The 45,680-nt window shown below is 66.0% G+C and carries 44 protein-coding genes, 4 tRNA genes, 1 other RNA gene and 2 riboswitches; of the genes, 44 read left to right on the top strand and 5 right to left on the bottom strand.

The window, feature by feature from the left end; translation table 11 throughout:
- Positions 1-379: 379 nt before the first annotated feature.
- The 39 genes from dnaA (at position 380) to thiL (ending at position 37,008) form a co-directional block, all read left to right on the top strand.
- A complete protein-coding gene (gene dnaA, locus AB1446_10300; protein MEW6547284.1) occupies positions 380-1,786 on the top strand; it encodes a chromosomal replication initiator protein DnaA in 1,407 nt (468 codons plus the stop codon).
- Between the two features lie 196 nt (positions 1,787-1,982).
- Positions 1,983-3,086 carry a DNA polymerase III subunit beta gene (dnaN, locus tag AB1446_10295; protein ID MEW6547283.1) on the top strand — a complete coding sequence of 368 codons (1,104 nt, stop codon included), beginning with the start codon at positions 1,983-1,985 and terminating at the stop codon, positions 3,084-3,086.
- 10 nt (positions 3,087-3,096) lie between these two features.
- On the top strand, positions 3,097-3,339 hold the full coding sequence (locus AB1446_10290; GenBank protein ID MEW6547282.1) for an RNA-binding S4 domain-containing protein: 243 nt from the start codon (positions 3,097-3,099) through the stop codon (positions 3,337-3,339).
- Positions 3,303-4,481 (top strand): DNA replication/repair protein RecF, encoded by a 1,179-nt coding sequence (locus AB1446_10285; protein ID MEW6547281.1) that lies wholly within the window; start codon positions 3,303-3,305, stop codon positions 4,479-4,481. Before AB1446_10290 ends, AB1446_10285 begins: the two co-directional genes overlap by 37 nt.
- Positions 4,482-4,547: 66 nt before the next feature.
- Positions 4,548-5,519 (top strand): DUF721 domain-containing protein, encoded by a 972-nt coding sequence (locus AB1446_10280; protein MEW6547280.1) that lies wholly within the window; start codon positions 4,548-4,550, stop codon positions 5,517-5,519.
- 96 nt (positions 5,520-5,615) lie between these two features.
- Positions 5,616-5,897, top strand: a complete 282-nt coding sequence (gene remB / locus AB1446_10275) for an extracellular matrix regulator RemB (GenBank protein ID MEW6547279.1) — start codon at positions 5,616-5,618, stop codon at positions 5,895-5,897.
- The gene (gene gyrB / locus AB1446_10270) at positions 5,875-7,812 is read left to right on the top strand and encodes a DNA topoisomerase (ATP-hydrolyzing) subunit B (GenBank protein MEW6547278.1); all 1,938 of its coding nucleotides are present in this window, start codon (positions 5,875-5,877) and stop codon (positions 7,810-7,812) included. Before remB ends, gyrB begins: the two co-directional genes overlap by 23 nt.
- Before the next feature lie 30 nt (positions 7,813-7,842).
- Positions 7,843-10,272 (top strand): DNA gyrase subunit A, encoded by a 2,430-nt coding sequence (gyrA, locus tag AB1446_10265; GenBank protein MEW6547277.1) that lies wholly within the window; start codon positions 7,843-7,845, stop codon positions 10,270-10,272.
- Positions 10,273-10,280: 8 nt separating this feature from the next.
- Positions 10,281-10,718, top strand: coding sequence for an archease (locus tag AB1446_10260; protein MEW6547276.1), 438 nt, complete (start codon positions 10,281-10,283; stop codon positions 10,716-10,718).
- A gap of 18 nt (positions 10,719-10,736) precedes the next feature.
- Positions 10,737-13,577 (top strand): RtcB family protein, encoded by a 2,841-nt coding sequence (locus AB1446_10255; protein MEW6547275.1) that lies wholly within the window; start codon positions 10,737-10,739, stop codon positions 13,575-13,577.
- Positions 13,578-13,737: 160 nt separating this feature from the next.
- Positions 13,738-14,619 carry a pyridoxal 5'-phosphate synthase lyase subunit PdxS gene (pdxS, locus tag AB1446_10250; GenBank protein ID MEW6547274.1) on the top strand — a complete coding sequence of 294 codons (882 nt, stop codon included), beginning with the start codon at positions 13,738-13,740 and terminating at the stop codon, positions 14,617-14,619.
- 15 nt (positions 14,620-14,634) lie between these two features.
- Positions 14,635-15,210 (top strand): pyridoxal 5'-phosphate synthase glutaminase subunit PdxT, encoded by a 576-nt coding sequence (gene pdxT / locus AB1446_10245; protein ID MEW6547273.1) that lies wholly within the window; start codon positions 14,635-14,637, stop codon positions 15,208-15,210.
- A gap of 382 nt (positions 15,211-15,592) precedes the next feature.
- Entirely contained in the window at positions 15,593-16,681 is a 1,089-nt protein-coding gene (gene mtnA / locus AB1446_10240) for an S-methyl-5-thioribose-1-phosphate isomerase (GenBank protein MEW6547272.1), read from the top strand.
- Positions 16,674-17,966: a serine--tRNA ligase gene (serS, locus tag AB1446_10235; protein MEW6547271.1), complete on the top strand. Its 1,293-nt coding sequence runs from the start codon at positions 16,674-16,676 to the stop codon at positions 17,964-17,966. The genes mtnA and serS overlap by 8 nt, the downstream gene beginning before the upstream one ends.
- 69 nt (positions 17,967-18,035) lie before the next feature.
- Positions 18,036-18,112: transfer RNA gene (locus AB1446_10230), tRNA-Arg, on the top strand.
- Between the two features lie 29 nt (positions 18,113-18,141).
- Positions 18,142-18,218, top strand: a tRNA-Arg gene (locus tag AB1446_10225).
- A gap of 30 nt (positions 18,219-18,248) precedes the next feature.
- Positions 18,249-18,737 (top strand): tRNA adenosine(34) deaminase TadA, encoded by a 489-nt coding sequence (tadA, locus tag AB1446_10220; GenBank protein MEW6547270.1) that lies wholly within the window; start codon positions 18,249-18,251, stop codon positions 18,735-18,737.
- Positions 18,691-18,783 (top strand) — tRNA-Ser (locus tag AB1446_10215). The genes tadA and AB1446_10215 overlap by 47 nt, the downstream gene beginning before the upstream one ends.
- A gap of 20 nt (positions 18,784-18,803) precedes the next feature.
- Positions 18,804-18,897: transfer RNA gene (locus AB1446_10210), tRNA-Ser, on the top strand.
- An 8-nt stretch (positions 18,898-18,905) separates the two neighbouring features.
- Positions 18,906-19,171: signal recognition particle sRNA large type (gene ffs, locus AB1446_10205), an RNA gene on the top strand.
- A gap of 105 nt (positions 19,172-19,276) precedes the next feature.
- Positions 19,277-21,094 (top strand): DNA polymerase III subunit gamma/tau, encoded by a 1,818-nt coding sequence (dnaX, locus tag AB1446_10200; protein MEW6547269.1) that lies wholly within the window; start codon positions 19,277-19,279, stop codon positions 21,092-21,094.
- 17 nt (positions 21,095-21,111) lie between these two features.
- A complete protein-coding gene (locus tag AB1446_10195; protein ID MEW6547268.1) occupies positions 21,112-21,414 on the top strand; it encodes a YbaB/EbfC family nucleoid-associated protein in 303 nt (100 codons plus the stop codon).
- A gap of 1 nt (position 21,415) precedes the next feature.
- On the top strand, positions 21,416-22,009 hold the full coding sequence (recR, locus tag AB1446_10190; protein ID MEW6547267.1) for a recombination mediator RecR: 594 nt from the start codon (positions 21,416-21,418) through the stop codon (positions 22,007-22,009).
- Positions 22,010-22,159: 150 nt separating this feature from the next.
- The gene (locus AB1446_10185; protein ID MEW6547266.1) at positions 22,160-22,420 is read left to right on the top strand and encodes a YaaL family protein; all 261 of its coding nucleotides are present in this window, start codon (positions 22,160-22,162) and stop codon (positions 22,418-22,420) included.
- Between the two features lie 48 nt (positions 22,421-22,468).
- Positions 22,469-22,732 carry a pro-sigmaK processing inhibitor BofA family protein gene (locus AB1446_10180; GenBank protein MEW6547265.1) on the top strand — a complete coding sequence of 88 codons (264 nt, stop codon included), beginning with the start codon at positions 22,469-22,471 and terminating at the stop codon, positions 22,730-22,732.
- Between the two features lie 228 nt (positions 22,733-22,960).
- On the top strand, positions 22,961-23,542 hold the full coding sequence (locus AB1446_10175; GenBank protein MEW6547264.1) for a 2-oxoacid:acceptor oxidoreductase family protein: 582 nt from the start codon (positions 22,961-22,963) through the stop codon (positions 23,540-23,542).
- Positions 23,539-23,847, top strand: coding sequence for a 4Fe-4S binding protein (locus AB1446_10170; protein MEW6547263.1), 309 nt, complete (start codon positions 23,539-23,541; stop codon positions 23,845-23,847). Before AB1446_10175 ends, AB1446_10170 begins: the two co-directional genes overlap by 4 nt.
- Before the next feature lie 13 nt (positions 23,848-23,860).
- Positions 23,861-25,048, top strand: a complete 1,188-nt coding sequence (locus AB1446_10165; GenBank protein MEW6547262.1) for a transketolase C-terminal domain-containing protein — start codon at positions 23,861-23,863, stop codon at positions 25,046-25,048.
- 6 nt (positions 25,049-25,054) lie between these two features.
- On the top strand, positions 25,055-25,978 hold the full coding sequence (locus AB1446_10160; protein MEW6547261.1) for a thiamine pyrophosphate-dependent enzyme: 924 nt from the start codon (positions 25,055-25,057) through the stop codon (positions 25,976-25,978).
- Positions 25,979-26,082: 104 nt separating this feature from the next.
- The gene (gltX, locus tag AB1446_10155) at positions 26,083-27,564 is read left to right on the top strand and encodes a glutamate--tRNA ligase (protein MEW6547260.1); all 1,482 of its coding nucleotides are present in this window, start codon (positions 26,083-26,085) and stop codon (positions 27,562-27,564) included.
- 3 nt (positions 27,565-27,567) lie between these two features.
- Entirely contained in the window at positions 27,568-27,825 is a 258-nt protein-coding gene (locus tag AB1446_10150) for a DUF3343 domain-containing protein (GenBank protein ID MEW6547259.1), read from the top strand.
- Positions 27,825-29,057 (top strand): aminotransferase class V-fold PLP-dependent enzyme, encoded by a 1,233-nt coding sequence (locus AB1446_10145; protein MEW6547258.1) that lies wholly within the window; start codon positions 27,825-27,827, stop codon positions 29,055-29,057. Before AB1446_10150 ends, AB1446_10145 begins: the two co-directional genes overlap by 1 nt.
- Positions 29,058-29,062: 5 nt before the next feature.
- Complete coding sequence (gene selD, locus AB1446_10140; GenBank protein MEW6547257.1) at positions 29,063-30,079, top strand: selenide, water dikinase SelD; 1,017 nt, start codon at positions 29,063-29,065, stop codon at positions 30,077-30,079.
- Between the two features lie 33 nt (positions 30,080-30,112).
- A complete protein-coding gene (gene yedF, locus AB1446_10135; GenBank protein ID MEW6547256.1) occupies positions 30,113-30,814 on the top strand; it encodes a sulfurtransferase-like selenium metabolism protein YedF in 702 nt (233 codons plus the stop codon).
- An 82-nt stretch (positions 30,815-30,896) separates the two neighbouring features.
- Positions 30,897-32,798 carry an aldehyde ferredoxin oxidoreductase family protein gene (locus AB1446_10130; protein ID MEW6547255.1) on the top strand — a complete coding sequence of 634 codons (1,902 nt, stop codon included), beginning with the start codon at positions 30,897-30,899 and terminating at the stop codon, positions 32,796-32,798.
- A gap of 36 nt (positions 32,799-32,834) precedes the next feature.
- A riboswitch (TPP riboswitch) is annotated at positions 32,835-32,948 on the top strand.
- Between the two features lie 95 nt (positions 32,949-33,043).
- Positions 33,044-34,432, top strand: a complete 1,389-nt coding sequence (gene cytX / locus AB1446_10125) for a putative hydroxymethylpyrimidine transporter CytX (GenBank protein MEW6547254.1) — start codon at positions 33,044-33,046, stop codon at positions 34,430-34,432.
- Complete coding sequence (thiE, locus tag AB1446_10120; GenBank protein MEW6547253.1) at positions 34,429-35,079, top strand: thiamine phosphate synthase; 651 nt, start codon at positions 34,429-34,431, stop codon at positions 35,077-35,079. The genes cytX and thiE overlap by 4 nt, the downstream gene beginning before the upstream one ends.
- The gene (thiM, locus tag AB1446_10115; protein MEW6547252.1) at positions 35,076-35,918 is read left to right on the top strand and encodes a hydroxyethylthiazole kinase; all 843 of its coding nucleotides are present in this window, start codon (positions 35,076-35,078) and stop codon (positions 35,916-35,918) included. Before thiE ends, thiM begins: the two co-directional genes overlap by 4 nt.
- Positions 35,919-35,976: 58 nt before the next feature.
- Positions 35,977-37,008: a thiamine-phosphate kinase gene (gene thiL / locus AB1446_10110; GenBank protein MEW6547251.1), complete on the top strand. Its 1,032-nt coding sequence runs from the start codon at positions 35,977-35,979 to the stop codon at positions 37,006-37,008.
- A 52-nt stretch (positions 37,009-37,060) separates the two neighbouring features.
- Here the strand turns inward: thiL and AB1446_10105 are convergent, their stop codons facing one another.
- A complete protein-coding gene (locus tag AB1446_10105; protein ID MEW6547250.1) occupies positions 37,061-37,339 on the bottom strand; it encodes an RNA-binding protein in 279 nt (92 codons plus the stop codon).
- 300 nt (positions 37,340-37,639) lie between these two features.
- Entirely contained in the window at positions 37,640-38,101 is a 462-nt protein-coding gene (locus AB1446_10100; protein ID MEW6547249.1) for a hypothetical protein, read from the bottom strand.
- A 466-nt stretch (positions 38,102-38,567) separates the two neighbouring features.
- Here AB1446_10100 and AB1446_10095 point away from each other — a divergent pair, with 466 nt between their 5' ends.
- Together AB1446_10095 and AB1446_10090 are read left to right on the top strand one after the other, a co-directional pair.
- The gene (locus AB1446_10095; GenBank protein MEW6547248.1) at positions 38,568-40,490 is read left to right on the top strand and encodes a sodium-translocating pyrophosphatase; all 1,923 of its coding nucleotides are present in this window, start codon (positions 38,568-38,570) and stop codon (positions 40,488-40,490) included.
- Positions 40,491-40,559: 69 nt separating this feature from the next.
- Complete coding sequence (locus tag AB1446_10090) at positions 40,560-41,300, top strand: DUF6062 family protein (protein MEW6547247.1); 741 nt, start codon at positions 40,560-40,562, stop codon at positions 41,298-41,300.
- Between the two features lie 197 nt (positions 41,301-41,497).
- On the opposite strand, the gene AB1446_10085 is transcribed toward AB1446_10090, so the two are convergent.
- The 3 genes from AB1446_10085 to AB1446_10075 all read right to left on the bottom strand — a co-directional run bounded on the left by AB1446_10085 (position 41,498) and on the right by AB1446_10075 (position 43,918).
- Positions 41,498-42,013, bottom strand: a complete 516-nt coding sequence (locus AB1446_10085; GenBank protein MEW6547246.1) for an NUDIX domain-containing protein — start codon at positions 42,011-42,013, stop codon at positions 41,498-41,500.
- A 165-nt stretch (positions 42,014-42,178) separates the two neighbouring features.
- Complete coding sequence (locus AB1446_10080; protein MEW6547245.1) at positions 42,179-43,363, bottom strand: cation:proton antiporter; 1,185 nt, start codon at positions 43,361-43,363, stop codon at positions 42,179-42,181.
- Positions 43,364-43,390: 27 nt separating this feature from the next.
- A complete protein-coding gene (locus tag AB1446_10075; GenBank protein MEW6547244.1) occupies positions 43,391-43,918 on the bottom strand; it encodes a HEAT repeat domain-containing protein in 528 nt (175 codons plus the stop codon).
- Between the two features lie 20 nt (positions 43,919-43,938).
- Positions 43,939-44,000: riboswitch (Fluoride riboswitch) on the bottom strand.
- 111 nt (positions 44,001-44,111) lie between these two features.
- On the opposite strand from AB1446_10075, the gene AB1446_10070 reads away from it, so the two are divergent.
- From AB1446_10070 to AB1446_10060, 3 genes are all read left to right on the top strand, one after another.
- Positions 44,112-44,324 carry a hydroxyethylthiazole kinase gene (locus AB1446_10070; GenBank protein MEW6547243.1) on the top strand — a complete coding sequence of 71 codons (213 nt, stop codon included), beginning with the start codon at positions 44,112-44,114 and terminating at the stop codon, positions 44,322-44,324.
- On the top strand, positions 44,281-45,369 hold the full coding sequence (locus AB1446_10065) for a carbon-nitrogen hydrolase family protein (GenBank protein ID MEW6547242.1): 1,089 nt from the start codon (positions 44,281-44,283) through the stop codon (positions 45,367-45,369). The genes AB1446_10070 and AB1446_10065 overlap by 44 nt, the downstream gene beginning before the upstream one ends.
- A 94-nt stretch (positions 45,370-45,463) precedes the next feature.
- Complete coding sequence (locus AB1446_10060) at positions 45,464-45,616, top strand: hypothetical protein (GenBank protein MEW6547241.1); 153 nt, start codon at positions 45,464-45,466, stop codon at positions 45,614-45,616.
- The last annotated feature ends 64 nt before the right edge of the window (positions 45,617-45,680 follow it).

Genomic DNA, 45,680 nt, shown 5'->3' with positions numbered 1-45,680 from the left:
TTTGACCATCCCCCGTCGATTCCGGATGGTCTAGGCTTCGAAACATCTGGCCGTCGCCTCCTTCGAGTACCTTTTGGTTTTGAGGCAACGACCTCGCTTCGAGTACTTTTTACGTGAGGCAACGCGACCCCTTGCCAGCTCGTCCCTCCCTCTGCTATCATACGGGGTGCGGGAAGCCTCGGTTCGGCTCCCCGCGTAACTGTCTTATGCACAGGTTGTGGATAACCCTGGGGACAAGCTGTTGATACGCTATACGATGCCCTGCTCCCCACCACCAGCCGTACCCGCTCATCGCCTGCTCTCCCGCTCACCTTATGCACACCGTTATACCAACCATGCAATCACACCATCCACCACACCTGACCTTGGGGGGAATACCGTGACGGCTGAACTGGACCAGTTGTGGGATCGCGCCTTAACCCTGCTTGAGCGCGAGTTCGGCCCGCCCACCATCGAACGCTTCATCAAACCCCTGGTCCCGGTGGCCATGGCCGACGACACTGTCGTCCTGGCCGCTCCCAACGAGTTCACCCGCGACTACATACGTCCCCGCTACCGCAACCCCATCTGCCGCGCTCTCTCGCAGGCGGCGTCCCGCCCCCTGCGCCTGGAACTCGTCGTCCCTGAAACAGACCAGCAAGCTGCTGCTGCCGCCGCCCCCCCGCCGCCCTCATCCCCACAACGTCAGGTCACCCCTGCCGATGACTCCTGCCGGCTCAATCCCAAATACACCTTCGACACCTTCGTGGTGGGAAATTGCAACCGCTTCGCCCACGCCGCCTGCCAGGCCGTAGCGCAGTCGCCCGGCCGGGTCTACAACCCCCTCTTCATCTACGGCGGCGTCGGCCTGGGCAAGACCCACCTCATGCATGCTATCGGTCACGTGGTCGCCACCAACTTCCCCCGCCTCCGCGTCCTCTACATCTCCACCGAAACCTTCAGCAACCACCTCATCGACGCCATCCGCGACGCCTCTACCGCCCAGTTCCGCAGCCGCTACCGCGCCGTGGACGTCCTCCTCGTGGACGACATCCAGTTCCTCGCCGGCAAGGAACGCACCCAGGAGGAGTTCTTCCACACCTTCAACACCCTCTACGAGGCCTCCAAGCAGATCGTCATCTCCAGCGACCGCCCCCCTCGTGACATCCCGACCCTCGAAGAACGCCTCCGCTCCCGCTTCGAGTGGGGCCTCACCTCGGACATCCAACCCCCCGACCTGGAAACACGGGTGGCCATCCTCAGGAAGAAGGCCCAACTGGAGGGCTTCTCGGTCCCCAACGACGTCATGCTCTACATCGCCACCCAGATCGAAAGCAACATCCGCCAGCTTGAAGGCGCCCTCATCCGCACCGTGGCCTTCGCCTCCCTCAACCGCCTTCCCATCACCGTGTCCCTCGCTGAAACCGTCCTGCGCGACCTCTACCCCGCCGAGCGCCCCCACAAGATCACCCCTGCCACCATTCAGCAGGCCGTGGCGGAATACTACGGGATCCGCCTCTCTGACCTCACCGCCAAGAAACGCACCCAGGCCGTCGCCTTCCCTCGCCAGGTCGCCATGTACCTGTGCCGCGAACTGACCGACCTCTCTCTCCCCCGCATCGGGGAGGAATTCGGCGGCCGAGACCATACCACCGTTCTGCACGCCTGCGACAAGGTCTCCCGCCAGATGCAGCAGGACCCGGACCTGGCAGCCACCATCGCCGCCCTCAGTGAGCGCCTGCGCACCCAGACCCTCTCCCAGCGTTATCCCCACAACGACGGTGGACAGCCTGGGGACAGCAGTTGATTTCTTCCCGCTCCCTCCCCACCTGTCGACAAACTTCCCCCCGCCCTCGACCTTCCCCCAGGTTTTCCCCAGCCCCAAACCCCGCCGTCTCAAGTTGTTCACCGAGTTATCCACAATATACACAGCCCCTACGACTACTACGATTAATCTCTAACACCCAGGTTTCCAAACCATATACCCACAGGGAGGCAAGAACATGCGCCTCACCGTCCGTCCCCCGGAACTCGCCGCCGCGCTCTCCCTCGCCGGCCACGCCGTCCCCGCCCGCACTACGGTGCCCACCCTCTCGTCCGTCCTGCTGCAGGCAACGGAAGACGGCACCATGTACGTCACCGCCACCGATCTGGACATGGCCATTCGCGTCTCCCTGGCAGCCATCGTCGAAGAGCCCGGCGACGCCGTTCTCCCTTACCGGTACTTTTGTGACATCATACGACATATTACGGAGCCGGAGCTGCATCTGCAGGTGGATGCAACCAGCTTTGCGGCCACCCTGCAGTCCGGCCGGGGGCGATACGAGATCAACGGGTACGACCCGGCCTCCTATCCCGTGCTGCCTTCAGTTCCCACCGGCCAGGGGGTCCGGGTCCCCGATGACCAGCTCAGGCTGTGGAGCAGACAGACTGTCTTTGCTGCCGCGCAGGATATGTCGCGGCCCGCGCTTACCGGCGTCCTCTGGGAGGCAGGGAACGACGCTCTGCGCCTGGTGGCCACCGATGGCACCCGGCTGGCTTACCGGGAAGCCGATGCCATCCCCCTGGGGCAGGAGCGCAGCAGCATGGTGGTGCCGGCCCGGGCGATGCAGCAGCTGTTGCGCATGCCCTCCGGGGAACGGGAAGTGACGGTGCGGGTCGGTCCCAGCCACGTCTGGTTCGAATGGCGTTCAGCCTTCCTGGTGTGCCGGCTGCTGGCCAGCCCCTACCCGGACTACAGGCAGGTCATGCCGAGGGAATATATGTGTCGGGTGCGCATGGACCGGGCTGCCTTCCGGGGAGCGTGCCAGCGAGCTGCCCTGATGTCTCGTGACGGATTCCCGGTGGTAAGACTGCAGATAGGGGAAGGTCGCGTGCTGGTGGCAGCCAGTTCTCCCGCTGTGGGTCGGGCCGAAGAAGAGGTGGAGGCCGAGATCGAGGGCAAGCCACTGGAAATCGTATTCAACGCCAACCTCCTCCTTGACGGCGTGGAAGCTCTGGAGGGTCAGGATTTGCTCTTTGCCGCCTCAGGACCCCAGGCTGTGTGCATGCTTCGGGACGCGGACGCCGCCCGCTACTCTTACTATGTACTGCCGTTGCGGCAGTAGGAGGATGGGAATGGATCAACCCTGGCGGGAAGTGGCTATCCACACGCCTGCTATTGCCCTGGACAGCTTTCTCAAGTGGTGTGGCGCTGCACCCACCGGTGGGCAGGCTAAGCTCCTCGTGCAGGCGGGGCAGGTGCTGGTCAACGACCAGGTGGAGACCAGGCGGACCAGGATGCTGGCTCCGGGGGATCGGGTCGAGGTGAGGGGACGAGGGAGGTGGCGGGTGGGGTCGCCCCCAGAGCAGTGCAGGTAACCCGGCTTTTCCTTTCCTCCTTTCGTAACTTCGTGGCCCTTGAACTGGAACCCGGGCCCGGCCTGAACGTTTTGTACGGGCCCAACGGAGCGGGAAAGACCAACCTGATCGAAGCCATGTACTTCCTCTCCACAGGCCGTTCCTACCGCACGCCCCGAGACGGAGACCTGGTGGCCTGGGGAAAGGACGCCTTCACCATCCGGGCCGACCTGCGCGGCACCGGTACTGCCTGGCTCAAAGCCTCTTACCAGGCCCAGCGGGGCTGCACCCTGAGCATCCCGGAGTCGGCGACCTCAGCCCGGACCGCGGCGTCGATCTTACCCCTGGTGCTTTTTGCTCCCGAGGATCTGGAGCTTGCTTCCGGGCAGCCCTCTGTCCGGCGCCGTTTCGTGGACGAGCTGGCTGCTCAACTCATCCCCGGATACCAGAGGACCCTCGCTCGCTACGGCCGAGTGCTCATGCAGCGCAACGAATTGCTGCGCGAGGCTCAGGCCCGCCACCTGCACGGTGATTTGCTGGAGGCCTGGGACGAGGAAATGGGGGACCTGGCGGGCAGGTTGTGGAGTGCCCGTCACCAGGTGCTGGCAGCGTTCAATCCCCTCCTGGAAAAGTGTTACCGGGATCTGGGCGAGGGCGGTGCGGCCCTGGCCTGGGTCCCCGCCTTGAGCGACATTCCCCCGGTAGACGGTTCCAGCGACCCGCGGGCGTGGGAGCGTTCGCTACGCGAGGAATTGGTCAGGCGTCGCCGCGAGGAGGTCAGGTACGGGATCACGCTGGCCGGTCCGCACCGCGATTCGCTCTGGTTCACTGTGCGCGGCCGGGAGGTGCGGCAGTACGGATCGCGAGGCGAGCAACGCTCGGTGGTGCTGGCCGCCAGGCTCGCGCAATTCGCCCTGTTAGGCGAGCGGCTGGGGTGCCAGCCGGTGCTGCTGATGGACGACGTGTTTGCCGAGCTGGACGAAAGGCGCCAGCGGGCCCTCACCACCGGCCTGCCCGATTCCGCACAGGCATTCCTGACCTGCGTGCGCCCTGACCGGCTTCCCCCGTGGCCGGGCAGGTCCGCCCACTACTTCCGGGTGATGGCCGGCAACGTGCAGCCGCAAGGTGTGGATGCGATTCCCCCGCAGTTGCCAGGCCATTGACCGGCCCCGTGCCCCGGGCAGTGCGTGTGAATAAAGCGAACTCCGCGCGATGAGAGGTGATCGTCCGTGGCCAGGCGCGGCATGGAACAGGTGGGAGTTACGCTGGAGCGCACATTGAAGCGGCTGGGCCTTGCCCGCCGGGTGCGCGAACGCATGGCCCTGGTGATCTGGGGGGAGGTGGTGGGCGCCCCGGCGGCCAGGAACACCCGGCCGGTACTGGTACGAAGGGGTGAACTGCTGGTCCAGGTGTCCAGTTCCACCTGGGCTCAGGAGCTATCCCTCATGCGGGCGCACCTCGTCGCCCGGCTCAACGATCGGCTGGGGGGCGAGGTGATCCGGGACATCCGCTTCGCCGTTGACCCCGCTCTGGCCAGGACCCGGGCCGCCGGGGGCGCCGCGGCAGACGTCCTCCCCGTGGTGGATTCCGGCGCGGCGCTCGGGCTGCCCGGCAACGAGGCCAGCGTGGAGTGGGAAGACGAGGGGCGCGACGTGGAGATGGCCCTGGGAAGTGAGGCGCGGAGGCGGTGGTACCGGGTGCGGGCGGCGGCGGCCCGGCGTCGGCAGGAACTGGTGGCGCGAGGGTGGAACCGCTGTTCCCTCTGTGGCTCCTGGGCCGATCCCGCCCTCGTTCCCGCCGTTGAGGGGGTGTCCCTGCCCTTTCTGTGTCCTACCTGCCACCACGCGGGAGCTGCCGCTCGCGTGCGGGAAGCGGCCCTCACCTTACGCTCGGTCCCCTGGATCTCCGAGCAGGATCTGGCGGGCAAAGTGTCTGGCTTGCGAGGGCCGGAGTTGCGGCTGGCCCGTCAGGCAGCTGCGGATGCAATACGGGAGGATTTACGGCAACAAGCCACCGGTCTCCTTGAGGCCGGTCCCAGGGCGGACTGGACGGGGTGGCGCGCGCGGGCGCAGGAGCTGGTGCTCGTAGCCACCGGACTGCCCCTGGCCCGCATCGGTGAGGATGAGATGAAGAGGGCCCTGGGCGACCTGTTGCCCCTGTGGCAGGCGAGCCGCAGGGCAAGTCAGCCCCAGGGCAAGTGAACGGCAGCCGGCGCAAGGCAGGTGCGCTGCCCGCCCGCGCTCGCGGGCAAGGTGAGCTGCGGGTCGGCGGTAAAAGATAACGGAGGGGTGACTGGCGTGTACGTGCACCTGGGCGGGGACCGCATGGTGCTTTTAGGCGACGTCGTTGCCATCCTCCGGGCCGACCTCACTCGCGACGGACCGACCCGCGAAATGGTACAATCTCTTCGGGCCAGGGGGAAGCTCGTGCTCCTGCCGGGAGGGCCGCCCCGCTCCCTGGTGCTGACGGTTGACGGCGCGTATCTCAGCCCGTTATCGACGCTGGCCCTGCTCCGGCGAGCGCGGCGATGGTCCCTGGGCCGGGAGGAAGATGCCATTGGACGTACGGAACGAACGTAATCACGCCACCGACTACGATGCGTCCCAGATCCAGGTCCTGGAGGGCCTCGAGCCCGTCCGCCGTCGCCCCGGGATGTACATCGGGTCTACCGGGCCCCGGGGTCTTCACCACCTGGTTTACGAGGTGGTGGACAACAGCGTGGACGAGGCCCTGGCCGGTTACTGCAGCCGCATCGACGTTGTCATCCACCGAGACAACTCAGTGAGCGTTACCGACAACGGGCGCGGTATACCGGTGGGGATCCACCCCCACGTGGGGAGGCCGGCGGTGGAGGTGGCCCTTACCCGCCTGCACGCCGGCGGTAAGTTCCAGAGCAAGAGTTACCGGGTGACCGGCGGGTTGCACGGGGTGGGCGTATCCGTGGTCAACGCCCTCTCGGAGTGGCTGGAAGTGGAGGTGAAGCGGGAGGGCGGCGTGTTCCGGCAGCGGTATGCCCGCGGAATTCCCACCACCGATGTGGAGAGAGTGGGGGACACGGAAGAGGTCGGCACCCGCGTGACCTTCAAGCCGGACCCCCAGATCTTTGAAGAGACGGAATTCAACTACGAGACCATCGCCCAGCGGCTGCGCGAACTGGCTTACCTGAATGCGGGCCTTAAGATCACCCTGGTTGACGAACGTACGGGACAGAGGGACGTGTTTTACGCCGAGGGGGGCCTGGTTTCTTTCCTGGAGTTCGTGAACCGGGGCAGGGAACCGGTGCATCCCGATCCCATATACGTGCGGGCACAGCGGGACGGCATCGAAGTGGAAGCCGCCCTGCAGTGGACGGACTCCTTCCTGGAGAGCGTGTACTCTTTCGCCAACACCATCCGCACCACGGAGGGAGGCACCCACGAGACCGGCCTGAAGGCAGCCCTGACGAGGGTGATGAACGAGTACGCGCGCCGTCAGGGCCTGCTCAAAGAGCAGGAAGAGAACCTGGCGGGAGAAGATGTGCGTGAGGGGCTCACCGCCATCCTCTCCGTGAAACTCCCCGACCCCCAGTTCGAGGGGCAGACCAAGACCAAGCTGGGCAACACCGCCGTCCGCAGCACGGTGGAGGCGGTGATTGCGGACGCCCTGGCCGGTTTCCTGGAGAGAAACGGCAGCGCGGCACGTAAGATCGCCGAGAAGGCTGTCACCGCTTCCCGGGCCCGGGAAGCCGCGCGCAAGGCCCGGGAACTGGTGCGGCGGAAAGGTGCCCTGGACGTGGCCTCCCTGCCCGGCAAGCTCACCGACTGCCAGAGCCGGGACCCGGAAGAAAGCGAGCTGTTCATAGTGGAAGGTGACTCGGCGGGCGGGAACGCCAAGCAGGGCCGCGACCGTGCTTTCCAGGCCATCCTTCCCCTCTCGGGAAAGATCCTAAACGTGGAGAAGGCGCGGCTCGACCGCATCCTTAACCACGAGGAAATCAGGGCCATCATTACCGCCATCGGCTCCGGCATCGGCGAGGAGTTCGAGCCGAAGCGCATGCGCTACCGGCGTATCATTATCATGACCGACGCCGACGTCGACGGTGCCCACATCCGCACCCTGTTACTGACGTTCTTTTACCGGTACATGCGTCCCGCCATCGAGGAAGGGTGCGTGTACGTGGCCCAGCCCCCCCTCTACCGCATCGTCCCCCGCAAGGGGAAGCGGGAGGCCCGCTACGCGTACAGCGACGCGGAACGGGATCGCATCCTGGCGTCACTCGGCGGCGCGGGGGAGGCCGACATCACCCGTTACAAGGGGTTGGGCGAGATGAACGCGGAGCAACTGTGGGAGACCACCATGAACCCCGAGACACGGACGCTCTTGCGGGTCACCCTGGAGGACGCCATGCAGGCCGACCGTATATTCACCATCCTGATGGGGGAGAAGGTGGAACCCCGCCGGGAATTCATCCGGGCGAACGCGCACCTGGTGCGCAACCTGGATACCATCGCCTGAGAAGCTGACCTTACCGAGGAGTGATTGCCTTTGGCCGCGCTGGGCAAAGTGATCCCCATACCCATCGAAGAAGAGATGCAGCGCTCGTACATCGATTACTCGATGAGCGTCATCGTGAGCCGGGCCCTGCCTGACGTGAGGGATGGGCTCAAGCCCGCCCAGCGCCGCATCCTGTGGGCCATGTACGAAATGGGGCTGGAGCCCGGCAAACCCTACAAGAAGTGCGCCCGCGTCGTGGGCGAGGTGCTGGGGAAGTATCACCCCCACGGCGACCAGCCCGTGTACGAGACCCTGGTGCGGATGGCACAGGATTTCGCGGCCCGTTATCCCCTGGTTGATGGCCAGGGCAACTACGGCAGCGTGGACGGTGACCCGCCGGCGGCCATGCGGTACACCGAGGCCCGCCTCACGCCCCTGGCCATGGAGATGCTGGCCGATATCGAAAAGGAGACCGTTGACTTCGGCGACAACTTCGACGGAGAGTACCGCGAGCCCCTGGTGCTGCCTTCCCGTTTCCCCAACCTGCTGGTGAACGGCTCGGCGGGAATCGCGGTGGGGATGGCCACCAACATCCCCCCGCACAACCTGGGCGAGGTGATCGACGGGGTGCTGGCCATGATCGAGCACCCCGATATCTCCAGTGAGGAACTCATGCACCACATCCCGGGCCCCGACTTCCCCACCGGGGCGCTGATCCTGGGGACGGAGGGGATCAAGGAAGCTTACACTACCGGCCGGGGCCTCATCACCATGCGGGCGCAGGTGAAGGTGGAGAGCGCGCCCGGGGGGCGCACCCGGCTGGTGGTGAGCGAACTGCCCTACCAGGTGAACAAGGCCCGGCTGGTGGAAAAGATCGCCGAACTGGTGCGCGACAGGGAAATCGAGGGCATCGTCGATTTGCGTGACGAAACCGACCGCCAGGGGATGCGGGTGGTGATCGAGTTACGGCGAGACGCCTCCCCTCAGGTGGTCCTGAACCAGCTTTACCGGCGCACCGCCCTGCAGCAGACCCTGGGCGTGATCATGCTCGCCCTGGTAGACGGCATCCCCGAGGTCCTCACCCTGCGGGACATGGTCCGCCATTACCTCGACCACCAGAAGGACGTTGTGGTCCGCCGCACCCGCCACGACCTGGCCCGCGCCGAGGCCAGGGCCCATATCCTGGAAGGCCTGCGCATCGCCCTCGCCCACCTGGACGAGGTCATCCGCCTGATCAGGAATTCCCCCACAGTGGACAAGGCCCGCAGCGGGCTCGTGCAGAAGTTCGGCCTCACCGAGAAGCAGGCCGACGCCATCTTGGACATGCGGCTGCAGCGACTGGTGGCCCTGGAAAGGAACAAAATAGAGGAGGAGTACCAGGGCCTGCTCAGGGACATCGAGTACTACCGGGCGGTGCTGGCGGACGAGTCCATGGTGTACCGCATCATCCGCAAGGAGCTCCTGGACGTGAAGGAGCGCCACGCTGATCCCCGGCGTACCCGCATCGTACCGGCCCCGGACGAGCCCACACTGGAGGAACTGGTGCCCGACCAGGAGATGGTGATTACCCTTACCCGGGACGGGTACGTCAAGCGCCAGCCCCTGGACGCATACCGCAGCCAGCGGCGGGGCGGGAGAGGGGTGATGGCGACCGCCACCCGCGAGGATGACTCCGTGGGCGCCCTGACCGTGGCCTCCACCCTGGATCACCTGCTCCTGTTCACGAATCAGGGGCGCATGTACCGGGTGCGCGTCCACGAGATACCGGAGGGAAGCCGCGCCGCCAAGGGCCAGCTCGTATCGGCCCTGTGCGCCCTTTCTCCGGACGAGCAGGTGGCCTCTATGATCCCGGTGCGCGAATTCACCGACGACCGGTTCCTCTTCTTCGCCACCCGCCGCGGGCTGGTGAAGAAGACTCCCCTGGCCGAATTCGCCACCGCCCGTCGCACCGGCCTGTGGGCCGTCCAACTGGAAGAGGGAGACGAGCTGGTGGGCGTGCGGCTGACGGGAGGAGAAGACGAGATATTCCTGGCCACCAGGCAGGGCCAGGTGCTGCGCTTCCCGGAGACCGACGTCCGCCCCATGGGGCGCACGGCCCGGGGTGTCACCGGTATCCGCCTGGAGGAGGGGGACGAGGTGGTCTCCCTGACCGTGTACCGCAAGGGGGCCGCCCTGCTGGTGGTGACCGCCCGCGGCATGGGCAAGAGGGTGCTGCTGGAGGAGTTCAGCCCCCACCACCGCGGGGGCAAGGGCATGCGGGCCGTACGGGTTAGCCGCCGGAACGGGCCCGTGGTGGGGATCAGGATGGCAGGTCCCAGGGATCAGGCCCTGCTCATTTCCGCCGCCGGCATCGTGATCCGTGTGAAGGTGGAAGACATTCCCGTGCAGGGCCGCGAGGCCCAGGGAGTCACGCTGATGCGGCTGGAAGAGGGGGACGAGGTGGCGGCCGTTGCCCTCATCGACGGCGACGTGGCCGCCTGACCGCGACGATGACGACGGGCGCCAGGTGGAGACTGGTACCCCACACTGCCGATCTGGCCCTGGCGGTGACGGGTGACAGCCTGGAAGATGTGGTACGGGCTGCCGCCCTGGGGCTGTGGTCCCTGTCGTGGGACCGCCGGGGCGTGCGCCCCGAGCAGGAGTGGGAGGTGGAGGCCCGCGGCCGGGACCCCGAGTCCGCACTGGTCAACTTCCTGAACGAGTTGATCTTCCGGCATGAGACCGAAAGGGTGGTGTGGCGAGACTTGGAGCGGGTGACGGTGGGGGAAGACCCCGCCGGCGGTCTGGTGTTGCGGGCGGTCGCGCGGGGCGAACCCCTCCGTTCCCGGCACCGTCTGCGTCGGGAGATAAAGGCGGCCACCCTGCACGGTCTCAAACTGGCCAGGAAGGGGAAGCGGATGGCGGTGCAGGTAGTCTTTGATCTGTGATGGGGAGGGAGGATGGCGGTGAGCAAGCGATGGGAAGGTCCCCTTGAGCGCCTGGATGCGTATAGGTGGCGCATCCCCGTTTCCTACCGCGGCTTCATGCGCGTCCCCGGCATCATTTACGCATCTTCTGACATGCTGGAGGAGATCAGGGACGATCAGGCCCCCGAGCAGGTGGCCAACGTGGCTTCGCTGCCGGGGATCGTGGCGGCTTCCCTGGCCATGCCCGACATCCACTGGGGGTACGGGTTTCCCATCGGCGGCGTGGCCGCTACGTCGGTCGATGGTGGCGTGATCTCCCCCGGGGGCATCGGGTTTGACATAAATTGCCTCGCCGGGGAAGTGCGCGTCCTGCACGAGTTCGGTTACCATCGTCCCATCACAGCCTTCGACCGGTGTTGGGTGCACGAGCGGGTTCGCTGCGTCAATCCCCACACCGAGGTGCGGGACACATCCATCCTCGCGTTTCTGAAGCAGTACCCTCCCAGGTCTCCCGTGTTCAAGGTGACCACGGAATCGGGAAGGGAAATCGTCGCGACGGCTGACCACCCCTTCCTCACCAGGAAAGGGATGGTCGCACTGGGTGACCTGGATATCAGTGACGCAGTCTCGGTGTACCCCTTCGAAGGCGTCCCCTACGAGCAACCCGGGGACGAGATCCTGGTGACGGAGGTGGACGTGGAGGCGGCCTACCGGGGACCAGCCCCGGGCCTGGGGCGGATCCTCCGGGTGCTCACGGAGCGAGAGCTCCTGCCCCTCCGCATGAACCACCCCCTTCTACCCTACCTGGTCAAGCTCTTGGGTTATTTCCAGGGAAAAGGCGGCTTGCAGCCCCTGGAATCCGGTGGCCCTTTGCTGGTGTTTTACGGCCAGCCTGAGGATCTGGAGCGAATCCAGGAGGACATAAGGAGGCTGGGCTTTATCCCTTCGCGCATCTACAGGCGTCATCGCTCCGGTCGGATCCAGGCCGGGCACGGCACTGTACGTTTTGACCGCACTGAATCGTGGGTTCGGTGTGGGTCTGCAGCCCTCGCCCTTCTCCTGGCCTGCCTGGGTGCTACGGCCGGGGACAAGGTGCAGCCCGGGCTCGCGGTCCCAGGGTGGCTGCACAGGTCACCCCTATGGATGAAACGGTTGTTCCTGGCAGCTCTATTTGGGGCCGAACTGACAGCTCCTCAAACCTTGACTGGCAACCCCTCCGGCTTTCACACGCCAGTGCTGGCCATGAGCGTGCTCGGTGATCGGCGCGAAGAGGGGCAGCGGTACCTCAAGGATATCCAGAAATTGCTTTCCGAATTCGGCATCGCAAGCACTGTGTTGGGGGAGCTCGATGCGTACGATCGCAAAGACGGACAGGCATCGGTCAGGCTTCGGCTGCAGATCTCCGGCGAACCCGATAACCTGATCTCGCTGTGGGCCCGCGTGGGCTTTGAGTACAGCCGCCGCAAACAATGGCTTGGCAATACGGCGGCGCAGTACTTGCGGCTCCGCAGGCTGTGGGAGAGCCGGGAGGGGCCCGTGCCCGCCGGCACGGAATTCGTCGACTTTGCTACATTTCTTTCTGAGCGGACGCAGGACCTGGGTACGACAGGTCAGGTGTGGGACCGTGTCATCCGGAAGGAACGTGTTGCATGGCAGGAGCCCGTGTATGACTTCACGGTGAACGACCCACATCACAACTTCATCGCCAACGGTTTTGTGGTCTCCAATTGCGGAGTCCGCATCCTGCGTACCAGCCTGCGCGAGGAGGACGTGCGTCCCCGGCTGAAAGAGATGGTCGACCAGTTGTTCCGGGACGTGCCGGCCGGGCTGGGCTCCGAAGGACGCATTACGGTGAAAGGCGCGGAACTGGACCAGGTGCTGGTGCGGGGGGCTGCCTGGGCCGTGGATAAGGGATACGGCCGCCCCGAGGATCTGGCCTTCATCGAAGAGGGGGGCAGCCTGGCGGGTGCTGACCCCACCCGGGTGAGCCAGCGGGCCAAGCAGCGCGGGGCCCCCCAGCTGGGCACCCTGGGTTCGGGTAACCATTTCCTCGAGCTTTCCGTGGTGGACGAGGTGTTCAACCAGGAGGTTGCCCGGGCTTTCGGCCTGTTCCCGGGCCAGGTGGTGGTGCAGGTGCACACCGGATCCCGAGGTCTGGGGCACCAGGTGTGCACGGACTACCTGGCGGTGATGGACCAGGCGCTGTCGAAGTACGACATCAAGGTGCCCGACCGGCAGCTGGCATGTGCACCTCTCGGTTCCCGTGAAGGGAAAGATTACTTCGCCGCCATGGCGGCGGCTGCCAACTTCGCCTGGGCCAACCGCCAGATCCTTACCCACTGGGTCCGGGAGTCGCTGGCCCGGTTCTTCCGTACTCGGCCGGAAAACCTGGACCTGTCCCTTCTGTACGATCAGGCCCACAACATCGCCAAGTTCGAGGAGCACGAGGTGCAGGGGAAGCGGCGCCGCCTGTGTGTGCACCGCAAGGGAGCCTCCCGGGCCTTCCCGGCCGGTCATCCCGCCCTGCCGCCCGCGTACAGCCGGGTGGGCCAGCCGGTACTGGTACCGGGGGACATGGGGAGGGCCTCCTACGTGCTGGTGGGGCTCCCCGGGGCCATGGCCGAGACCTTCGGGAGTGCTTCCCACGGGGCGGGGCGGGTGAAGTCGCGGGCCCAGGCCAAGAAGGGCACCCGCGGCTCCGAACTCAAGAAGGAGTTGCTGCAAAAAGGGATCGTGGTGCGGGGCGCTTCCGACGCCGGGCTGGCCGAGGAGGCCCCCGAGGCTTACAAGGACGTGTCCCGGGTGGTGGAAGTCATGCACAACGCCGGGCTGGCGGGCAAGGTGGTGCGCCTGCGGCCCATCGGCGTCATCAAAGGCTAACGGGTGGCCGCCCGAGACGCGTTGCGGCCAAGTGGTCTCCGGGCCCGGGACTGTAACGCGGGGCGGCCGCGTGTTGACACGTTTGCCGGGCAGTGCTACTATGCGGCTCAAGCAGAGTACCGCCGGCACGCGAGGGGTGAGCCAGGTGGCAGAGGTGGCAATGGAACAAGGGACGTGGCGGGTTAAAAAGGGTCTGGCGGAAATGCTTAAGGGCGGCGTGATCATGGACGTCACCACCCCGGAGCAGGCCAGGATCGCTGAAGAGGCGGGGGCGGTGGCGGTGATGGCGCTAGAGCGGGTGCCGGCCGACATCCGGGCCGCAGGCGGCGTGGCCCGTATGGCCGACCCCACGGTGATTCTGCGCATCATGGACGCGGTGACCATCCCCGTTATGGCCAAGGTGCGTATCGGTCACTTCGTGGAAGCGCAGATCCTGGAGGCGCTCGGGGTGGACTATATCGACGAGTCCGAGGTGCTTACCCCGGCGGACGAACAGTACCACATTGACAAGCACAACTTCACGGTGCCGTTCGTTTGCGGTGCCCGTAACCTGGGTGAGGCCCTGCGCCGCATCGCGGAAGGAGCGGCCATGATCAGGACCAAGGGCGAGCCCGGGACGGGCAACGTGGTGGAAGCGGTGCGCCATATGCGCATTGTGAACGACGAGATCAGGAAGGTGTGCGCCGCCCCTGAAGAAGAGCTGGTCGCCCTGGCCAGGGAGATGGGAGCGCCCGTTGAGTTGCTGAAGGAGGTGCGCAGGTTGGGGCGCCTGCCGGTAGTGAACTTTGCTGCCGGGGGCATCGCCACCCCGGCCGATGCTGCCCTGATGATGCAACTGGGAGCCGACGGCATCTTCGTGGGTTCTGGCATTTTCAAGTCCAAGAATCCTCCGGCTCGGGCGCGGGCTATCGTGCTGGCCACCACCCACTACAACGATCCCCACATCCTGGCCGAGGTGTCCAGAGACCTGGGTGAGGCCATGCCGGGCCTGGAGATATCCGCGATTCCGGATTCCCAGAAGATGCAGGTGCGCGGCTGGTAAATGGGGGGCGTGGCGGTGAAGATAGGTGTTTTGGACCTGCAGGGGGCGGTGTCCGAGCACGTGCGCAGTCTGGAGAAAGCAGGGGCCGAGGCGGTGCGGGTCAAAAAGGTGGGTCATCTCGCGGGGCTGGATGGCCTGGTAATCCCGGGAGGGGAGAGCACCACCATCGGTCGTCTCATGGACGAGTACGGTTTCCTGGACGCCCTGCGCGCCATGGGGTCGGACGGCTTCCCCATCTTCGGGACATGCGCGGGGATGATCCTGCTGGCCCGCGACATCGCGCGCAGTGAGCAGCCCCGCCTGGGGCTGATGGATGCCAGCGTGGAGCGAAACGGGTTCGGCCGCCAGCGGGAGTCTTTCGAGGCCGACCTGGAGATCCCTGTCCTCGGCGATGATCCCTTCCGGGCCGTGTTCATCCGCGCACCTTACGCTTCCCAGGTGGGAGAAGGGGTCCAGGTGCTGGCCCGCCTGGGTGAACGCATCGTCCTTTACCGCCAGGGAAAGTTGCTGGCGGCAGCATTCCATCCCGAGCTCACCGAAGATACTCGATTACACTCTTACTTCCTGCGCCTCGCTGCAGGCACGGCCTAGGGCGGCGGGCGGCTCGGGCAGTTGCTGCGAACGCACGGCTGTGGTACAATGCGGACTACAGGCGAGGATGGGGATTAGTAGCTGATGCGGATCCTTACAGAGAGCCGGTGGTGGCTGCGAACCGGTGGGGTCGGCAGCGAATCCACCCCGGAGCCGACGGCGATGAGCCGCACCGGGACAGCCCGTTACAGCTAAGAGGTGGGCCTGCGCTACCGGAATACCGGGGCCACCCCTGGTGACCCGGGGCCGGATCCGGCGTCGGGATGGGCGGGTAATCCGGGCAGTGCATGTCAACCAGGGTGGCAACGCGGGAGCCGGTGCCTCTCGTCCCTGCGACGGGAGGCACCTTCTTTTGCCAGGGACACCACGGGGAGGGGTTGGTTTGACGGAGAGCGTCCGGCTTGGCGACGAAGGGGTGGTGGTCCTCGACCAGCGCCTGTTACCCCATGAGGAGAAGTACGTGTGCCTCACCTCGGCAGCGGAGATGGTAGAGGCCATCCGGTCTCTCACGGTGCGGGGGGCACCCGCCATCGGGGTGGCGGCGGCATTCGCCCTGGCCCAGGAGGCGCGGCGACTGGCGGGCCTGCCGCGGGAGGAATTCCTGGCCTGCCTGGACGAGGCGGCTGCGGCCTTGCGGGGGGCCCGTCCCACGGCAGTGAATCTGGCCTGGGCGGTGGACCGGATGATGGCCCGGCTGAGGACTCTCCGGGCGGGCGACACCGGGGAAGTTGCGGCGATCCTGAGGGAGGAGGCCATGGCCATTTACCGGGAAAACCTGGAGATGGACCTGCGCATCTGCCGTCATGCCCTGGAGATCATCCCCGCGGGGGCGCGCATCCTGACCCACTGCAACGCGGGCGGGCTGGCCACGGCGGGATACGGGACCGCCCTGGGGGCTATCATCTACGCCCATCAACAGGGCCGCCGGGTGAGCGTGTGGGTGGACGAAACCCGTCCCCTCCTGCAGGGGGCTCGCCTCACCGCCTGGGAGCTGGGACGGGCCGGGGTACCCTACCGGGTGATCGCAGACAACATGGCCGGCTACCTCATGTCCCGTGGGGAGGTAGACCTGGTGCTGGTGGGTGCTGACCGCATCGCCGCCAACGGCGACGTAGCTAACAAGATCGGCACTTACACCCTGGCCGTGCTCGCCCACCACCACGGTATCCCGTTCTGGGTAGCCGCTCCCCGTTCCACGCTGGATCTGGGCTTGCCCCGGGGCGAGCAGATAGTGATAGAGGAGCGAGGCGAGGAGGAAGTGCTGGGGGTGTTGGGGCAGCGGGTGACCCCGGCGGATGCTCGGGCGCGCAACCCGGCATTCGACGTCACCCCTGCTCCGCTGGTAAGCGCCATCATCACGGATGAGGGCATCTTGCGCCCGCCCCTGGATCGGGCCCTGGCCGCGCTGGCGGCCGGCGGTGAGGCAGGAGGTGGCGGACGGGCGGCAGGGGGAGGGGAAGGAAATGCTTGACCTGAAGTTCATCCGGGCCAATCCGCACCTGGTGCGCGAGGCCATGCGCAAGAAGCGGATGGACGCCGACCTGGACGCCATTTTGGCCGCGGACGAAGATCGGCGCCGTCTGCTGCAGGAAGCGGAAAGCCTGCGGGCGAAGCGCAACCAGGTCTCCGAGGAGATCGGGCGTCGCAAGAAGCGGGGTGAAGATGCTTCCGCACTGGTCGAAGAGATGCGGGTGGTGTCCGACCGCATCCGGGAACTCGATGCCGCCCTGGGCGACCTCGATGGCCGGCTCAACGAGTTGCTGCTGCTGGTGCCCAATCTTCCCCACGAGAGTGTACCCGAGGGGCCCGATGCCTCCGCGAACGTGGAGGTGCGCCGCTGGGGTACCCCTCCGCAGTTTGCCTTTGACCCCCGTCCGCACTGGGAGATCGGGGCTGCCCTGGGCCTGCTGGACTTCGAGCGCGCTGCCAAACTGTCGGGGTCTCGCTTCGTCCTCAACCGGGGGGCGGGAGCAAGGCTGGAACGCGCCCTGATCAACTTCATGCTGGACCTGCATACTTCGCGGCACGGCTACCTGGAGTGGTTTCCCCCGTTCCTGGTCACCCGCGAATGCATGGTGGGGACGGGTCAGTTGCCCAAGTTCGCCGAGGACATGTACCGGGTAGAGGGTGAAGATCTCTGGCTCATCCCCACCGCCGAGGTGCCCCTCACCAATATCCACCGGGATGAGATCCTGGATGCGGACCAGCTTCCCCTGTATTACACGGCCTACACCGCCTGCTTCCGCGCCGAGGCGGGGGCGGCCGGTCGGGACACGCGGGGGATGATCCGCGTCCATCAGTTCAACAAGGTGGAACTGGTGAAGTTCGCCCTGCCCGAGCAGTCGTACGACGAACTGGAGAAGCTGGTCACCGACGCGGAGGAGGTCCTGCAACTGCTGGGGTTGCCTTACCGGGTGGTGCTCCTGTGCACGGGCGATATGAGCTTTGCCTCGGCCAAAACGTACGACCTTGAGGTATGGTTACCCAGCTACAACGATTACAAAGAGATATCATCCTGTTCCAACTTCGAGGACTTCCAGGCCCGCCGGGCCGGCATCAGGTTCCGGCGCGGGCCCCGGGGCAAAGTGGAGTACGTGCACACCCTCAACGGTTCCGGGGTCGCGGTGGGCCGAACGGTGGCAGCCATCCTGGAGAACTTCCAGCAGGAAGACGGCAGCGTGGTCATACCCGAGGTGCTCCGGCCCTACATGGACGGTCTGTCCGTCATCGAGCCCGCTGCGCGGGTGATGCCCTGAATCCAGGCGCCCTGCGGCCGCGGGGTTGCGTGGTCGGGCGGCCTGTGCTATCATACAGGTTGCGAAAGCGCGCCCGTAGCTCAGCTGGACAGAGTAACGGACTACGAATCCGGAGGTCGCAGGTTCGAATCCTGCCGGGCGCGCCATCTCGGCCAAATAGATCACATTTGCAGGTGCGCCCGTAGCTCAGGTGGATAGAGCAGCGGTTTCCTAAACCGCGTGTCGGACGTTCGAGTCGTCTCGGGCGCACCAGTCCTACCTTGACAACCTGCAAGGAGTGCCATGGACGATCACTTCTGGATGGGGGAAGCCCTGGCGCAAGCACGCCTGGCTATGGCCATCGGTGAGGTGCCCGTGGGTGCCGTGGTGGTGAAGGATGGATACATCGTGGCACGAGCGCACAACCGGCGGGAGACCGACCGGGACCCCACGGCCCATGCCGAGATGGTGGCCATCAGGGAAGCTGCCCGCATGCTGGGAGGGTGGCGCCTGACCGGATGCACGCTGTACGTGACCATGGAACCCTGCCCCATGTGTGCGGGAGCCATGGTGCAGGCACGGATCGACCGTCTCGTCTACGGGGCAGCGGATCCCAAGGCGGGCGCGGCCGGCTCCCTGGTGGACCTGGTGAGGGATGCTCGGTTCAACCACCGGGTGGAAGTGACGGCAGGTGTGCGCGAGGCGGAAAGCCGGGAGCTTCTGCACGAGTTTTTTGCCCGGTTGCGGAGAGATGCCGGAGCGGTTGAACGGGCCCGTCTCGAAAACGGGTAGGCGCCCAAAAGGTGCCTCGTGGGTTCGAATCCCACTCTCTCCGCCAGGGATTTTGGCATGTTTAGCGGAGAGATGTCCGAGTGGCTTAAGGAGCACGCCTGGAGAGCGTGTAGGCGGGCCAAAACCTGCCTCGTGGGTTCGAATCCCACTCTCTCCGCCAGAGTTTGGCCGTGCTAGACGGGGAGGTAGCGGTGCCCTGTAACCCGCAATCCGCTATAGCGGGGTTGAATTCCTGTCTGAGGCCGTCTTGCTGTGGGGTCCGGCCGGTGTAAGTGGTGAAGAAGGCTGGGTCCCGCGCAACGGGAACCCGTGAACCCCGTCAGGCCCGGGAGGGAGCAGCGGTAAGCGGGCACTTCCGTGTGCCGCGGGGTCACCTGGTCGGAGCCGGCTGCATCGGTACCGCCCGGAGGAAGCGGTCGGGGGCGGGTGCACGGCCCAGGAAAGGGGAGCCGGAAAAGCCGGCTCCTTTTTTGATGGACGCCCAGGTGCCGCAGGTTCCCATGGGTCCGGCGCAGAAAAATTGAACCAGGGGGGTAGGGGTGGAGTACGTCTCTCTGTACCGCAGGTGGAGGCCGCAGAAGTTCTCCGAGGTGGTGGGCCAGCGCCATGTGGTGCTCACCCTGCAGAGGGCCATTACGCAGGGGCGCGTAGGCCACGCCTACCTCTTTGCCGGCCCGCGGGGGACGGGGAAGACCACCGTCGCCCGCATCCTGGCCAAAGCGTTGAACTGTCGGCGGGGCCCGGCCCCCGAACCCTGCCTCGAATGCGACATCTGTGAGGCCATTGCGGCGGGGACCTGCCTGGATGTCATCGAGATGGATGCAGCCTCCAACCGGGGCGTGGACGAGATCCGCCACCTGCGAGAAAACGTTGGTCTGGCACCGGCCCAGGGTCGTACCCGTGTTTACATAGTGGACGAGGTGCACATGCTCACCACCGAGGCTTTTAACGCCCTCCTCAAGACTTTGGAGGAGCCGCCCCGGCATGTGCTTTTCGTGCTCGCCACCACGGAGGCCCATCGCCTGCCCCTCACCATAACATCGCGCTGCCAGCGCTTTGAGTTCCGGCGGCTGGACACGCGGGAAATGGTGGAGCGGTTGCGGGAGGTGGCGCGGCAGGAGGGGATACCCGCCTCGGAAGATGCTCTGGGGGCGGTGGCCCGGTATGCGGAAGGCTCCTTGCGGGATGCCATCAGCCTCCTTGACCAGTTGATGGCGTATTCCACCACGGGGATCACCCAGGAGACGGTGTGGGCGGTGCTGGGCCGTGCCCCGCTCGACCTGGTGAGGGAGATGGGCAGGGCCCTGGCAGAAGGGAACGCGGTCCTGGCCCTCGACCTGGTGGAGCAGGCCTCAGCGCGCGGACTGGACATGCGTCAGGTCTTGCGTGACGTGGCCGCTTATCTCCGTGACCTCTCGGTACTGGCCACCTGCGGCGACCGGGCCTCCCTGCTTTACCTCCCGCCCGGAGAGGCCGGCCGGGCCCGGGAAGAGGCAGGTCGTTTCTCGCCGGGCCGATTGTGGGAACTGGCCACCGCCCTGGCCCAGGCGGAGGGGGAGGTGCGCTGGACCTCCCAGCCGCGCCTGGCCCTGGAACTGGCCTTGCTCCGGTTGGTGGCCGACCGCGCGCAGCCGGCCCCGCAGCCGGCCCCGCATCCCGAACCGGTCGTGGCCACATCGCCCCGCGCCGCTGGAGCAACGTCGCCCGCCCCAACTGCCCCGGCCGCTGCGCCGCCCCCCGCAGCTACCGCCCCGCTCACCGGCGGATCCGGGGTGGAGCCGCCCCCGGCTGCCCCGCAGAGAGAAGTGCAGGGAGATGACACCGGGGCTGTACCCCCACAAGAGGTGTGGGAGAAGGTTCTGGCCGTCCTCAACCGCGCCCGCGGGCGGAGCAAGCTGGCAGCGGCCTGCCTGCAGGAGGGTACACCCCTGGGCCTGGAGGGCAAACGCTTCCTGGTGGGGTTTTCACCGCAGTTTGCGTACCACCGTGAGCAACTGGAGCACGGCTACCGGGACCTGGTGGAGCAGGCCCTGGCCAAGGTGCTGGGGCACGAGTGCCGCCTGGTGTGTCGCGAGCTGACGGACCGTGCTGCCGCAGGACCGCGAGGTGAAGCACCGGGAGGTGACCTCCCCGGCAGAGGAGTGGCCGACAGGGGTATTCCCGATGGGGGCGTGGCCGTCGGGGTGGCTGCCGGTCGCGATGCGGGAGGTGGACCCGATGGTGCGGGGCGCGGGGCCGGAGGTGCCGAGGGGTGCGCGGGGCCGCGGTCGGAACCGGAATTGGACGAGGTAGTCAAGAGAGCCTGGCGGGAGTGGGGAGGCTATATCCTGGATCTGGAAGGAGAGGGTGCCCGGTGAGCTTTGGACCGAGCAATATGGCCAAGATGATGAAGCAGGTGCAGAAGATGCAGGCGGAACTGGTCCGCGTGCAAGAGGAGCTGGCGGAAAAGACCGTCGAGGCCACCTCTGGAGGAGGTGCCGTGCGGGCCGTGGTGAGCGGCAGGCTGGAGGTCAAGGCCCTGGAGATCAGCCCCGAGGCCATCGATCCCGACGATCCCGAACTCCTGGCCGACCTGGTCATGGCCGCCGTGAACGAGGGGCTGCGGCGGGCTCAGGAAATGGCCCAGCAGGAGATGGCGAAGGTGACGGGGGGCCTGTCCCTCCCGGGGATCTTCTGAGATGAGCTTCGTTCCTCCCATCGCACGGCTGATCGAGGAACTGAACCGCCTCCCCGGGATTGGCCCCAAGACCGCCCAGCGGCTGGCGTTTTACCTCTTGCGGCGGCCGCGGGAAGAAGTCTACCAACTGGCGGATGCCATGCGGGAAGCACGCGACCGGGTGGTCCTGTGTTCGGTATGCTGCAACCTCACGGACGTGGACCCCTGTCCCATCTGCACGTCCCCTGACCGGGACCGGGGGGTCATCTGCGTGGTGGAAGATCCCCGTGACGTGGCCGCCATGGAGCGCACTCGCCAGTATCGGGGGCTGTATCACGTCCTGCAGGGGGCCATTTCTCCCCTGGACGGCGTGGGGCCCGACGACCTGCACATCGGCGAACTGCTGAACCGACTGGGGAGCGGGGTGCGCGAGGTTATCCTGGCCACCAACCCCGACGTGGAAGGAGAGGCCACCGCCCTTTACCTGGTCAAGCTGCTGAAGCCCCTGGGGGTGAAGGTGTCCCGGCTGGCCCACGGGTTGCCGGTGGGCACCGACCTGGAGTACGCAGACGAGCTCACGCTGGCCCGGGCCCTGGAGGGGCGGCGAGAAGTGTAAGAGGTCCGGTATCGGCGCCGGGGCACCCCGAGACTGCCGTGCTCTGGCGGGAATGCATGGAAGAATATTCCCGGGTCAATAATATCCTCCGGAAGGCGGCCGGCATATAGAGTAGGGGGCGGCGCAGCCTTCGGGAGGAAGATTGCCGACGTGCGACAACCGTGGGATAGGCTGCGGTACTGGTGGCAGACCAGGATGCGGGACGGTGGGGTGGAGGGAGCTTCTGAGGGTGATCCCGGGGTGCAAGATTTGGTCAGGAAGGCCCAGCGAGAGCTAGAGGCGGCCAGGGCATATTTCGAAAACGTTTCCGATCCCGACCTGGTGGATCATGCCTGCTACCTGCTGGAGGCGGCTCAGAAGCGGTACTCGTACCTGTTGAAGTTGGCGCGGCAGGGCAGGATGGCGGGCTAGTTCTGGGTCTGGCCAGCCGGGCATACCGTAGGGCAGGAGGGTTGGAACATGGACCCCCAGCTTCTTGCTGCCTACGGGTTCGGTTTGCTCTTGCTTTACGTGGTGGTCAGATTGTTTTACCGTCCCCTGCGCTGGGTGGGGGTGGCGGCATACAGGGCGGTGCTGGGGGGTTTGGCGCTCTGGGCCGTGAACCTGGCGGGGGCGTTGTTCGGGCTCCACCTGCCCCTGAACCCGGTAACCGCACTGGCGGTGGGGTACCTGGGCATTCCCGGTTTCCTCATGGTGGCCGCTCTGCAATTCTGCGTCCGCTGACTTGAGCCTTACCGGGTGCTGCAGGGATAGGAGCCGGGCTGTCGGCCCTCCGTGATGGGCTCCACGCCACCGAGCGGCACGAGCGGCACCGATTTTCCTTGACGGGATGGAAGACAAGGGGTACGATAAAGATTGGTGGGTCCTGGGGGACCGGGCCGCATGTCGCCCGGTCTTAACGTTCTTAGGGAAAATGGAGATAATTCCGTCAGAGGAAAAGGGGTGAGGCCGGTGCCCACCACGGAGATCAGGTGGCACGCACGGGGTGGACAGGGTGCCAAGACGGCAGCAGTGCTCCTGGCAGAGGCGGCAGCGGCGGCGGGCAAGTACGTGCAGGGTTTCCCCGAGTATGGTCCGGAGCGGATGGGCGCACCCATGCTGGCGTTTAACCGCATCGGGGACGAGCCCATCTACGTGTATTCTGGTGTGAAGTCCCCCCGGGTGGTCATCGTCCTTGACCCCACCCTGGTGGGAAAGAGCGACGTGACGGCAGGCCTGCCTGACGACGGCATCGTCCTCATAAATACGGCCCGGGAGGCGGCCGAAATGCGGGCGCGGCTGAAGCTGGCCCCCGGCCGGGGGAAGGTCTACACCGTGGACGCCAGCCGGATTTCCCTGGACACCCTGGGGAGGGACATCCCCAACACGCCCATGATGGGGGCTTTAATGCGGGTGTCGGGACTCATCGATTATGAGCAGTTCTTGCAGGTCACCGAAGAGCAGTTGCACCACAAGTTCCGCAACCGACCGGAAGTAGTACAGGCTAACGTCAAGGCTATCCAGCGGGGTTACGAGGAGGTCAGGGGGGAATGACAGACAAGCCGCTGGGGTGGAGGGAAATGCCCACGGGGGCGGTGATCACCGAGGCGGGAAACGCCACCCGGTACCAGACGGGAGACTGGCGTTCCCTGCGTCCGGAATGGTCCCGGGAGAAGTGCATTCATTGCCTGCTGTGCTGGGTGTTCTGCCCGGACGGGGCCATCATCGTGAAGGACGGCAAGATCACCGGGTTCGATTTCGAACACTGCAAGGGATGCGGGATATGTGCCCACGAGTGCCCCCCCAGGGTGAAGGCCATCAAGATGGTTCCTGAAGAGGAAGTCACCGAGGTGAAGTGACATGGCGGTACAGATGGTGACCCAGCAGAAGGTGGCCCTGACCGGGAACGAGGCGGTGGCCATGGCTATGAAGCAGATCAACCCCGACGTGGTGGCCGCCTATCCCATCACTCCCCAGACCGATATTGTGCAGTACTTTTCTACCTTTGTGGCCGACGGTAAGGTAAAGACTGAATTCGTCACCGTGGAAAGCGAGCACTCGGCACTGTCCGCCTGCGTGGGTTCCGCCGCGGCGGGTGCGCGCACGATGACCGCCACCTCCTCGCAGGGACTGGCCCTCATGTGGGAAGTCCTGTACATCGCGGCCGGATTCCGGCTCCCCATCGTGATGCCGGTGGTGAACCGGGCCCTTTCTACCCCCATCAATATCCACTGCGACCACTCAGACTCCATGGGTGCCCGCGACTCGGGATGGATACAGCTGTACAGCGAGAACGCCCAGGAGGCATATGACAACACCATCCAGGCTGTGCGCATAGCAGAGCACCCCGATGTCCGCCTGCCGGTCATGGTGTGCCAGGACGGTTTCGTTATCAGCCATTCCCTCATGAACTTGCAGGTTCTCCCCGACGAGGCGGTGGCGGAGTTCGTGGGCGAGTACGTGCCTGGCTACCCTCTGCTTGACCCCGATCACCCTGTTACCTACGGGGCGCTGGCCCTGCAGGACTACTACTTCGAGGCCCGGCGCCAGGTGGCGGATGCCATGGAGCACGCTCCTGCCGTGATCCTGGAGGTGGGGAAGGAATACGGCCGCCTGAGCGGGCGGGAATACGGGTTCTTTGAGGCCCACCGGCTGGAGGATGCCGAGGTGGCCGTGGTGGCCATCGGTTCCGCCGCGGGGAGTGCCAAGGCGGTGGCCGACGCCCTGCGCGGTCGGGGAATTAAGGCTGGGGTCCTGAAGGTGCGCGTTTTCCGGCCCTGGCCCTGGCGGGAAATAGGGGAGGCCCTGGCCGCGGCCAGGGTGGTGGGGGTCATGGACCGGGCCGACGGGCTTTCCACCCTGGGCGGCCCGCTTTTTGCCGAAGTGAGGTCCGCCCTGTACGATCGTCCCAGCCGGCCCGTGGTGGTGGACTACATTTACGGGCTGGGCGGCCGGGATGTCGCCCTGGAGGACATCGAGGGAGTATTCGGCGACCTCATGCACATCAAAGACGAAGGCCGGGTTACCCGGCTGGTGACTTACCTCGGCGTCAGGGAGTGAAACATCATGCCCAGCCTTAAGGAACTTTCCCGTCAACCCGAGATCCTCACCGGAGGACATCGCCTGTGCGCCGGGTGCGGGGCACCCATAGTGGTGCGCCAGGCCCTCAAGGCCCTGGACGTGCCCCTGGTGGCTGCCAATGCCACCGGTTGCCTGGAGGTGGCCAGCGCCATCTACCCGTACACCGCGTGGCGGTGCTCGTGGATCCACAGTGCCTTCGAAAACGCCGCTGCCACCATCTCGGGGGTGGAGGCTGCCTACCGCTCGCTCAAGCGGCAGGACAAGATCCCGGGCGAGTTTCGCTTCGTCGCCTTCGGTGGTGACGGGGGCACCTTCGACATCGGCTTCCAGTCCCTGTCGGGGGCGGCCGAGAGGGGCCACCGGTTCGTGTATATCTGCTACGACAACGAGGCCTACATGAACACCGGCATCCAGCGCTCCAGCGCCACGCCCCTGGGAGCGGAGACCACCACCACTCCGGCGGGAGAGGTGATCCCGGGCAAGCGCCAGCACCGGAAGGATCTCACCGCCATCATGGCCGCTCACGACATCCCCTACGTGGCCCAGGTTTCCCCCAGCCACTGGAACGACCTGGTCACCAAAATGAAGAAGGCCTTCGATGCCGAAGGTCCGGCCTTTGTCAACGCCATCGCCCCCTGCCCGCGGGGCTGGCGCCACGACGGTTCGCTCACCGTCGAGGTTACCAGGGTGGCGGTGGAAACCTGCTACTGGCCGCTGTACGAAGTGGACCACGGCAAATGGCGCCTCACCTACAAGCCCCGCGAGAAGAAGCCGGTGGAGGAGTGGCTGAAGATGCAGGGTCGCTTCCGCCACCTCTTCCGGCCCGAAAACCGCCACATCATCGACGAGATCCAGGCCTACGTGGACCGCAAGTGGGAGGAACTTCTCAAGCGCTGCGGAGAAATCTAGCCTTGACGGATCGTGCCGGGTTAGGCTGCCGGGGGGCCGCCGGGTCGAGGCGCTAGTGCCGGGCCTGTCCTGCCCCCTGGCTCCCGGGAAATTTGCGGTGGGAGGTGTTGCGGCTGGTAAGGGTGCGCTTTGCTCCCAGCCCGACGGGAGAACTGCATATCGGGGGAGCACGTACTGCCCTGTTCAACTGGCTGTTTGCGCGCCACCACGGGGGACGGTTTATCCTGCGCATGGAGGACACTGACCTCAAGAGGTCGCGGGAGGAACTGGTTCGCCCCATGCTGGAGGCGTTCCGCTGGCTGGGCATCGACTGGGACGAGGGGCCGGAAGTGGGAGGTCCGTACGGTCCCTACTTCCAGTCCCAGCGTCTGGAGCTGTACGCGGCTCACGCCGCCCGCCTGTTGCAAAGCGGCCATGCCTACCGGTGCTACTGCACGCCCGAGGAGCTGGCGGCTCGCCGGGAAGAGGCCCTCGCCCGGGGGTTGCCGCCCCGGTACGACCGCCGCTGCCGGGACCTCTCTCCGGCCCAGCAGGATGCCCTCGCCCGGGAGGGCCGCCGGCCTGTGCTGCGGCTGAAGATGCCCTTGGAAGGGGTGACGGTGGTCAGGGACCTCATCCGGGGCGAAGTGGCTTTCGAGCATGCCGTCCTGGATGACTGGGTACTGGTGAAATCGGACGGCATGCCCACGTACAACTTCGCCTGCGTGGTGGACGACGCCACCATGCACATCACCCACGTCATCCGGGGAGAGGAGCATCTTTCCAACACTCCCAAGCAGGTCATTCTGTACCAGGCGCTGGGGTACCCCATCCCCGAGTTCGCACACCTGCCCATGATCCTGGCTCCCGACCGCAGCAAGCTTAGCAAGCGGCACGGTGCCACTTCTGTACACGAATACCGCGAGCGGGGGTATCTGCCGGACGCGCTGGTAAACTACCTGGCTACCCTGGGGTGGTCCCCCGAGGGCGGTGAAGAGATCGTCTCGCGGGAAGAAATGATCCGCCAGTTCAGCCTGGAGCGAGTGTCCAAGAGTGCCGCCATCTACGACAACGAGAAGCTAACCTGGATGAACGCCCAGTACCTGCGTATGGCTCCCCCCGCTCAACTGGTGGAATGGGCGCTGCCCTTCTGGCGGCAGGCCGGGCTGCTTCCCGACCGGGACCCGGAGCCCGAGGTGCGCCGGTGGCTGGAAGGGATCATGCTGGCCATGCGCGAGCGGGTGCGCACCCTGGCCGAGGTCCCCGAGGCAACCCGTTATTTCTTCAGGGACGACTTCGCCTATGACGAAAAGGGAGTGGCCAAGCATTTCAGTCGCCCGGGAGTGGCCGACCTCCTGGAGGCAGCTCGGGAACGGGTGCGTGCCGTGCCCGGGTGGGACGCCGCCGCCATAGAGCACTGTTACCGGTCGCTGGCCGAGGAGCGCGGGGTCGCTGCCGCGCAGGTAATCCATCCCACCCGCCTGGCCCTCACCGGTCGCACGGTGGGGCCCGGCCTCTTCGACATCATGGCCCTGCTCGGCCGGGAGGAAACCGTGGCCCGGCTGGACCGGGCCATATCCTGGATCCGTGCCCACCAGCCTGCCTGAGGGATGCGAATCTGCATCGTCTTCCCCAACCCCCACAATGCCATTAAGCTCGATGCCATCCTGAGCGACGAGCGCATCCCCCACAGCCTGATCCCCACTCCCCGCTGGATTTCGGAGGCCTGTGGCGTGGCGATCGCCCTTGAGGACGAGTACCGGGAACGGGCACTGGATCTGGCGACCCGCGGCGAGGTGCAGGTGGCGGGGGTGTTTCCCGTGGAACCGCCGGCTAACACGCCGGGGTGCTCCGGAGGGGAATGCTGATGGGGGCGGGGCTGCGGGCCTGCCGGGGAAGCCTCGACGGCCGGATAGTGTATGCGGACCATGCCGCCACCTCCTGGCCCAAGCCGCCCCCGGTGGCGCGGGCCATGGTGGATTACCTGGAGCAGGCGGGAGCCAACCCGGGCCGGTCGGCCCACCGGCTGGCCGTGGCCGCAGCCCGGGCCGTGTTTGCCACCAGGCAGGCCGTGGCGCGGTTCCTGGGGTGTAGCCACGAGGCCCGGATCGTATTTGGCCCCAATGCCACCTGGGGCATTAATCTGGCTCTATACGGGCTACTCGAGCCGGGGGATCACGTGGTCACATCCACCGTGGAACACAATGCGGTGGCCCGGCCTCTTTATGACCTGAGGGCACGGGGGGTAGACGTCACCCGCGTAAGGTGCAGTCCCGAGGGTCACCTTGACCTCGATGATCTGCGGCGGGCCCTCGGTCGCCGCACGCGGCTGGTAGTGCTTACCCACGCTTCCAACGTAACGGGGACGATCCTGCCCGTGGCCGCGGCGGCCCGGCTCGCCCACGAGGAGGGGGCCCTCGTCCTGGTGGACGCCGCCCAGACCGCCGGCTGCCTGCCCCTGGACGTGACCGGGATGGATCTCGACCTCGTCGCCTTCACCGGGCACAAGGCTCTGCTGGGGCCGCAGGGGACGGGGGGCCTTTACATACGTGAGGGCATCAGCCCGCGACCCCTGGTGCGGGGAGGGACGGGGAGCTTATCCCATCTGGAAGAACAACCCGACCTCTTGCCTGATGTTTACGAGAGCGGTACCCTGAACGGGGTGGGTCTGGCCGGGCTGGGCGCCGCCGTGCGCTACCTGGCGGATGTGGGTACGGATGCGGTGCGCCAGCACGAACTGGGACTGGCGTCGCGGCTGCTCGACGGGCTGCGGGACATCCCGGGGGTGAGGGTGCACGGTCCGCCGGACGCCCAGGCCCGGGTCGCCCTGGTTTCCTTCACCGTGGCAGGGGCCGACCCCGCCCGGGTGGGGGAACTCCTGGACTCCGATTTCGGGGTGATGGTGAGGACCGGGCTGCACTGCGCTCCCTGGGCCCACCGTACCGCAGGTACTTATCCGGCAGGGACGGTGCGCATCAGCCTCGGGTACTCTAACACCCTGGAAGAGGTGGACTACGTCGTGAGCGCGGTGGCCCGCGTCGCCGCTCGCCTGCGGCGAGAGAGGCCGGGAGGAAGGGGGTGGACGGCTTGTTCCGGTTAACGCAGATGACCAAGGCAGCAGGTTGAGCGGCCAAGGTGGGTCCCGAGACCCTGTCGCACGTGCTGCGACACTTGTCGCTACCGGAAGATGCCCGCCTGCTGGTGGGGCCACACACGGGTGACGATGCTGCCGTCTACCTTCTGGACGAGGAAAGGGCTCTCGTCGCCACTGTGGACTTCTTCACGCCCGTGGTGGATGACCCATACACTTTCGGGCAGATCGCGGCCGCCAATGCCCTGTCCGACGTCTACGCCATGGGCGGCCGGCCCCTGGTTTGCCTCAACCTGGTGGGGTTTCCCTCTTGCCTGCCGGTGGAGGTGTTGGCCGACATCCTCAAGGGGGGTGCGGACAAGGTGGCCGAGGCCGGTGCCATCCTTGCCGGTGGGCACACCCTCCAGGATGACGAGCCCAAGTACGGGCTGGCGGTGGTCGGCCTGGTTCATCCGGGCGAGTTGTGGCGCAACTCCACCGCGAGCCCGGGAGACATCCTCGTGCTCACCAAGCCCCTGGGCACCGGTGTCATCAACACGGCCGCCAAAGCGGAGATGGCACCTCCGGAGGTGGTGTCGCGGGCCATTGAGACCATGAGGACCCTCAATGCCCGAGCCTGCGATGCCCTCCGGGGCGTAAAGGTCAGTGCCTGCACCGATGTGACCGGCTTTGGCCTCCTGGGTCATGCTGCCGGGATGGCAGAGGCGAGCGGGGTGACCCTGGTGTTCCGGGTTGGTGCCATTCCGCTCCTGGAAGGCGCCCGGGAACTGGGAGCCATGGGGATGTTCGCCGGGGGTGCCTACAGGAACCGGGAATGGATCCGGCCGCGTCTGCGGGCAGAAGGCGTGGACGACACAGACGTCTTGCTGCTGTGCGACCCCCAGACCTCGGGCGGGCTGCTCGTGGCCCTGCCCGTCGCCGAGGTGGAGCGCGCTCTTGACCGCTTGCGGGAGCGGGGGGTGGACGCCACGGTGATTGGCGAGGCGGTTGACCGCAAACCCTGGGCCCTGGAATTACAGCCCCCGGGGTGATTGCGGTGTTTGTGGTAAGGGAGGCTACCCGGGATGAAGAGAGTGGTGGATAACCGGGGGTTACCCTGCCCCCAGCCCGTCATCAACACGCGCAGGGCCCTTATGGAAGGCGAGGGCCCGGTGGTGTGCATCGTCGATAACGAGGCCGCCCGTGAGAATGTGGCTCGGTTTGCCCGCAGCCAGGGTTACCACGTAGACGTGGTACAGGAAGCAGGTACCTGGCGCCTCACCATTACCCGCGCCCCTGACGAGCCTCCGGGGGACGACGCGGTGCCGCCCGCCGGCGGTCCCCCGCTCCGGGCTGCCCGGCCGGGAGGGGGCGGCGGAGAGCCCGCGGTAGTTGGCCCACGCGAGCAGGCAGCCCGCACAACCGAGGCGGGCCCACACGCGGAGGTGGCCGACGGCCAGGTAATCCTGGTGGGGACGGACCGGCTGGGGCGGGGGTCGGACGAACTGGGCGGCGTGCTCATGCGGAGTTTCCTGTACACGCTGACCCAGCTTCCTTCTCCGCCGGACACCCTCATTTTCGTCAACTCCGGGGTGTACCTCACCACGGAGGGCAGCCCTGTGCTGGAGGAACTCACGCAACTCCAGGACAAAGGCACGGAGATCCTGTCCTGTGGCACCTGCCTGGAGTACTTCCAGTTGAAGGAGAGGCTGGCCGTGGGGCGGGTGACCAACATGTACGAGATCGCCGAGAAGCTGCTTTCCCCGGGGCGGGTGCTCTCGCTTTAGGCGCCGATCAACGCCAGGTGCTCACGCCGGGACGGCCCGGTATCGAACGCGGTCACCCCCCGGCAGGGGGAAGGCCACGTGGTTGACGAATCACCGGGTAAGACGAAACCGGGGGGTGCTCATCGTGCCTGCAGGGTATCCGGGCAGAATATTGCGGGTGGATCTCACGGAAAAGAAGGTAGCAGTGGAAGAACCCGGGGAGAAGTTCTACCGCATGTACCTGGGTGGCAAGGGGTTCGCCGGCCACTACCTGCTGGCAGACGTGCCCCCCGGAGCCGATCCCCTGGGTCCGGAAAACGTCCTGGTGCTGGCCGGGAGCGTGGTGAGTGGCCTGCCCATTCCGGGTTACTCGCGGTTTACTGTGGCGGCCAAGTCGCCGCTCACGGGGGGATACGGGGAGGCGGAGGCAGGAGGTTACCTGGCTCCCGAGCTGAAGTTCGCCGGCTTCGAGGCCGTGGTGGTGACCGGGGCTGCGGAAGCACCCGTGTATCTCCTCATCCGGGATGGGGAGGCCGAGATCCACGACGCCTCGCACCTGTGGGGCCTGGGCACCTTCGAAGCCGAGAAGGCCATCCGGGAGGAGTTGAGAGACCCGCGGGTGCGGGTGGCCACCATCGGCCCCGCCGGAGAGCACCTGGTGCGCTTCGCCTGTGTCATGCATGAGGGGCGCAATGCCGCCGGTCGCTGCGGGCTGGGGGCGGTGATGGGGTCCAAGCGCCTCAAGGCCGTGGCCGTGCGGGGCACGGGGAAGCCGGAATTGGCAGACCGCGAGGCTGTGCTGGGCATCGTCCGCTGGTTCCGGGACAATTACCGGGACAACCCCCTCACCCGGGCCCTGCACGACCTGGGCACGGGTGGCCTGCTGGGTGGCCTCAACGCCACGGGCATGTTGCCCACCCGCAACTTCTCCGGAGGCAGTTTCGAAGGATGGGAGTCCCTGGCCGGGGAGACGTATGAGAAGCAGTTTGTGGTGGACAGGTGGGGATGCTACGCCTGTCCGGTGCGGTGCAAGCGCACCGTGCGGCTGGACGGGATCGAGGTAGGAGGGCCCGAGTACGAGACCATTGCCGCCTTCGGTTCCAACCTGGGCAGCAGCGACCTGGCGTCCATCCTGGAAGTGAACCGCTTGTGCAATGATCTGGGCTTGGACACCATTTCGACGGGAGTAACCCTGGCCTTCGTCACCGAGTGTTTCGAAAGGGGGTTGCTTACCCGGGACGACACGGGGGGCCTGGAGCTGCGCTTCGGTCGGGTGCCGGTCCGGGACCTGGTGGGGCTCATCGCCCGGCGGGAAGGGTTCGGGGCGGACCTGGCGGAGGGGGCAAAGAGACTGGCCGAGAAGATAGGCGGGCCGGCGCCCTCCCTGGCCGTGCAAGTCAAAGGGCTGGAGGCGGCCATGCACGATCCCCGGGGGAAGGTGAGCGTGGGTCTCGGGTACGCCCTGGCCGCCCACGGGGCGGATCACATGGTCGCCGCTCACGACACCATGTTCCTCAAGCGGGGCGCCTATCCCCTCGAGCGGATAGCTCCTTTCGGCCTGCTTGACCCGGTGGATGCCCGCGACCTGGGTCCGGCCAAGGTGCGGCATTTCGCCACTCTGGAAATCTGGTGGGACACCCTCAAGGCGCTGGGGATCTGCTTCTTCTGTGTGGCGCCGCGCAGCCTGCTGCCCGTGGGCATGGTGGTGGATTCGGTGCGCTATGCCACGGGCTGGGAGACCAGCCTGTACGAACTCATGCAGGCGGGCGAGAGGGCCAACGTGATGGCGCGCCTGTTCAACTACCGGGAAGGCATGGGCGCGGCCGACGACCGGTTGCCCGCCAGGTTCGTCGAGGGTGCGGCAGGCGGGCATCCCGGCATCGATGGTTCTGCTTTCCGCGAGGCGGTGCGCACGTACTATGCCATGCGGGGCTGGGACCCCGAAACCGGACGCCCCCTTCCCGCCACCCTGGACCGGCTGGGCTTGACGTTCTGGTGGTATTGACAGGAGAGGCGGATGCAATAGAATGTGGGTAAGCGAATAGGCGTCTCGGGGAGCTCGGTTTAACCGGGCTGAGAGGAGGGCTGGTGATGCCCTCGACCCGTGGAACCTGACCTGGGTAATGCCAGCGTAGGGAACGAGACCTACAGCGCATCACAGGGCCACCCCGGTCGGGTGGCTCTTACGTTAGTAACAGGGCGCTCCGCGCCGTCCGGCGGCGAAGACGGGTTTCGGGGGGAGGCGAATCGATGGAGTTGCGAAAAAGGCCGGGGTCGACCGGCCTGCCGCGTATCCAGGCGCCGCCGCAATGGGGCATCGAACCCGTCCCGGGCACCCACCGGGTGCTGGGGTTCCTGGATTACTTTGCGCTCTGGTCCAGCCTGGGGGTGGGGCTTCTGGTCTTGCTGGCCGGTACCCTGCTCGTCCCTGCCCTGGGCCTGGTGCAGGCGCTGCTCGCCATCATCATCGGTACCCTGATCGGTAATGCCCTGCTGGCGCTGGTCGGATTCATGGGCAGCCGGACCGGTGTCCCCACGATGGTACTGTTCCGGCCGGCCCTGGGCATGCGGGGCTCGTACCTGCCCACGCTCCTGAACGTGCTCCAGCTGGTGGGATGGGGTGCCTTCGAGATCTTCATCATGGCCCAGGCCGCACACGGCATCGCCCGCCAGGTGTTCGGCGCCTCCAGCTTCATGGCCTGGGCCCTGTTTTTCACCGCCATCTGTACCGCGCTGGCGGTGAGCGGGCCGCTGGCAGTGGTCCGCCAGTGGATAGAGAAATTCGCGGTATGGCTGGTGTATCTCAGCACCATCTACCTTACCGTCTACCTGTTCACCCACCACGACATGGGTGCCCTGTTCGCACGCCCCGGCACGGGGGGCCTGACGTTTTGGGCTGCCGTGGACCTGGTCGTGGCCATGCCCGTGTCGTGGATGCCACTTGTGGCCGATTACAACCGGTTCGCCCGGGATGATCGACAAGCCTTCTGGGGCACGTACCTGGGTTACTTTGTGGCCAACGTGTGGTTCTACGCCCTGGGTGCACTGTTCGTGCTTGCCCTGGGGACCCAGGAACTCATCCCGGCCATCCTCAGCCTGGCAGGAGGCTGGCTGGCCCTGGTGCTCATCCTGGTGGATGAGACGGACAACGCCTTCGCGAACATTTACTCGACGGCGGTTTCCGCTCAAAACGTACTCAGCCGCACGCCTCAGTGGGTGCTCGCGGTGCTCACCGGTGGCACGTGTTTCCTGGTGGCGTGGTGGATCTCCACCGGCGTTCCCACCGCAGCGTACGAAGGATTCCTGTTCCTGATCGGATCCCTTTTCGTCCCCCTGTTTGGTGTGCTCGCAGCCGACTATTTCGCGTTGCGCCGGGGCTACGAGACGGCCGAGATGTATCGCCCCGGCGGTGCATACTGGTACGGGCAGGGCGTCAACGCCCGGGCCCTGGCGGCGTGGGCGCTAGGATTTGCCGCCTATCGCCTGCTGGTAACGTACCTGCCCGGCGTGGGTGCTTCCCTACCCTCTTTCCTGGTTTCCGCCGTCGCCCATCTGGCACTGAGCAGGATGGTCCCTGACCGCCAGGCTTCCCGGCACCGCCGGTTGTCCCCGCACCGCCGAAAGGATGAGTCCCGATGAATCGCAAGCACTTCGATCTCTCGCTGTACCTGGTCACCGATCGTCAGCTGGCCCGGGGACGGCCCCTTGAGGAGGTCGTCCGGGCCGCCATCGCCGGTGGTGTCACCGCCATCCAACTACGGGAGAAAGACGTCACCACCCGCGACTACGTCGCACTGGCGCAGGCCCTGCGGGCCATCACCCGGGAGGCGGGCGTCATCTTCATCGTCAACGACCGGCTTGATGTTGCTCTGGCGGCGGATGCCGATGGCGTCCATGTCGGTCAGGACGACATGCCCGCTGCGCTGGCCCGCCGGTTGCTCGGGCCCGATAAGATCCTGGGGGTGACGGCGGCCAACGAGGCCCAGGCCCGTCAGGCCCAGGCCGACGGGGCTGACTACCTGGGTTGTAACGCGGTGTTCGCTACCCCGACCAAGACCGATACCGGGCCGCCTCTCGGGCTGGACGGGTTGCGCAGGCTGGTGGCGTCGGTCAGCATCCCCGTGGTGGCCATCGGGGGGATAAATGCGGACAATGCCTCCGGCGTAATGGCCTGCGGGGTGGCGGGTATAGCCGTGGTTTCGGCCATCATGGCCGCCCCGGATGTCACTGCGGCCGCGCGCGAGTTGCGCGCCATCGTGAGCGCAGGAAAGGAGTCGAAGAGATGAAGGAGCAGGATCTCCGGAGACGATTTGCCGAGGCACTGGAGCGCATTCGTTCGCGAAAGCCCCTCGTCCACCATATCACCAACCTGGTGGTGATGAACGACACGGCCAACGTCACCCTGCACGTGGGGGCACTGCCCGTCATGGCTCACGCCAGGGAAGAGGTGGCGGACATGGTTGCGCTGGCGGGCGCGCTGGTGTTGAATCCCGGCACGCTGGAGCCTGACTGGGTGGAAGCCATGGTGCTGGCCGGCCGGCGGGCCAACGAACGCGGCATCCCCGTCGTGCTCGACCCCGTGGGGGCCGGGGCGACCCCCTACCGCACGGAGACGAATCTGCGCCTGTTGAGCGAGATCCGTGTGTCTATCGTGCGGGGCAACTCCGGTGAAGTCGGTAGCCTGTCCGGTGCGGGGGGGGTAGTAAGGGGCGTGGAGAGCGTGGAAGGCGTCCGGGACCCGATCGCGGTGGCGCAGAATTCGGGGCGTCGGTGGGGTGCAGTCGTGGCCATTACCGGCAAGCGTGACATCGTGGCAGATGGCGAGCGCGTGCTGGGCGTTGACAACGGGCACCAGTGGCTGACCACGCTCACAGGTACCGGATGTATGTCGACCACCATGGTGGCAGCATTTGCCGCGGTAGAGCCCGACCACCTGATTGCCTCGGCCGCCGGGCTGGCCTGCTTCGGGCTCGCTGCCGAGATGGCCGCCCCGCACGCGCGTGGTCCCGCTTCCTTCAAGGCGGCCCTGTTCGACGCACTGTACAACATGACACCCGAGCAACTGGAGAACGGCGCCCGTGTGGTGGTACTCGCCGGGCAGGGGTCGGACCATGCCGTCCCGTAGGTCGCGGGGTAGGGGTCGGCCAGACCAATCCCACAAGTCGCCGGACATCGCGGAGATCGTGCCATCCCGGGACTCGGGCCCCATCCTGCGAGTTGCCGACCTGGGCGAGTTTCCCCTCATCGAGCGGCTGGCACGTCGCCTGAGGCCTCCCAACCCCGACGTGGTGGTGGGAATCGGAGACGACGTGGCCGTGATCGCGGTCGCGCCCGATCGCTACCTGCTGGCCACGTGTGATGTGCAGGTGGCCGGCGTCCACTTCCTGCCGGACAGGTGCGATCCCTATCGCCTGGGCCGCAAGGTGGCTGCCATCAACCTGAGCGACGTCGCGGCAGTGGCGGGGAGGCCCACCCACTTTCTCGTCTCGCTCGCACTCCCGGCTGACACCCCCGTTTTCTTCCTGGAAGCCCTCTACGACGGTATATGCGACGAAGCGACCCGTTTCGGGGCGGACGTCATCGGTGGCAACATGAGCAGGTCCGCCTGCCTGATGGTCGATCTGACCCTGCTGGGCGAGGTGACCCCCACCCGGCTCTTGCGCCGAAACGGTGCGCGCCCCGGTGACCGCATCATGGTCACCGGCCGGCTGGGAGCGTCTGCGGCCGGCCTCGCACTGCTCTTGGATCCGTCGCTGGGAGTGGACGAGCGGGACAGGGATAGCGTCCTGGCTGCCCATCAGACTCCCACGCCGCGCCTGCACGAAGCGCATGCCATCGCCGCAACCGGGCAGGCCACAGCCATGATCGACGTGAGCGACGGGCTGGCCGCCGACCTAAGGCACATCTGCGATGCCAGCGGCGTGGGGGCTCGCCTTTGGGCTGACACGATCCCCATCGATGCCCCCACCCGCCGCTTGGCACAAGCGGTTGGGCTAGATCCCCTGGATTGGGCCCTGGGCGGCGGCGAGGACTACGAGTTACTGTTTTGCGTGCCGCCCCATGGGGTCGAGGTGATTCGTGCGGCGGTACTGGGAGCGACTGGCACCCCCGTTTCCGTGATAGGCGAAATCACGGAAGCCGGCGCAGGTTGCAGGCTGGTGCTCTCCGGCGGCGGGGAAGTCCCTCTCAGCGCACGCGGATGGACGCACTTCTGACCAGGGTCTATGGTTCGCTTTCGGGTCAGGGTCGGGTGCCGTTCCGTGCGGCTCAGTATCTGCGCCTGTGGCCGCCGGTATCGTGTTCTCGCCGCGGCCGGGCTTCATTGACCACGATGGCTCTGCCGTCGAGTTCGGCGCCATTGAGCGCGTCGATGAAGCGCGAGGCGTCCTCGCTGTTGACCTCGACGAAGCCGAAGCCCCGCGAGCGCCCGGTTTCCCGGTCGGTTACCACCCGGCATCCCAGCACCTCGCCGAAGGCGGCAAACGCCTCCCGCAGGTCCTGCTCCGTGGTTCCCCAGCTCAGGTTGCCGACGTACAGGGTTGTCATCTCTTGACCTCCTCGTTCAAATTGGCCCTCTCAGAACGAAGGGGAGGACCGCGTTTCGAGCGATCCTCCCCCGAGAAATCCTCTCGAACTGCGTTGGCCGCCCAGCATTGTATCCGATCGGGCTTTCCCTTGCAATAGATCGTCCGTTCACCAGGGGGTGCCGATTCTTGCTGCACCACGTCAGCTCACGCTGCACCTTCTGGCTGGCCTATCTCGTGCCCTGGGGGCGGATCCAGAAGCGCTGGCCTGGGCGCTGCATGCAGGCCCGGCTGCGGCATGTGCCGGGTGGGGTCATGATCCTCACCCGCGCCCTGGCGTGCGAGTGCGCCAAATACGGCATCCTGGTGAACACCGTTGGGCCCGGCTCACGAGGGAAAGCAAGGCCAGGAGCAAAAAGGGCGCCTGCACAAGGACGCCCCCGGGCGGGGGCGAGCGGTGATGCAGGAAAGCCCAGTTATGGCTCGGGAACCCCCAGGGAGACGGGTGCAGGACCCCGTAGTAGCGCAGCACGACCTCCACGTCGGGGAGGGTGGCAGCCAGCGCACCCCACCACGCCAGAGGCCCCATGTGGCGGCGGAGCAAGAACAGGCCTACCAAACCCAGGGCGACGTCCACCAGAGCATCCCGGGGGCCGGCTGCATCGTGGTGCGGCACCGCGTCCAGGATCGCGTGAGAGAGCAGCCCTGCGGCCACCGCCGCTGCCGGTGACCCCATTCTGGCTCCCAGCGCAGCACCCACCAAGGCGTGGGTGGTAAAGTACATGCAAACCACCGATTGCGCATGTTCCCCGGCCGGCGGGCAACTTCCTCCTCCCGGGTATCAAGATGCCGCCGGGCAGCATTCCCGGGGCACTCTCATGGTTGGTAGTGACTGAAGACGCGGGTCGAATGGGGGTAAGCGAATACGGCGTCTCGCTCGAAGACGGCTCGGGGGGAGGAAGTCATGGCGTCGCGAATGGCAAGCGGGATATTGTTGCCGACGGGGAGAGGGAGCTGGGCGTGGGCAACGGCCACCAGTAGGCGTTTGCCGCTGGAACCCGATCCCCTGAGCGCCGCGTCCTGTGCAGGAAGGGAAAGAACCTCTTGCCGGAGAAATTAATCGTATGAACGGAATAGGCGATGGAGCCCGCCTTGCGTTGCTGCGGCAACTGATGGCTCCTGGCGAATGCGCCAGGAGCCTTTTGCGTTAAGGAGGGTGGAAATTGAGCTGGGAAGCATGGTGCATCGGCGTGGGGTTAGTGGCTACAGGGATAGCTGCCATGACGTGGCGGACCATATCGAGACTACCAACCGGTACGGAGAAGATGCGGGAAATCTCTCAGGCCATCCACGAAGGAGCAGCCGCGTTCCTGAGGCGTGAGTACGGGACGGTAACTGTCTTTGTGCTCGCGGTCACGGTCGTCCTCGCGGCGGTGATGTCCTGGCAGACTGGCTTGGCCTATCTTTTGGGTGCGCTGTGTTCTGCCCTGGCTGGCTGGGTCGGGATGAGCGCGGCCACCCATGCGAATGCCCGCACGGCAGAAGCAGCGAGGCGTGGTCAATCTCAGGCGTTGCGCGTGGCCTTTTCCGGGGGTGCGGTCATGGGCCTGGCCGTCGCGGGGTTGGGCCTGTTGGGGCTTTCGGTGGTGTTAGCCATCTTCCGCGTGCCGCAAGTAGTGACGGGGTTTTCGTTCGGGGCCAGTTCCCTTGCCCTGTTTGCGCGGGTGGGAGGGGGCATCTACACCAAGTCAGCGGACGTGGGTGCGGACCTGGTGGGAAAGCTCGAAGCGGGCATCCCGGAAGATGACCCGCGCAACCCCGCGGTGATAGCCGATAACGTGGGGGACAACGTGGGGGACGTGGCCGGGATGGGAGCCGACCTGTTCGAGTCCTACGTCGGGTCGGTTGTTGCGGCCATGGTCCTGGGAGTGAGTCTGGGAAGCGGGTTCGTGTTGCTTCCGCTGTCTCTGATCGCGGCAGGGACCCTGGCTTCGGTGGCGGGAGTACTGTATGTTCGTTGGGTGGGGAGTTCCGATCCGCAGTCCGCCCTGCGGTGGGGCACCTACGTTTCAGCCGGGTTGTTTGCAGTGGCGGCCTGCGCGCTGACCGCTTTCTTCACCGGCGACGTGCGCCTTGTGGGGGCTATCGTCTCAGGGCTCGCCACCGGGATCGCCATTGGCCTGGTGAGCGAGTATTACACCTCGGGCCCCCCCGTCAGAGCCCTGGCGACTTCGTGCACTACCGGGGCCGCTACCGATCTCCTCTCGGGGCTGGCTCTGGGGATGCGGAGCACAGCCGTGCCCGTACTCTTCGTCGCGGCTGCGATTTACGTTTCTTTCGCCCTGGGAGGGCTGTACGGGATTGCCCTGGCCGGTGTGGGGATGCTGGCCACCATTGGCATGGTAATGTCCGTGGACGCCTACGGGCCGGTTGCCGACAACGCGGGAGGCATCGCCGAGATGTCCGGGTTGGGGGAAGAAGTGCGTCGCATCACCGACCGGCTCGATGCTCTGGGCAACACCACGGCGGCCATCGGCAAGGGGTTCGCGATCGGCTCTGCTGCTTTGACTGCCCTGGCCCTTTTCTCCGCATACGGCAAGGCAGTGGGTCTGGCAGGGATCGACCTCGGCAAGCATACAACCCTGATCGGGCTGTTCCTGGGTGCAGTCTTACCGTTCCTGTTTGGATCCATGGCTCTGGACGCAGTGGGTAGGGCTGCGCTCCATATGGTGGAAGAGGTGAGGCATCAGTTCCGCGAAGTCCCGGGCCTGATGGAGGGGACTGTGCGTGCCGATTACGCTCGGTGCGTGGACATAAGCACACGAGCGGCCATTCACCAGATGGTTGGACCGGCCGTCCTGGCGGTGGTCAGTCCGATAGCCGTAGGCGTGGTCCTGGGTACGGAGGCGCTGGCGGGACTTCTTGCGGGAGCTCTGGCATCGGGGTTCCTCCTGGCTGTGACCATGGCCAACGCGGGGGCCGCGTGGGACAACGCCAAGAAGTACATCGAGGGAGGGGCGCTGGGCGGCAAGGGTTCGCCGGCCCACAAGGCTGCGGTGGTGGGCGACACGGTGGGCGACCCGTTCAAGGATACGGCAGGCCCTTCCATGAACATCCTTATCAAGCTGATGTCCATCGTCGCGCTGGTCTTCGGTCCCCTGTTCGTCCGGTGAATGACCATGCGTCTTGCGCGCCATACGGGAGTTGAACGCTGCGGCGTCGATCGTGGAAGCGGAGTTCTAGTGTCCCTTGTGGAAGCGGAGTTAAGAGAGGCCCTGCGGCTGCCCGGATGTGCCCTGTGCAGACTCGAGCACTTGGCGGAACAAACCTACTGCACCTGGTTCATCCTCGAGAACTACTACTCTGCTGCCACGCTCGAGGTGTTGAACCGCGGCGGCTTCTGCCGCGTGCACGCGTGGCGGATGGCACAACTGGCGGGCCAGAGGCTGGCTGCCACCTACGACGTGCTGGTGCGTGAGGCTAAGGAGAGGGTCAGGAGGGCTCTGGCGGTAAGCACGGGGGCCGGTTCGCCCGTGCGCTGGAGGGCCCGCCGCTGGCAGGCAGTGGTGATGCGGGTGCTCGAGCGCAAGGAACCGTGCCCTGTCTGCGTCGCGTCGGTGAGGCGGGCTGAGCTAGGCGCGAGACACCTCGTCCAGTTCCTGGAACAAGAGGCAGGTAGGGACGACTACACACGGTCTGACGGGCTTTGCTGGGACCATCTGGTGCGTGTCTGCCTCCTGGCGGAGCCCCCTGTGGCGAGCTTCCTCCTGAATGACTTCTTGCGAAGGCTCAGTGCCCTGGAGGCAAGCTTGGCCGAGTACTTCCGTAAATCCGACTACCGCTTTGCCCACGAACCCAAGGGGCCCGAGCAGACAGCATACCTTGATGCCGTAGAGCTCTTCTCGGGTCTGCTTGACAGGGTGGGTGGTGTAATGGTCCCGGGCCGCACGAAGTTGGCTGGCCGGGGCCACCGGGGTGCTTGAACGTGGTTGGCCGAACCGCGGTTCCCGGTGATTAAGCGATGGAGGATGCGGATGGAGGCCAATGTGGCATTTGACCTGGAACTGGAGGTCATCGAGGAAGTAGCGCAGTGGTACGAGAGCCTGCCAGGAGAACAGCAAGTAGCTGTCCTGGGGGGAGGGTGTCGCACATCCTGCGCGAGTCCGACCAAGACAGCCGGTCACATCTGCTGGTCGTCAGGCCAGAAGCTCAGCGGGTCCTTCGTGCCCACCGGCTCAACCGGAAAGACAAAGTGGGCCGGGTCCGGGCCAAAACCCTCGCTCAGCCCGCGTGCCAGCCACTCGTTAACCCGCGGGTACAGGTGAAGGGACAGGAGTTCTGCGATTTCCACCCACGCAGGCACGCTGAGCGCGGCCACTTCGCGGGCGTAGCCCGATGCCTCGTCAATCCAGTAGACCAGCTCGACGACGTGCCGGTTATCTCGCCAGTGCGTCGTTATCCGGGCCGGGATGGTCTCGATCACCGCCAGTAGCCTCCCCGGCTTCACCTGCAACGTGGTCTCCTCCCTGAACTCCCTTCTCAGGCAGTCTGGTATGCTCTCCTGCAGCTCCAGTCCTCCTCCGGGGAGGACGTGGTACTGGCGGCCCTGCCTGCGGTGAAGCATGGTGAGTATCCGGCCATCGCGAACGAGCACGCCTGATACGCGCACCTTGATCTCCTTGTGCCCTTGCGCCATAAAGGACACCTCCACGTCTATCAGGTTAGTCGGCGCCCCTGGCTAGCGTTCGCCGGCCGGGCGGTAGCCCTTGCGGAAGTGGAGGAGGGCTGAGACCAGGATCGGGCCGCTCACCGCCCCCAACTGGTCCGGGTCCACTGTTCCTTGCTTCCTCTACCCTGGCCGCTACACCTGCGTGGGGGTGTCCCATGCCACCATCTGGTTTTCAGTTTCCTCAGGTAGGGGCGGAAGCTCGGGCGACCGGGGGCGGAAGAAGGCTTGGGCTATGAGCGTGGGTACCACTGCGCTCAGCATGACCACGGTAACCAGCACGGTGTACTGCAACTCGTCGATGATGCCGTGCTGCAGGCCGTACAGCGAGGATATTGTCCCGAAGGTCAACCCCGTGGACATGAGCAACGTGGTGTAAGTTCCCTCCCGGCGTTCGAATCTGAACAGCGAAATAAGGGGCCAGACGCCGACGAACTTACAGCTGACCTTTACGGCCAGGAAGACCATGATCGTGGCCAGGCTGGCAGCCAGGGCTGGCAGAGACACGTACAGGCCGGCCTTCATAAAGTAGAAGGGTGTCAGGAGCAGGAACGCCGTGCTCCGCAGCCTGTGCAGGACGTCGGCTCGATCAGACAGGGTGGTTGCCATGGCCAGGCCCAGCAGGTAGGCGGGCAGTACTGCCTCGCTGCCCGCCGCCAGCGCCAGCCCGCCGAGGGTGAACAGGGTGGCTGTTACCACCTTCCCCTCGAGTTGGGCGATGTGGTCACGGAAGTAGCGGAATGCCCTGGGGAAGAGGTGGCTGGCCAGTAGCAGTGAGATGGCCGTAACAACTGCGAAACCAAGCAATCCCCAGCCTGAGTGGGCAAACAATACACCCAGGGCCAGCACCGTGCCCAGGTCGGTCACGAAGCACGCGGCCAGTATGAGCTTCCCGATCTCGGTCCGGTTCAGTCCGGTCTCTACCATGACGGCATACACCACGGCCACCGAGGTGGTGGAGAGCGCAATACCAGCGATCTGGGCGGCTCGTACATCCCAGCCTGCCACGTAGCGAGCGTAGGCCATCGCTCCCAGGAAGGGAGCCAGGAAGGAAGCCACACCTATGGAGATGCTCTCTTTAGCTTTGCTCCGCAATACCGCGGGGTCGACCTCGGCGCCCGCCAGGAAGGTGAGCATTATGCTGCCGAACCCTGCCAGGAAATCCATCCAGTGAGGGGGAGTGAGGCCGAGGAAGTTACCGGCGAAGACGCCGACTCCGATTTCCACCAGGGATACCGAAACACCCGAGAGGCGTGCGAGCACTCCGGCCAGGAGTGCGAGCCACATCCAGCTTGCTGCCGAAAACCAGGTCGCTTGCAACGTTGCCACCTCGCTCGATTGGAATTGTCACTGCCCGTTCGTCCCGGGGTCTGAGCCGGGTCCCCCGGCCGTCCGGTCGGGCGGGGGCACGCCCGGGATGCGGTCAAGGGCCTGGCGAACCGTGGGGCTGGGGTCGGCTCGGGCACGGTAAAGCGCCTCCAGCGCGGGCGGGCTACCGATGTCTGCAAGTGCCTGCACGGCTGCCAGCCTGACCGCTAGATAGGAGCCGTCGAGTAGTTCGGCTAGAAGGGGGATAGCCTCCGGGTCACCGATGGCACCGAGTGCTCTGGCCGCGGTCGCCACGAAGTAGGGATCGCTGTCACGGAAGTGGGCGATGGCCATCTTCAGGGCCGACACCGCCTGGACGGCCTTCTTTTGCCCCAGGATCCAGGCGACAACCTGCCGCGTTTGCGGTTCCGGGTGCCACAACGCCTCTGTCAAGGCGATCAGGTAGGGGTCATCAGGACTTTGCGTGGGTTCCTCCCGGTCGGGGTTCACTACGTTTCCGCTGTATTTCAAAAGGGTCGGTCCCCGATCCTCATCATCGAATGGCAAAGGCTCCCACCTCCTCGTCGGATCTGGTAGGAGCCATCAGCGCGCTGCGCATTTAAGGGTGAGCTCCATCACCCGCTTATACAAAACTATACGGGCTCACCGGCGGTGTCAAGATGCCTCCCGACGATAGATTTTAAGCTTGGCTGGATTTCCTCGCCGTGCCGGGTTGGGGCGCAGTGCCGGCATTCCCTGGGTGTGCAGGGATCGTACCTGCCCACGCTCCGGCGTGGAAAGCATTGTGGGAGTGGAGGACCCGGTGGCGGTGGCGCAGAACCCTGCTCGCAGGTGGGGAGCGGTGGTGGCCATCACGGGGAAGCGGGATATCATCGGCGATGGGGAACGCGCCCTGGGGGTGCGACGGCATGTCCGAGGAGGAAGCCCGCTACGGGGTGGATGTCGCCGGTAGTAACGTCAGTTCTTCCTGCCTGATGGTCGATCTTACCCTCCTGGGCGATTGCGGAACCTCATACGGCGAAGCGGTGCCGGGCTCGGCGACTGTATCCCGGTCAGCGGGCGCGTGGGTGCCTCTGGCTGCCCGCGGCTGGAAGCACTGCGGCTCGGCCCGGGTCCTGCCGATCCATGGTACGGGGAGGCTGATGGTCTTGAAGGTTGCCTTGGCGGTTAACGAAGTCACGCGGGACCCCCATCTCAATCTGACGGGGATCGTGGGCCTCGCCCGCGAGGCCCGTCGCCAGGGAGCGGCGTTGGTGCTTTTCCCTGAAGCGGCTCCCACGGGGCTCCTCAACGTGGATGACCCGGCACGCGACCTACCCCTAGGCCAGGAGATACCGGGGCCCGTAACCACCGTGCTGGGTGGCACCGCGCGGGAACTGGGCGTCTACCTGGCCGTGGGGATGCTGGAGCGCGCTGGCGATCGCCTGTTTGACGCCGCCCTGCTGTTCGACCCTCGGGGAGACATTGTCCTCCACTACCGTCGAATCACACCCGGTTGGCACGGACCCCGGGCTTCTCCGGATGTCTACGGCCACGGAGAGGGGGTCGGGGTCGCGCTGACGGCCCTGGGCTCGGTGGCTTTCCTGCTGTGCGGGGACCTTTTCGACGACAGCCTCGTGGCCAGCGTGCGCTCATTGCGCCCCGACTGGTTGCTGGTCCCCATGGCCCGGTGTTTCGGCGATGGCTCGGAGGATCAGGCTCGCTGGGACGCGGAGGAGTTACCCCAGTACGCGGAGCGGGTGGCACTGGCAGGCACCACCACCCTGGTGGTGAACTACCTAGCCCCGCCTGAACTGGAGGGGGGTGCATTCGGCGGCGCGTGGGTGTTCGGCCGCGACGGCCACGTAATGGCGTCCTGGCCTCTCGGGCGCGTGGGCTGCCTGATCGCATCTCTCGATCCGCGATTCTGTGGCGTTTCCGTGCCACAACAGGAAGGGACTCCGTCGGCATGGAAGGGCGACGTGGGCGGTGGTAGTCGAGCTGCCTCGCGGCCCTGATGGGAAACGGAGGCAGAAGTGGGTGTCCGTCAGGGGGACGAAGAGGACGCCTGGAGGGTCCTCCGCGGGCTCCTGGCGGAACTAGACAAGGGGCATGTACGTCCAGCTCCAGAAGCTCACGGCGGGCGAGTTCACGGAGCGCTGGCTGCGGGACTGCGCCAGCCACGTGCTGCCCGGAATACAGAAAGAAGCGGCCCTGGCGACTGACCAGATCCTCCGGGCCGCTTCCCCTTCCGCTGCGCTCTAACCTATTCGGCTGGCGGAGGGGGCGGGATTCGAACCCGCGCTGGAGCTTGCGCCCCACTACGAGT

The organism is Bacillota bacterium (assembly GCA_040757085.1).
Classification (GTDB): Bacteria; Bacillota; Sulfobacillia; order JACIYH01; family JACIYH01; genus JACIYH01.
This window is presented reverse-complemented; position numbering and strand designations above follow the sequence as displayed.

Coding starts and splice junctions, on each gene's coding strand:
- AB1446_10100 (MEW6547249.1), bottom strand. CDS start 38,101: ATGTACTTTACCACCCACGCCTTGGTGGGTGCTGCGCTGGGAGCCAGA.
- AB1446_10160 (MEW6547261.1), top strand. CDS start 25,055: ATGCCCAGCCTTAAGGAACTTTCCCGTCAACCCGAGATCCTCACCGGA.
- thiE (MEW6547253.1), top strand. CDS start 34,429: ATGAATCGCAAGCACTTCGATCTCTCGCTGTACCTGGTCACCGATCGT.
- AB1446_10195 (MEW6547268.1), top strand. CDS start 21,112: ATGGCCAAGATGATGAAGCAGGTGCAGAAGATGCAGGCGGAACTGGTC.
- cytX (MEW6547254.1), top strand. CDS start 33,044: ATGGAGTTGCGAAAAAGGCCGGGGTCGACCGGCCTGCCGCGTATCCAG.
- tadA (MEW6547270.1), top strand. CDS start 18,249: ATGGACGATCACTTCTGGATGGGGGAAGCCCTGGCGCAAGCACGCCTG.
- AB1446_10180 (MEW6547265.1), top strand. CDS start 22,469: ATGGACCCCCAGCTTCTTGCTGCCTACGGGTTCGGTTTGCTCTTGCTT.
- pdxS (MEW6547274.1), top strand. CDS start 13,738: ATGGAACAAGGGACGTGGCGGGTTAAAAAGGGTCTGGCGGAAATGCTT.
- AB1446_10145 (MEW6547258.1), top strand. CDS start 27,825: ATGGGGGCGGGGCTGCGGGCCTGCCGGGGAAGCCTCGACGGCCGGATA.
- AB1446_10105 (MEW6547250.1), bottom strand. CDS start 37,339: ATGACAACCCTGTACGTCGGCAACCTGAGCTGGGGAACCACGGAGCAG.
- dnaN (MEW6547283.1), top strand. CDS start 1,983: ATGCGCCTCACCGTCCGTCCCCCGGAACTCGCCGCCGCGCTCTCCCTC.
- AB1446_10065 (MEW6547242.1), top strand. CDS start 44,281: ATGTCCGAGGAGGAAGCCCGCTACGGGGTGGATGTCGCCGGTAGTAAC.
- AB1446_10150 (MEW6547259.1), top strand. CDS start 27,568: ATGCGAATCTGCATCGTCTTCCCCAACCCCCACAATGCCATTAAGCTC.
- AB1446_10085 (MEW6547246.1), bottom strand. CDS start 42,013: ATGGCGCAAGGGCACAAGGAGATCAAGGTGCGCGTATCAGGCGTGCTC.
- AB1446_10170 (MEW6547263.1), top strand. CDS start 23,539: ATGACAGACAAGCCGCTGGGGTGGAGGGAAATGCCCACGGGGGCGGTG.
- serS (MEW6547271.1), top strand. CDS start 16,674: ATGCTTGACCTGAAGTTCATCCGGGCCAATCCGCACCTGGTGCGCGAG.
- recR (MEW6547267.1), top strand. CDS start 21,416: ATGAGCTTCGTTCCTCCCATCGCACGGCTGATCGAGGAACTGAACCGC.
- AB1446_10060 (MEW6547241.1), top strand. CDS start 45,464: ATGTACGTCCAGCTCCAGAAGCTCACGGCGGGCGAGTTCACGGAGCGC.
- AB1446_10290 (MEW6547282.1), top strand. CDS start 3,097: ATGGATCAACCCTGGCGGGAAGTGGCTATCCACACGCCTGCTATTGCC.
- yedF (MEW6547256.1), top strand. CDS start 30,113: ATGAAGAGAGTGGTGGATAACCGGGGGTTACCCTGCCCCCAGCCCGTC.
- AB1446_10165 (MEW6547262.1), top strand. CDS start 23,861: ATGGTGACCCAGCAGAAGGTGGCCCTGACCGGGAACGAGGCGGTGGCC.
- thiM (MEW6547252.1), top strand. CDS start 35,076: ATGAAGGAGCAGGATCTCCGGAGACGATTTGCCGAGGCACTGGAGCGC.
- AB1446_10260 (MEW6547276.1), top strand. CDS start 10,281: ATGACGACGGGCGCCAGGTGGAGACTGGTACCCCACACTGCCGATCTG.